42 protein-coding genes and 3 pseudogenes are annotated in these 54,456 nt (G+C 42.2%); 29 read left to right on the top strand and 16 right to left on the bottom strand.

What is annotated here, in order from left to right; all coding sequences use genetic code 11:
- Nucleotides 1-416: 416 nt before the first annotated feature.
- The 10 genes from BACFIN_RS03180 to BACFIN_RS03225 all read right to left on the bottom strand — a co-directional run bounded on the left by BACFIN_RS03180 (nucleotide 417) and on the right by BACFIN_RS03225 (nucleotide 17,740).
- Nucleotides 417-839 carry a lipocalin family protein gene (locus BACFIN_RS03180; protein ID WP_007757125.1) on the bottom strand — a complete coding sequence of 141 codons (423 nt, stop codon included), beginning with the start codon at nucleotides 837-839 and terminating at the stop codon, nucleotides 417-419.
- Between the two features lie 5 nt (nucleotides 840-844).
- On the bottom strand, nucleotides 845-3,562 hold the full coding sequence (locus BACFIN_RS03185; RefSeq protein WP_007757123.1) for a S9 family peptidase: 2,718 nt from the start codon (nucleotides 3,560-3,562) through the stop codon (nucleotides 845-847).
- The gene (locus tag BACFIN_RS03190; RefSeq protein ID WP_007757121.1) at nucleotides 3,546-5,903 is read right to left on the bottom strand and encodes a S9 family peptidase; all 2,358 of its coding nucleotides are present in this window, start codon (nucleotides 5,901-5,903) and stop codon (nucleotides 3,546-3,548) included. The genes BACFIN_RS03185 and BACFIN_RS03190 overlap by 17 nt, the downstream gene beginning before the upstream one ends.
- Nucleotides 5,904-5,920: 17 nt before the next feature.
- Nucleotides 5,921-8,257 (bottom strand): S9 family peptidase, encoded by a 2,337-nt coding sequence (locus BACFIN_RS03195; RefSeq protein ID WP_007757120.1) that lies wholly within the window; start codon nucleotides 8,255-8,257, stop codon nucleotides 5,921-5,923.
- Nucleotides 8,140-9,996 carry a PKD-like family lipoprotein gene (locus tag BACFIN_RS03200; RefSeq protein ID WP_007757119.1) on the bottom strand — a complete coding sequence of 619 codons (1,857 nt, stop codon included), beginning with the start codon at nucleotides 9,994-9,996 and terminating at the stop codon, nucleotides 8,140-8,142. The genes BACFIN_RS03195 and BACFIN_RS03200 overlap by 118 nt, the downstream gene beginning before the upstream one ends.
- An 18-nt stretch (nucleotides 9,997-10,014) precedes the next feature.
- Nucleotides 10,015-10,788, bottom strand: coding sequence for a DUF4843 domain-containing protein (locus BACFIN_RS03205; protein ID WP_007757118.1), 774 nt, complete (start codon nucleotides 10,786-10,788; stop codon nucleotides 10,015-10,017).
- A 20-nt stretch (nucleotides 10,789-10,808) separates the two neighbouring features.
- The gene (locus BACFIN_RS03210) at nucleotides 10,809-12,302 is read right to left on the bottom strand and encodes a RagB/SusD family nutrient uptake outer membrane protein (RefSeq protein ID WP_032839895.1); all 1,494 of its coding nucleotides are present in this window, start codon (nucleotides 12,300-12,302) and stop codon (nucleotides 10,809-10,811) included.
- A 17-nt stretch (nucleotides 12,303-12,319) separates the two neighbouring features.
- Nucleotides 12,320-15,682: a SusC/RagA family TonB-linked outer membrane protein gene (locus tag BACFIN_RS03215; RefSeq protein WP_007757116.1), complete on the bottom strand. Its 3,363-nt coding sequence runs from the start codon at nucleotides 15,680-15,682 to the stop codon at nucleotides 12,320-12,322.
- A gap of 28 nt (nucleotides 15,683-15,710) precedes the next feature.
- Entirely contained in the window at nucleotides 15,711-16,922 is a 1,212-nt protein-coding gene (locus tag BACFIN_RS03220; RefSeq protein WP_032839902.1) for a FecR family protein, read from the bottom strand.
- A 248-nt stretch (nucleotides 16,923-17,170) separates the two neighbouring features.
- Nucleotides 17,171-17,740: an RNA polymerase sigma-70 factor gene (locus tag BACFIN_RS03225; protein ID WP_007757114.1), complete on the bottom strand. Its 570-nt coding sequence runs from the start codon at nucleotides 17,738-17,740 to the stop codon at nucleotides 17,171-17,173.
- Between the two features lie 272 nt (nucleotides 17,741-18,012).
- Here BACFIN_RS03225 and BACFIN_RS23470 point away from each other — a divergent pair, with 272 nt between their 5' ends.
- The 8 genes from BACFIN_RS23470 to BACFIN_RS03265 all read left to right on the top strand — a co-directional run bounded on the left by BACFIN_RS23470 (nucleotide 18,013) and on the right by BACFIN_RS03265 (nucleotide 26,346).
- Nucleotides 18,013-18,255, top strand: coding sequence for a hypothetical protein (locus tag BACFIN_RS23470; RefSeq protein WP_007757113.1), 243 nt, complete (start codon nucleotides 18,013-18,015; stop codon nucleotides 18,253-18,255).
- Nucleotides 18,256-19,107: 852 nt separating this feature from the next.
- On the top strand, nucleotides 19,108-20,994 hold the full coding sequence (gene mnmG, locus BACFIN_RS03235; protein ID WP_007757108.1) for a tRNA uridine-5-carboxymethylaminomethyl(34) synthesis enzyme MnmG: 1,887 nt from the start codon (nucleotides 19,108-19,110) through the stop codon (nucleotides 20,992-20,994).
- Nucleotides 20,995-21,048: 54 nt separating this feature from the next.
- Nucleotides 21,049-21,579, top strand: a complete 531-nt coding sequence (locus tag BACFIN_RS03240; RefSeq protein ID WP_007757107.1) for an adenine phosphoribosyltransferase — start codon at nucleotides 21,049-21,051, stop codon at nucleotides 21,577-21,579.
- A 52-nt stretch (nucleotides 21,580-21,631) separates the two neighbouring features.
- Nucleotides 21,632-23,440 carry an excinuclease ABC subunit UvrC gene (gene uvrC / locus BACFIN_RS03245; protein ID WP_007757105.1) on the top strand — a complete coding sequence of 603 codons (1,809 nt, stop codon included), beginning with the start codon at nucleotides 21,632-21,634 and terminating at the stop codon, nucleotides 23,438-23,440.
- 79 nt (nucleotides 23,441-23,519) lie between these two features.
- Entirely contained in the window at nucleotides 23,520-23,972 is a 453-nt protein-coding gene (gene dtd, locus BACFIN_RS03250) for a D-aminoacyl-tRNA deacylase (protein WP_007757103.1), read from the top strand.
- A gap of 65 nt (nucleotides 23,973-24,037) precedes the next feature.
- Nucleotides 24,038-24,376 (top strand): nucleotide pyrophosphohydrolase, encoded by a 339-nt coding sequence (locus tag BACFIN_RS03255; protein ID WP_007757101.1) that lies wholly within the window; start codon nucleotides 24,038-24,040, stop codon nucleotides 24,374-24,376.
- The gene (gene deoC / locus BACFIN_RS03260) at nucleotides 24,363-25,265 is read left to right on the top strand and encodes a deoxyribose-phosphate aldolase (protein ID WP_007757100.1); all 903 of its coding nucleotides are present in this window, start codon (nucleotides 24,363-24,365) and stop codon (nucleotides 25,263-25,265) included. Before BACFIN_RS03255 ends, deoC begins: the two co-directional genes overlap by 14 nt.
- Before the next feature lie 400 nt (nucleotides 25,266-25,665).
- The gene (locus BACFIN_RS03265; RefSeq protein ID WP_007757096.1) at nucleotides 25,666-26,346 is read left to right on the top strand and encodes a DUF1266 domain-containing protein; all 681 of its coding nucleotides are present in this window, start codon (nucleotides 25,666-25,668) and stop codon (nucleotides 26,344-26,346) included.
- Here the strand turns inward: BACFIN_RS03265 and BACFIN_RS03270 are convergent, their stop codons facing one another.
- Entirely contained in the window at nucleotides 26,347-27,321 is a 975-nt protein-coding gene (locus tag BACFIN_RS03270) for a polyprenyl synthetase family protein (RefSeq protein ID WP_007757094.1), read from the bottom strand.
- An 88-nt stretch (nucleotides 27,322-27,409) separates the two neighbouring features.
- Here BACFIN_RS03270 and polA point away from each other — a divergent pair, with 88 nt between their 5' ends.
- From polA to BACFIN_RS03340, 15 genes and pseudogenes are all read left to right on the top strand, one after another.
- On the top strand, nucleotides 27,410-30,202 hold the full coding sequence (polA, locus tag BACFIN_RS03275; protein WP_007757093.1) for a DNA polymerase I: 2,793 nt from the start codon (nucleotides 27,410-27,412) through the stop codon (nucleotides 30,200-30,202).
- Between the two features lie 332 nt (nucleotides 30,203-30,534).
- Nucleotides 30,535-30,930 carry a DUF3836 domain-containing protein gene (locus tag BACFIN_RS03280; protein ID WP_007757089.1) on the top strand — a complete coding sequence of 132 codons (396 nt, stop codon included), beginning with the start codon at nucleotides 30,535-30,537 and terminating at the stop codon, nucleotides 30,928-30,930.
- Nucleotides 30,931-31,111: 181 nt separating this feature from the next.
- Nucleotides 31,112-32,017, top strand: coding sequence for a serine O-acetyltransferase (locus BACFIN_RS03285; protein ID WP_007757087.1), 906 nt, complete (start codon nucleotides 31,112-31,114; stop codon nucleotides 32,015-32,017).
- A 15-nt stretch (nucleotides 32,018-32,032) separates the two neighbouring features.
- On the top strand, nucleotides 32,033-33,472 hold the full coding sequence (locus BACFIN_RS03290) for a THUMP domain-containing class I SAM-dependent RNA methyltransferase (protein WP_007757086.1): 1,440 nt from the start codon (nucleotides 32,033-32,035) through the stop codon (nucleotides 33,470-33,472).
- A gap of 148 nt (nucleotides 33,473-33,620) precedes the next feature.
- Nucleotides 33,621-34,205 (top strand): ORF6N domain-containing protein, encoded by a 585-nt coding sequence (locus BACFIN_RS03295; RefSeq protein ID WP_007757085.1) that lies wholly within the window; start codon nucleotides 33,621-33,623, stop codon nucleotides 34,203-34,205.
- Complete coding sequence (locus BACFIN_RS03300; RefSeq protein WP_007757084.1) at nucleotides 34,198-36,393, top strand: S9 family peptidase; 2,196 nt, start codon at nucleotides 34,198-34,200, stop codon at nucleotides 36,391-36,393. Before BACFIN_RS03295 ends, BACFIN_RS03300 begins: the two co-directional genes overlap by 8 nt.
- A 12-nt stretch (nucleotides 36,394-36,405) precedes the next feature.
- Nucleotides 36,406-37,680: a phosphoribosylamine--glycine ligase gene (gene purD / locus BACFIN_RS03305; protein WP_007757083.1), complete on the top strand. Its 1,275-nt coding sequence runs from the start codon at nucleotides 36,406-36,408 to the stop codon at nucleotides 37,678-37,680.
- 7 nt (nucleotides 37,681-37,687) lie between these two features.
- On the top strand, nucleotides 37,688-38,698 hold the full coding sequence (locus BACFIN_RS03310) for a hypothetical protein (protein ID WP_007757081.1): 1,011 nt from the start codon (nucleotides 37,688-37,690) through the stop codon (nucleotides 38,696-38,698).
- Nucleotides 38,683-39,162, top strand: coding sequence for a YqaA family protein (locus BACFIN_RS03315; protein ID WP_007757080.1), 480 nt, complete (start codon nucleotides 38,683-38,685; stop codon nucleotides 39,160-39,162). The genes BACFIN_RS03310 and BACFIN_RS03315 overlap by 16 nt, the downstream gene beginning before the upstream one ends.
- A gap of 40 nt (nucleotides 39,163-39,202) precedes the next feature.
- A complete protein-coding gene (mnmD, locus tag BACFIN_RS03320) occupies nucleotides 39,203-39,913 on the top strand; it encodes a tRNA (5-methylaminomethyl-2-thiouridine)(34)-methyltransferase MnmD (RefSeq protein ID WP_007757079.1) in 711 nt (236 codons plus the stop codon).
- A 28-nt stretch (nucleotides 39,914-39,941) separates the two neighbouring features.
- A complete protein-coding gene (locus tag BACFIN_RS03325) occupies nucleotides 39,942-40,868 on the top strand; it encodes a metal ABC transporter solute-binding protein, Zn/Mn family (protein ID WP_022275835.1) in 927 nt (308 codons plus the stop codon).
- 33 nt (nucleotides 40,869-40,901) lie between these two features.
- Complete coding sequence (locus BACFIN_RS03330) at nucleotides 40,902-41,672, top strand: metal ABC transporter ATP-binding protein (RefSeq protein WP_007757077.1); 771 nt, start codon at nucleotides 40,902-40,904, stop codon at nucleotides 41,670-41,672.
- Nucleotides 41,673-41,789: 117 nt separating this feature from the next.
- Nucleotides 41,790-43,745 (top strand): annotated as a pseudogene (locus tag BACFIN_RS23760) (glycosyltransferase family 117 protein); the annotation flags it as partial.
- Between the two features lie 201 nt (nucleotides 43,746-43,946).
- Nucleotides 43,947-45,353 (top strand): annotated as a pseudogene (locus BACFIN_RS23755) (hypothetical protein); the annotation flags it as partial.
- 12 nt (nucleotides 45,354-45,365) lie between these two features.
- The gene (locus BACFIN_RS03340; protein WP_007757075.1) at nucleotides 45,366-45,980 is read left to right on the top strand and encodes a polysaccharide deacetylase family protein; all 615 of its coding nucleotides are present in this window, start codon (nucleotides 45,366-45,368) and stop codon (nucleotides 45,978-45,980) included.
- Between the two features lie 267 nt (nucleotides 45,981-46,247).
- On the opposite strand, the gene BACFIN_RS22755 is transcribed toward BACFIN_RS03340, so the two are convergent.
- Entirely contained in the window at nucleotides 46,248-46,403 is a 156-nt protein-coding gene (locus BACFIN_RS22755) for a hypothetical protein (protein ID WP_153834755.1), read from the bottom strand.
- 79 nt (nucleotides 46,404-46,482) lie between these two features.
- Here BACFIN_RS22755 and BACFIN_RS03345 point away from each other — a divergent pair, with 79 nt between their 5' ends.
- From BACFIN_RS03345 to BACFIN_RS21295, 4 genes are all read left to right on the top strand, one after another.
- On the top strand, nucleotides 46,483-46,716 hold the full coding sequence (locus BACFIN_RS03345; RefSeq protein WP_032839901.1) for a hypothetical protein: 234 nt from the start codon (nucleotides 46,483-46,485) through the stop codon (nucleotides 46,714-46,716).
- Nucleotides 46,717-46,808: 92 nt separating this feature from the next.
- Nucleotides 46,809-47,306, top strand: a complete 498-nt coding sequence (locus tag BACFIN_RS03350; RefSeq protein ID WP_007757072.1) for a hypothetical protein — start codon at nucleotides 46,809-46,811, stop codon at nucleotides 47,304-47,306.
- A gap of 20 nt (nucleotides 47,307-47,326) precedes the next feature.
- Complete coding sequence (locus tag BACFIN_RS03355) at nucleotides 47,327-47,968, top strand: outer membrane beta-barrel protein (RefSeq protein ID WP_007757071.1); 642 nt, start codon at nucleotides 47,327-47,329, stop codon at nucleotides 47,966-47,968.
- Nucleotides 47,969-48,416: 448 nt separating this feature from the next.
- Nucleotides 48,417-48,881, top strand: coding sequence for a lipocalin-like domain-containing protein (locus BACFIN_RS21295; RefSeq protein WP_007757069.1), 465 nt, complete (start codon nucleotides 48,417-48,419; stop codon nucleotides 48,879-48,881).
- Between the two features lie 58 nt (nucleotides 48,882-48,939).
- Here BACFIN_RS21295 and BACFIN_RS03360 read toward each other — a convergent pair whose 3' ends face one another.
- The 4 genes from BACFIN_RS03360 to kduI all read right to left on the bottom strand — a co-directional run bounded on the left by BACFIN_RS03360 (nucleotide 48,940) and on the right by kduI (nucleotide 53,568).
- Nucleotides 48,940-50,238, bottom strand: a complete 1,299-nt coding sequence (locus BACFIN_RS03360; protein WP_007757068.1) for an ATP-binding protein — start codon at nucleotides 50,236-50,238, stop codon at nucleotides 48,940-48,942.
- 298 nt (nucleotides 50,239-50,536) lie between these two features.
- On the bottom strand, nucleotides 50,537-51,778 hold the full coding sequence (locus BACFIN_RS03365) for a DUF4861 domain-containing protein (protein WP_007757064.1): 1,242 nt from the start codon (nucleotides 51,776-51,778) through the stop codon (nucleotides 50,537-50,539).
- Between the two features lie 104 nt (nucleotides 51,779-51,882).
- Nucleotides 51,883-52,686 carry a gluconate 5-dehydrogenase gene (locus tag BACFIN_RS03370; RefSeq protein ID WP_007757062.1) on the bottom strand — a complete coding sequence of 268 codons (804 nt, stop codon included), beginning with the start codon at nucleotides 52,684-52,686 and terminating at the stop codon, nucleotides 51,883-51,885.
- Between the two features lie 39 nt (nucleotides 52,687-52,725).
- The gene (gene kduI / locus BACFIN_RS03375; protein ID WP_007757061.1) at nucleotides 52,726-53,568 is read right to left on the bottom strand and encodes a 5-dehydro-4-deoxy-D-glucuronate isomerase; all 843 of its coding nucleotides are present in this window, start codon (nucleotides 53,566-53,568) and stop codon (nucleotides 52,726-52,728) included.
- A gap of 505 nt (nucleotides 53,569-54,073) precedes the next feature.
- Between kduI and BACFIN_RS22415 the strand changes: the two genes are divergently transcribed.
- Nucleotides 54,074-54,232: a fibronectin type III-like domain-contianing protein gene (locus BACFIN_RS22415; protein WP_232281669.1), complete on the top strand. Its 159-nt coding sequence runs from the start codon at nucleotides 54,074-54,076 to the stop codon at nucleotides 54,230-54,232.
- A gap of 92 nt (nucleotides 54,233-54,324) precedes the next feature.
- Nucleotides 54,325-54,456 (top strand): annotated as a pseudogene (locus BACFIN_RS24005) (ISAon1 family transposase N-terminal region protein); the annotation flags it as partial.

The raw sequence follows: 54,456 nt of genomic DNA, 5'->3' as shown, positions 1-54,456 counted from the left end.
ACTTTGACGATATTTTTTAAGCATATCGAACTCGGTAAAACCTAAACAAGGTTCGATTTCTGAGATTTTTTGTATCTTTACCATGTGTTTTTATTTTTAATTCCCCCCGTTTTGGCCGTCAAACCGTTTTTTTTGGGGGGGGGATGCTTAAAGATACAAAAAAGGCAACTAATTCGCAATGAAGTAGTTGCCTTAAATTTTATTATTTTAGGAATATCCCTAAATAGCGATATTCCATGCTAAATATAATATTAAATTGTTCAGAACATATCGTAATAACTTGATAAATATTTACATAATGAGCTACAATTTTGATATAAAAAAGTAAAAGACACCCCATCGTAATCCCTACGATGAGGTGCTTCTATTAGCAATATAATGCTAAATTAACACTAAATTATTAAGAGAGAGATTTATTACTTTTCTTTTGGTGCAACTTCCGGAGTAACCAACTTCTTTATCGATTTCGTATTCAGATACAAAAAAGCCAATCTCGGGTTTACTTCCTGTGTAACCAGTTGCAATGAGTCTGGAGACAAGAGCCCAATACGTTCACGGGTCTTATATACTTCTACCTTTCCATTATCTTCCTTGCTGAATCCTTCGATAATCAAATAACCATCCTTATCAATCTTCCAAGTTTTTAAATCCAAAGAGGGAATATTGATTGCAGAGCACTTCCCACCTTTTTTAAATTCAAAACCTTTCAGTTCACCTGTCGATTTATAAGTATAAGGATTACACCATTTACCAATAATTTTTTTCTCCACTTTGTCCTGTCCGTAGCTACTGAATGCAAAACAAGACAGAGCCATAGCTGTAATTAATAATTTCTTCATTTTATTTATTTTTCTAGTAAATCATATTTCTGATCAATCCCACGTTCTCTTAAATGAATACCCTCTTTCATCCAACGCGGTTCTTTTGTTCCTTTCAGGTAATAGTCGAAAAACTGCATCATCCGGATAGTCCAGTCTTTCTGAGCACCTCTGCCCATTACAAAATGCCCCTCACCCTTGTAATTCAACAACCATGCCGGACGTTGCAGACGACGCATAGCCAAATAAAGAGCACGGCCTTGTTCATAAGCAACAGCCTCATCCTCATCATTATGCAATATCAACAAAGGCGTATGTATCTTATCAGCCTCCAATATTGCAGAACTTGCCAGATACTTATCTTTTGCCTCCCACAAAGTCTTTCCCATACGACTTTGTGTTTCCTCATACATAAAATATCGTGGCAGACCGCTTCCATTACGTATTCCTAAATAGCCGGTCACCATATCCGTGATAGGAGCCGCTATATTAGCACAGGTAAAAATATCTGTCTTGGTTACCAAATATGATGTTTGATAGCCAGACCAACTATGTCCTTGCAAACCTATTTTCCCGGGATGTGCTATCCCCTGCTCTATCAGATATTTTGTTCCGCTTACTACAGCATCATAACAACTCTGACCGGGGGTTCCAACCGTGAAATGTACATCCGGCATAAACACAATATAACCGTTGCTAGCAAAATATACAGGATCTCCCAACGCGCTGCTTAACAACGGGGCATGATAAATATTCAATTCACCGGAATGAGTCTCATAAAACTGTACCAACACCGGATATTCTTTTTGAGGATCATAATCTTCAGGCAAATAAAGCAACCCTTTATTTTCTTTATTCTCATAATTGGTCCACTTTACCAATTTAACTGTACCCCATTTATAATCCGCTTGTTGAGGGTTGACATTCGTCACCCTTACCGGATTTGAAAAGTCTGCTTTACTCCACCACAAATCTCTAAATTCTGTTATATTCTGACGATTCCAGACGCAATACTTATGATTATCGGAAAAACGGTATATATTATATGTATAAGGGCCTTCCATCAGTTTTTTCAGACGCCCTTTCATATCAAGCTGATAAACCCCCTCATCCATTGTGTTTTTATCCCAAAGACTAACAATGACAGTTTCATCCTTCTGAAAAACGTCTTTATCTATATTACTCGTCATTTTACGAATAGACTTGCCATGTTTGCGACCATAACCTTTAGTCAGACACTCCGGCTGTCGCTCTCCGGTCAAATCTACTTTCCACCAGTCATATGCATCATACAGAAATACATGATTCCCGTCAGCCGTCCACCCAGCTATTCCATAAGCAGGAGCAGGAGCTGGTTGATCATAACTTTCCACGAACATCGGATAACCGATAGCATCTGATATATTTACAACCTTACCGGTAGCACCATCAAATTTATTCCAAACCTGCGCAATAGGATCGTACATTACCGCCCACTTACCATTCACCGACCATTTTGGAGTAGTACGATAACTACGTCCGATCAATTGTTTTACACCTGTATGCACATTCACTGAATAAACATCAAACGGCAACTGGTCCAACCATTCACGTTGCATCTTATACGGAGATTCATCCGTGTAAAGCACATAATCCAATTTTTCCGCTCCCGACGGTAAGAGTAAATCTACAGTAGATGAAGCTACTTCAGTAAGCTTTTTAGAAGAAATATCATAAATATACGTCACCGACTTATCTTGCCTATAACGTCCACCTCTTTGTAAAGTCGGAACCTCCATTTCATTCCATGTCCACAACTCCAATTCAAAGCTCTTGTCCGGTTTCTTCTCCGGTTCTTCCCTTCTACGTGAAATTTGCTGTGAGCCCCGAAGTTCAAGTTTCAGAAAATTATGGCTTTTAGACAAGTCAATACGTCCGATAGACATACCATCAGGCAAAACAATCTCTTTCCGGTCAAAAAACAGGTTACAACCCGGCTTCTTTAATGAGAAAGCATACCACAAAGAATCATTTATACTAAACTCTCCAGTCATCTCTTTCTCATTAAAACTATAAGAAGAAGGCTCCTTCTTTATAGAGCTTTGATAAAGAGTCTTATATGGACCAGCTAAAGGACCATAGCATAACTCGTTTCCGCCGGACTTTTTACGAATGAAAAGAATAGAACGTCCTCCGTCATACAAGGTATGATAGCCGATACTGTCAATATGAAAAGCAACCTCTGTTTTCAGATGACGTATCACCAGCCTGTTAAAAGCCGGAACATGATTTGTAGTATCTTTGGGTACATTAATAACCGAAATTGAATAAGGGGTCCCTTCTACAGGGTGAAAATCCTCTTGGTGCTTCCATTCGGTCTTCATTCCTGAAGGCAACGATAACAAGATTGTTTTCATTACTCCCCCAGAGTCTGTCTGTTGATAAAAAGCTCCCTGGTCCTTATTATAAAATTCCAATCTTTCTATATCACCATCCAACAATATCTCTTTTCGAGTATGAGAATCAAATAGATGCAATGGCTTCTCTTCTCTGTTATCCGGATTATATTCCATTAACGATATACGGTAAGTCACCCATCTGCCTGTCGGTGAAATATCCGGTGCATCAATACGCTTCCATAATGTACATGCCTCTATATCCAACGACTTTTTCTGAGCCTCAACCGGAAGATTAGCTCCTAACGCCAACCCCACTATAACCCCTATATACATAAATATCCGATTCATCTTATCTTCTCCTGTCATCTTTAATCATATCTTTATTCAAATCAACATCAAAATCAGCCGAATTATCATATAGCAGCAAACGGGCAAAATGACGCCACATCTTATGTTCAAAAAATTCTTCAGACTCACCGAAGAATCCGTGCGTGCATTTCGGTAATACAAACAAATCGAAATCCTTGTCTGCCTTAATTAATGCATCCGCCAGACGCAATGTATGGGCCGGATTTACAGTTTTATCCATCGCACCCGTAAACAATAACAAGCCATGTTTGTAGTTCTTCGCCAGCTCCTGATTCGGGCGCACACGAACACTGTAATCATAAGTTGTACTTTCCACTCCCAAACTATCTTTAGTCGTTTTCACCCTTTCGTCTACACCGAAATGAATCTCTACAAAACCTTTGTTGTAAATGCGATTGTCATGATTACCTGCCGACGAAACGGCAGCCGAATAAAAATCGGGATAAGTGCAAATGGCAGCAGCCGACATAAATCCACCACCTGAGTGCCCGTAAATACCGACTTTAGTAATATCAATAAACGGATAGCGGGCGGCCAGTTGCTCAATAGCATACTTGTCATCCGCCAACGGATAATCGCGCATATTGTTGTATCCGTAAGTGTGATAAGCCTTCCCCCGCATCGGAGTACCACCTCTATGCCCTACAGTGATTACAATAAATCCCAATTGCGCCAAACGTGTATTATAAACATCGTTAATCGTAAAGCGTGTAGGTACATATTCAAAAAATGGCCCCGGATAAACATTCGAAATAATAGGATACACTTTCGTCGAGTCAAAATCAGCAGGTTTCCACATCACACCATACAAATCGGTCACCCCATCGGCAGCCTTTACCTTAAAACGTTCCGGTGCTTTCCATCCCATCTCATAGACAGGCTGAAGATCCGGTTTCTCCAAGGTCATGATTATCTTTCCATTCCGGTTACGAACCACATTTACCGGTTCCTGCGAAACAGTAGAGTAAGAATCTACCAAATATCGGCAAGACGGAGAAATACTGACCTCATGTGAAGCATTCTCCGATGTAAGCAGACGAAGCGTATTCGAACGGTCCAACTGTGCCTCATAAAGAATATAATAATAAGGGTCGATTTCCTTCTCTCTACCGTAACCATAAAAATAAATTTTACGTCTAACAGTATCAATCTTCGCTATCGGACCGGCTACCCATGTACCATCCGTCACTTGATTTTTCAGGTTACCGGTAGCCGTATCATAAAGATAATAATGTCCCCACCCATTTCGTTCAGAGCGGAAAAGGATTTCTTTTCCGTCATTCAGGAAGGAAACATTACGCATCTGGTAGTCAAGGTAAGGCTTGTTTTCCTCATGAATCACGACACGGACTTTTCCCGTCTCCACATCCACTTCACAAATATCCGCCTGATTCCACGTGCGGTTATAACGTTGAAAATACAAACGCTTTCCATCTCCCGAGACGTAAAGGACATCGATATATTGATCCGGCCAACGGTTAATATCAATCTTCTTCACTTCACGGCTATCCACGTCACCAATTAACAATTCATATTGGGTAACATATTTATCGCCTGCAAGCTCGGCTTTATATGTCTTCAATGTCGGATAAGGAGTATCCAACGAGTTGATGAGCCATGAATCACGAACTTTCCGATTATCTTCACGCACGGCATAAAAACGATGAGTACCCGGAATCCAATGAGCGGATTCGGCTCCAAACCGTCCTTCTGATTCTCCTTCTTCTTCACGGTTGAAAGTATAATGCCTTTCCCCATCAGCGGTTAATTTTACAGGTATGGTATCCTGCCCCTTTTGAGGATTGCCTACAAAATACAAATTATGACGGCTTGCATATAAAAAGAAAAGACTGTCCGGCGAATATTTCATCCAATACGGGTCAGCATTCCCATAAGAAGGCTTTTCATTAAGCTTCTCCAACACTTTCGTATGAATATTATACGTATAAAGCCCACGGTCAAAATCAATGCGAATCGTTTCGTTATCTTTCATAAAGGTGAAAGACAAATATGGATCTGCCGAAGAATAAGCTTTCTTTGTATATGCTGCAATTTTGCTTAATAGTTCATCCGTATCAAATAACAAACGTTTTTCTTTCTTCTTCGGATTAACATAATAATATTTCTTTCCTTCACGTGTCGTAAAAGAATAATAGAAACAATCCGTATCGTTAATAAATGTCGGCCTGACTTCTGTCGAATACTTTACTATAGGATTCTGCTCCAACAAACGAAACTTCTCCGCCAGCTTATAATTCGCCTTCTGCTGTGCGCTGACAAAGCTGCATACCAACAAGGCAACCACCGGACATGCATATTTGAAGAGGGAGTTTTTCATAAATCTTATCTATTGTCCTATTTGTTGCGGTTAATGTCTCCCCAATAATCCGCCCGGTCATCTCCCAGCAGATACTTTGCAAAGAAACGATACATTTTTTTCTCAAAATACTTATCAGCAGAGCCATATCCATGACCGGCACCCGGAATGACAAGCATATCAAAATCCTTGCCGGATTCAATTAAAGCATGTGCTAAACGATAAGTATGAGCCGGATTTACATTTTTATCTTCATCACCGGTTACAAGCATCAAATGCCCCTTCAAATTCTTCGCAAGCTCGGCATTTGTTTTCACGCTAAATTTATATTCGTATTCTTTTCTCTCATTACCTAAACTATCTTTCACAGTCTTTTCTATCTCCCTCACACCATTATAACATTCTCCCCATCCGCGATTATAGATATAATTATCATGATTACCGGAACAAGAAACAGCAGCTTTATAAAAATCCGGATAAGTCAAGATAGCTGATGCTGCCATAAAGCCACCACCCGAATGACCATAAATGCCCACCTTATTAATATCAATAAATGAATAGCGGCTGGCTAATTGCTCGATAGCATATTTATCATCTGCTAAGGGGTAATCACGCATATTACCATAACCAAAACGATGATATGTCTTTCCTCGCATAGGAGAATCACCGCGATGTCCTACAGCGATTACGATAAATCCCAATTGTGCCATACGCGAACTGTATCTGTCGGATAAAGAAAATCCAGTAGGTACAAATCCGAAATAAGGTCCGGGGTAAACTACAGAAATAATCGGATATTTTTTATTCGGATTAAAATCCGAAGGTTTCCACATCACGCCATATAAATTAGTAGCATTATCAGCAGCCTTTACCACAAACCGTTCCGGCTGTTTCCATCCGGCATCATATACAGCCCGTAAATCCGGCTTTGCCAACTCAACGATAGTCTTTCCCTGATCATTCTTCAAAAGAATTTTCGGTTCCATATCTACTCGTGAATAAGTATCAACATAATAACGTCTCGACTGCAAAAAATGAGCATTATGCTGCCCGTCTTCTTTACTGATAAGCGTAGCCCCTTCCTTATCAATATTTGCTTTATACACCCTGTAGTAAAAAGGATTAACGTCCTCATTACCATAACCGTAGAAATAAATTTCTCGTCCCAATGTATCAATAGCCACAATATGACCACAGTTCCATTTACCGGATGTAATAGTATTCTTTAAATTTCCATCTCCGTCATAATGATAATAATGCCCCCATCCGGTACGTTCCGAACGGAACAAGATATCTTTTCCATCATTTAATATGACAACGTTACGAGCATGAGGATCACGATAAGGTTTATCCACTTCATGAATAATTTCTTTTACCTCCATCGTATTTGTATTTACAGAACAGACATCCACTTCATCCCACGTTCGTTTAGTGCGTTCAAAGAACACCAAATCGCCTTTGGAAGAAGTTTCAAACACCATTACATACTGATCAGGCCATTTATCAACATTCGCTTTCCTGGCTGTTTTATTCACCGCATCAATAATCACTAATTCATATTGTGTTACATGCTTGTCACCCGGAAATTCATATTTATATTTTTCCAATTGGGGGACTTTAGATAAAGAATTAATCACCCAAGAATCACGTAATTTCCGTTCATCTTCCAAAACGAAGTAAGCATGGCGGCTATCTTTACACCAACGCGCATTGGTAGCCATTTCTTTATCTGGTTCGAATCCATCCCGCTCTCGTGCATACGTATAATAAGGCATCCCGTCGAAAGTCAATTGCACTTCGGTAGTATCCATTCCCAATGCCTTATTTCCCTTTACATAAAGATTGTGGTTCTTTGCATATAGAATATACTTTCTGTCCGGAGAAAAATTCATCCAAGAATATATAACTTCTCCCTCCGTCCTTTTATCGTCATCTGTCTTTCTGATTTCTTTCAACTTACGATTTATGCGATTATACTCATAAGTTTTGCTTCTATGTTCAAAAGTAAATGACTTCTGGTCTTTGGAAAATTTAAATTCATGGAATGAAAAGTCCTTAGGATCAATTGTTTCTCTCGTCAACTCCGTAAGAGCCATTGCCATTTCATCATTGTCAAACAGCAGTTCCCGTTTGCCATTTGCCGGAGTCACATAATAATAGAATTTCCCGTCTGTTGTCTGAAAATCAAACCAGAAATTATCTGTACCATTAATCTCATGCGGATAAATGGCCAAGCTATTTCTGGAAAGTTTTCCACCTAAATCAAAAGCATTGAACTTCTCTGCAAGTTCATAATTAGCCTGTTGCTGAGGTTTGGCAACAGTAACCAAACCTCCGGCAAATAAAGCCAATAGTATTCCAAATTTATATCCCATATCGTGTCTGGATGATTTTTTTTTTTTAAATTGAATGATACAAAATCTCGGATAGAGCCATATTTGTAAATAATATCTACAATATTGCCAAAATTATTATTCACCGGGGTCTCAGCCTTTGGATCCGGGAAAAGCTGATTAATCTTCACATCTGTAGCCAACGCCTGTTTGTCTTCCGTTTCCCAAACTTCATAAATGCCAAACGTGCCATCCTCTAATGCTACTCCTAATTGCCCGTTATGTTCCGGTTGCCATTTAGCCGGTTCTCCAGAATACCATACATTAATATCATTAGCAGCCAATGCCTTAACAGGAGAATCAAATGAATGCAACTTTTTCAACACCGCTTTATCACCTGCCCCATATTGAAAATACCACAAATCGTTTCCATTAGCAATTACCACATACTGCTTGATATTAAATACTGCCATATCTGTATATCCAGTCAAGCCATCAAGTGAGAATTTTTCAAATACTTTGGTAGAAACTCTGCTTGAATAGCTATAGTTTCCCACTTTCCATTGAAAATATAACAGTTCATACTGAGAACCGTTACGTACAATTGCGACCCAACTAGGTTTAACATCCTGATACCCCTCATCATTTGAGGTTGCCGGCATTATAGTAAGCAATTCTCCATTCCCCAATTTATATCTATCATCTACAGGATCTTCCTCATACTCTCCTGTTTGTACACTATGCACTCCACTGCTATAAGTCGATTCCTTTATACTAGGATCAGCATAAGAAACAACTTCCGCATCATCAATGATCCCCACAATTTCATTATCCGCTGTGTAAGCCGGAATAGCTCCATGATGCTTATTGAGCTTAAAGCTTGGATAAACTCCCTTGAACTTTTTATCCTTTCCCAACGGAAAGGAGGTATAAGCACAAGAATGAAAATCACTGGCAAAAGCCGTACCCGCCCAATAAATATATCCATCGGAATTTAACAAAGCTTTAGCGGAAAAAGTCATAGCAGCAGCCTGAGGATGTAAACCGGCTTCCGGCAAATCTCCTCTAAACTCATCCTCTGTATAAACAGAGCGCTCTAACGTGCTACCGTTCAGTTCCACCCAGCGGTCCTGCATCACTCCCACTTCATCACTTGTCTCAAAAACTTCACCATACGGACCTAAATAACCTGCATTCAAAAACAACCCGACCGGGTTAGATCCCAATCCATCCGAAACCTTCTCTACTACTTGATCATACACAAGCGAGTCTCTGTCAATCTCAGCTATTGTTGTACCATCAGTAACCGTCATCTTATGAAGAACCGAACTGGCACCGACAAAAGAAAGTTCAGACTCCTGAGATTCACCTTCTCTCAATATCAACCAACCACGAGTGAATGGTGAACGTACCCTAAGCGTACAACTCCTGGAAAACTTAACCCCGCTTTTATTATCGATTACTGTATAAGTAACTTCATGTACCCCCCCACGCTCAAAACTGAAAGTGCAAGAAGGCCCGGTTTCTTCCGGCAACAATACACCATCCAGTCTCCATTCATAAGATACATCCGGATTTTCCTTATCAATAGTAAATTCAAAAGTCGGAGTAATAGTCAACTTTTGAGCATACGAAAGAAAATATTCGTCTTTCATTCCTCCAATCTCTCTCCCCTCCAACTCGTTAAATTCACTATAATCATAGTTGTTTTCATCATCCAGGCAACCTGAAAAACTCATTATGCCAGCCAAAAAATATATATATATCAATATTCTTTTCATACTATCATTAATCTTTAATTATCCTACAACCGGTATTTCAATAATCGCACCTGTTTCATCCCTCAACGGATCATCAGGATCTCTTCCAGCGTTTATTTCTTCTACCATATACTTTAATTGCAAAGAATATTTGCGCAATTTCACCTTATCCTTACCATCGAACAATACATCATCATTCTCCTGTAACACTTTTAAAAACAGACGGTACTTGGTATCCGAATAATCTCCCAGATAATACCAGTCAACCGAACTGTACTCACCGTCATATAGGTCTTTATAGTCCCACCATTCAGGTTTTACAAGACGGTCTGTCACAGCAATGATAGCCCTGGAATAGGTGGCTAAGCCTTCACTGACTTCACCACCTGCATTTATTTTTAATGCAACATACTTGGTAACCGTCTTTAAATCATCCGAATTTTTCAGCTTTACATAAATCGTATCCAATAGTTGTCCGTTTTTAAAAATGCATTTTTCCGGCAAAATACATTGGGATGCAGGATAAGTAGACAGACTCTCATCTATCCCGATAGTAAATTCCAGATCTTTATCCTGAACTTTACCGGAAATAGCCACTTCTATCGGCACTTCTGCTATTTTCACATCCATACCTTCTTCCATAGGATAAAACTCAAAACAAATTCTAGTCGTATCTTTTGTTATGTCTTTATTAAAGTTGATATAAGATACATCATTACCATTAACAACCAGTCCTTCTTCTTGACAGGAAATAAAGAATGACATGCCCATGCATACCATTACTCCCGCAAACAATATATCTTTTGTTCTCATAAGTTTTTATTCTTTTTAAATTAAATAGCACTCTCCGATTCGGGCAACGGCAACACCATGTTCTTTTCAGTCGCTTGTACTTCTTCCCTTCCTTTCATTGTCCTCATTAAACGCTTGAACATGAAAAAAGTCTGTCCTTCTCCCAGAAATTCTCTCTGAGCGTCATTCACAAGAACATCCATAAAATCTGCTTCTGTCACATTGCCTAAATCATCTTCAACTCCTCTGCCTTTTTTCACAAGCTTCAAATAGTCTTTCGCTTTGTCCAGATCTTTTTTATAAATAGCTTCTGCAGCAATATAATAGACCTCCGACATACGGAACATAGGTACAATCATGTTGTTGACTTCAGCATATTTATAACTATTCAACTGCTCGTAATATTTTAATGTACGATAATCACCACTCTTTCTCTGTTCCATTTGATTGCAAATTCGCCAGTCCGTTTCCAAATCATCACCATAACGTTCTCTGGCAATAGCAGAAGAAATACCTAAAAAATATTCTCTATCTGTACTACCTTCAGCCTTATCATCAGAATGATTTATCAAGCGATCCCACTCCACCTGGTCTGTAGGAGAGTAAAGTGCAAATATAATGTCATCATACATTTTCAAATTACCATCTTTTATTCTCTTCAGCGCCTCTTCTCTATCAGTCAGTGCAGCAAATAAATCACTTTTCTGAATAATAATATCAGCTTGTTCATATGCCTTGTCAGGCATACCTGCATACAGATACACACGAGCCAATTCGGCAGTAACGGCATAATAGTTCAACCGAAATCCACGACTAGCCTTAAACAGGTTTTCGTCATTCTTTACTTCTTCAAAACGGTCGCTCCAATTTGAATTCTGATCTACTTTCAACAGCAGATCCTGCGCTTTCCGCAAGTCCTTAATAATTTGCTCCAAACAATAGGAAACCGTCTCACGATTATTAACATAAGCCGGATAGGTGTTTACATATGGAATAAATGTACGCTCTCCCGGATTCATAGCAGGTGAAGGAGCATATACACGTAACAAATCAAACTGAAGGTAAGCACGCAAACCGATGGCTTCTCCCAAAATCATCCGGCGCTCCGACTCTCCTTCATAAAAAAGTGTACTATCAGCCAATTCCGCCTGTTGCGCCAACTCATTACAATTTGCCACTATATTCCATGCATCACTCCACATTTGGTCTGTAGTTGGAGTCAGCTCTAAATTTTTAAAATCCAGAATCTCAATTTTCTTCATAGGCTGCCCGCCATTGGCGATTGCAGACAGTTCCATATCATATACCTGCCCCCAAGCATCTATAATCCCCCATTTCAGATTACTGCCATAAATACTCCATGAAGTCATTTTACGGTAGATACCATTCAATGCTGCACGGTATCCATCTCCTGTTTCAAAAAGAAATTCCTCTTTGATTTGATCGGACGGATATACATTTAACCAATCATTACATGATGTTCCTAAAGTTGCTATCGTCCCTAGTAAGACAATCGTTTTATATATCTTTTTCATATTTCTTTCTCCTTTTATCAGAATTGTGCTTTTAACGAGAAATCCACCTTCCAAGATTTGGGATAACTCAAACCGCGTTCCTGCCGAATAGAATTCCAATTAATAAAATCACTGGAGCTCATTTCCAACCGTAACATATTCATATGTAAATGCTTCTTAATCCATTCCCTGTTAAAGTCATAACTTAATGTCAAAGCACTCAGTCGAATATACTTTTTATCTTGCACAAAACGGGATGTCGGTAAAGTCGTTAATTTACTATCTGCAATATTTTTAAATTCGGCAACATCTCCGGGTTTTTGCCACCGTTGGGTTAGAACACGCAAGTCTACATTACCATTAGCAATATCTGCGTTTTCCACCCGATCTACCAAAGTCTGATTATACTCCTGACCTCCAAACTCATATTGAAAAGCAGCGAATAAACTCCAGTTCTTATACGTAGCATTCAGACCTATTGAGCCGTTTAGCTTTGGTTCAGTATTACCCACAACCACCTCTTGGCTTGCATCCCATGTATCAGTAATGCTACCGTCTCTGTTCAAGAATAGCTCTTTTCCTGTAGTCGGATCAATACCTAAAGAACGGACTGCCCAAATAGAAGTCAATGATTCCCCTTCCGCATATTGCGAAATCGGAACTGCGTAATTGGCATCTTTTAAAGAAGTATTATAAATTGCCTGATATTGTAATTCTTTTTTATAAAATTCCGCAACACGTTCATTATATGCTTTCTGAGAATCAGAAATCTTCAATATTTTGTTCTTATTATGAGCCATATTTCCCCATAAAGCAACTGACCAGTTACGATCTCTGTAAATATCGGCACGTATCTGCATTTCAAAACCTTTGTTCTCAACCTCACCCATATTATTCTTGTAGGTGGAGAAACCTGAAGTTTGTGACAGTGTCACATCATTAATCAAATCAATTGTTTTCTCATAATAATAGTCCAAATCAACTGTTAAACGTTGATTAAAGAATTGGGTCTCAATACCAAAATTGAATTTGTCAGTCTTTTCCCATGACAAATCTTTATTACCCAACGCCTTAAGAACAGCTCCATAACCTGTAATATACCATTCATCAAATAAAGTTTCATACATAGTAGTTGCTGCATAAGCTGGGAAATTCACTTTACCGGTACGACCATAAGATGCACGTACCTTCAATTTATTAATCTTCTCATTTCCTTTCAGGAAATCATAATTATGAATGTTCACACCCAAACCACCGGAAAAGAAAGGTGCCCATTTCTGATTTGCACCAAATTCGGAAGAGCCGTCAAAACGAACGGAAGCATCGGCCAAATAAATATCATTCCAAGTATAATTCAGAGTAGCCAATATACTGACACGACGTGTCGTATTTTCTGTAAGAGTCGGCTTTTTGTAAATTTCGGAAGCATAATTCAACGAATTAAACTGACCGGACGGAAAACCACGATATTGGGCAGAGGTGTTCTCAGTATTATAAGCAGAGGCTTCCCAACCACCGGAAAAGTTAAAGTTATGGTTTCCAAAGCTACGGGTATAATATAAGAAAGCATTAGAATTCCAACTCAAGCTACTACCTTCACCGGTGAACAAATCACCCTGCAATTTGGTATCCGTAGTACCATAAACTGAAACTTTAGAAGATAACGGATCATAAAAACGCTCACTACTGGTATATTGTTTAGTTACGCTAAACTGACCCTTAACAGTTAAATAATCGTTCAAATACCAGTTTACACTCAGATTATCTATAATTTCATCATAAGCACTCCACTCATAATTGCTCAGTGTGGCTTCATATAAAGGATTATTAACAGAATTACTACCTTTCCTAGAATAGTACAACTGCTTCACCAAAGTACCATTTTTATAAGGAGTCTCATAGGGCAATAAACTTGTATAATCACTGAAAGCACCATAAGGAGATTCCTTCGACTTAGTATGTCCAAAACTTACCGTATTTTTTACTTGTAGTTTTTTTACTCGATAATCCAATGAAAAACCAATACTATAACGGTCACGTCCTGACCCTTTCATAACCCCATTACCACCATTGTATGATGCATCAACCCCATAACGTAAATTAGGAGTACCACCTTCTATATAAAGGCTATGTTTATGGTCAAAAGCATTACGCAAAGGCAAAGACAACCAATCTGTATCTATACCACTTTGAATCAATGCATATTTTTCATAATATTTATTCAAACCATCTGCCGTTGTGTTGTTGCCATTATTACCTTTGTCATACAAACCTGCACGACGTTCTATCTCTAGCTTTTCAGATGCATTAGCCAGATTATAGTCTCTCAGATCCGGCATTTCCAAAGTTCCGGTAAAATTATAAGAAACACGGACTTCTCCCGGCTTTGGAGCAACTGTAGTGATAACTACCACACCGTTTGCAGCACGAGAACCATAAATAGCCGTAGCAGCTGCATCTTTTAAAATTGTCATACTCTCAATACGGGTAGGGTCCAAGTCATATATCTTCTCGATACTCACCTCAAAACCATCCATAATGAAAGTAGGAAGGTTAGGATTATTTTCGAGATTTGATTTGGAGAGTTGATCTTTATCCAGTTCTTTTACCCCAAAGCCGGAACGGCCACGTATATACATCTCCGGAAGTGCGTTCGGATCGGAACCGAACTGGGCATTGCTAACCAAGCGGAAAGAAGGGTCGAATGTCTGCAAAGCACCGATTACGTTGGTCTGCGACACCTTGCGTAAATCATCACCCGAAATCTGCGTAGAACTACCGGTAAAACTAGTCTTACGCACATTACTATATCCTGTTACTACCACATCATCCAATGTCTTGACATCATCCACCAATGTTATCTCGAGCATTTTCTTACGAGAAGCATCTACCTGGAGAGTCTGCTTTTTCATACCGATAAAAGAGATTTCCAAAGCTACTTTATCATCTCTCACATCCAGTGTAAATTCACCTTCAATATTGGTGGAAGTCCCTGTACGGGTTCCTTTCACAATAATACTGGCTCCCGGTATAGGTTCTTTATTTGCATCAAATACCGTACCACGGATACGATTTACCCGCTTCTCTGTATGCATCCTACGAATGACAACAATACCATCTTTCATTGCATAATCAAATCCTTTCGGATTCAAAATCAGCTTAAGGGTCACTTCCCATCTCTCATTTTTCACATTAACAGATACCGGAGAAACTCCCTTAAACATTTGCGAATTATACAACATATTCACTCCTGTCTGCTTCTTCACTGCATTCAAAGCCGTCTCGATTGAGACATTACGCAGATTCAAAGTCACCGTCTTGTCTTGTGACGGTAAAGCCCATGTGCTAAGCGTGCAGCACATCGCCACTAAAAAACATAGCAGCCATCGTCTTTCTCTCATAAATTAACAATTAAACTTATCTAATACTCTATTTTACTCCTAATTCTCCCATTTTACCATAAATCAAGATATTCCGACCACTGATCTTATAAGTCAGATCACCGGTCAGTTCCAATGCCTCAAGGAATGAGTTGATTGTTCCGTAGCGCTTCAAACTACCACTATAAGTTATATTGCGTAAATTTTCGGTTTCATAATATACTTGTATGTCGTACCAACGTTCGAATGTCTCCATAATTTCTCCTAAAGAACGATTATTAAAAACATACAAACCTTCTACCCAACCTACATACTCCTCCAGATCCACCGCACGTTTCTCCGAACCATTAGCCGAAACAATTGCCTGTTCACCCGGCAAGAGGGTGATAACTTCCGCATTCGGTGCAGAGAATTGTACTTTACCACGGACCAATGTCGTATAACAGGCAGAAGCATTGATATAAGCATTGACATTGAATGCAGTACCGAGCACAGTCACCTCGCCAAAACGAGTCTGTACGACAAAAGGATGTTCTTCATTTTCAACAACGTCAAAATAAGCCTCACCCTCCAAAGCTACAATCCTACGTTTGCCGGTGAAACGCACAGGATAGGTCAACTTGGAACCTGCATTCAAATGAACAGTCGTTCCATCCGCAAGTATTACCGTGTTCTCTCCTCCACGCGGTATGACCAGTTCATTTGATTTTTCCGGTTGCTCTTCAACGTTTTTTTCTTCGTGTTGTGTTGCAGCGGTTGTTTGATAAGACAGTACTCCTTCTTTATATTTTACCTGAATGCCATCTACTACCACATTTACTTCTTTTTTATCCACATCAATGACACTGCCATCGGTCAAAGTCAATTGTGCCTGTTGTGTACCCGGCTGGATCAAAGTCTTATTTTCTTTTTCCGGTGAAGTGTAATTCGACACATAAAAAGAAAGTCCTATTGCCAAAATGACAACAGCGGCAGCAATATACCATCCGATGCGAAGAGAGCGGCGTCTTTGTCCTTTCGGCTCAACTTGTCCTATCTTTTGAAGGAAAGACCGATAAGCTTTTCTCGATGAATATTTTTGACGTTCCTTAAAGGCTGCGCTCAACGTCCCGCCATCCTGCAATTGAGTGTATATCTTCCGCAACTCCGGACACTCTTCCAATCGCTTTTCAAGCTCTTGTTGCTCCGCTTCGTCCGCTTCGCCAAGAAGAACTCTTCTCATCAAAACGGCATCTTGATATACATTTTCAAACTTATTCATCTTATTGACCATTTTTAATTAAACGACTGTTTAATTTCTCTTTATTATAGATATACATAATCCATAAAAAAGGGTGACAAAAAGATGATATTTTTTCGGAAGAATAATATAAATAGCGAGATTTCAGCGACAGAAATATATCATTTTGTCACATAATAAAAGGGGAAGGTAGTGCTTTTAACAAAAAAAATAAAACTTAATCAATCTATAAAAAGAGAAATACATATCAGATTGTTTTTTTCTTATTTTTAGAGAAATAAACAAAGAATTATAAAACTCATCGCATCTCCCATTTTTTCACGGAGAAATCTATAGCTGCGCGCCTTTTGGGTCTTGACGGTATTGATACTGATTCCCAAACGTTCCGCAATCTCTTCCCAAGTATACCCTTCGATTCTCAGTAAGATGATCCGGCGTTGCTCGGTCGGAAGCTCTTCAATATGGTGATACAACTGACGGATGATTTCTTCCTTCACCGTCAAAGCATAAATCATATCCTCATCTTCTACGCTTTCTCCTTCAGCAAGGGAACTTAAAATGGTATCATGAATCTGATTGTTGCGTATATATAATAAGGTGTTGTTATAACAGGCACGATAGAGATAATTGGTGAGTTCTCTGATATCAGAGAAAGTACGCTTACCCTCCCAAATAGAAATAAACACCTCCTGGACCAAATCTTCCACCACATCGGGAACCGGCAATATTTTGGAAACATAAACACATAAAGCAGCATAAAAACGATCATAGAAATCGCCCCATATCTTTTCATCCTTTCGATTGACTCCTGCTACTATAGTGTCAAATTTATCGTTCATACTGTCACACTACCTGCGAAAAACAAACAAAATTCATTAAAATCGCCGCAACTACTTACTTTTGCGATATTTACAAATGCAAATATATTGTTTTTTTCAAAAACATAAGCTTCGCCAAACTATAAAATAGAAAATAAAAGTAACTTTCAACCAGCTCGACCGACTCCCCTCTCGTTCAAAATATCCGGCTTGCACCTCGAGATTTTTTTCATTTCCATCTCTCATACCTCTCATAAATTAATGTAAACATCATATCATCAAATGATTATATAATGAGAGATAATTTAAAATCTCGTATCTCTCATATTTTCCGCCTGCATCTCTCATACTGCTTCTTTCCTTTCATAACAAATGCAACATTTTTCTTCTTTTTTATCAAGCAGCACTTTGCCTCACAACTAACAGACATTTATATGCAAGGAAGCATTCAAGAGCGTTTTATCAAGCTGCGCTCCCGTATTATCTATCGCGCATCCAAACCGTTGCACTCCAGTGAACAGATCATTGCACTATAGTGAACAATTCCGTCTACTCAAGTGAATGATTCTATCCACTAGCGTGGAACGAATGGAATGTCGCTTTAATAATCTGAAAAGAGCGCCAATCTAGAATAAGACTACAAAGTATTCATCTATGAAATAGTACTGCTAATGACACAAACGGGCATAAAAAAAGAGCGAATCCTTCCGCTCTACCTTAAAGAATCCCCATAAAACGGGATTCTTCTTTTTTTCATCTTTCATTTACTTGTTACCCAAAAACTACTCTTTTTACTTAATACCTAATAAAACAATCTTTTTTCCTGAAAAACAATCTTAAAATGCTAATACCTAAAATTTATAAACTAATACCTTCTAATTTTCACCTTTTAATTTTACTCTTTCTAATACCTAAAAATCTAAGTAGTTTCACAACCACACTGCAAAGGTATAGCTGTTTTGTAAAATGACAAGAGCCATTTTATTAAAAAATATATTCAGACTTGTTTTTTTGACTTATATCAAGAGATCAGATAAAAAGACAGGCTAATTGGCACATTTAACCTCACTGCTTATACTATTTTCTTTAATTCTTCCTTAGCAAACCCTAGTTTCTTCAAAATTCCGATAATTTTCGAAGTAGCAAAAAGAAAGCATGCGAGAACATATAGAGGCAAAATTCTTACTTTTTAGTAGAGAGTAAACCACTAAATCAACAAGAATAACTTTATTTTTTGAACAAACTGTATGTTCATAACCCGAAATCACGGCGTTTTTTTCAATCCGCCCGTTCCCCTCCCCGATTTTTCGGAAGCAAAAACAGCTTGAGGATACAACTCTCACAACTTTTCTGTAACTTTGCAGCGTTAGATAATAAATAAAACAGGAATGGATTTTAAGTACGACGTAATTGTAATCGGTGCCGGACATGCCGGTTGCGAAGCGGCAGCCGCTGCCGCCAATTTAGGTTCAAAGACTTGTCTCATCACCATGGACATGAACAAGATCGGGCAAATGAGCTGTAATCCGGCAGTAGGAGGAATCGCCAAAGGACAAATTGTACGCGAAATAGATGCATTGGGTGGACAGATGGGATTGGTTACGGACGAGACGGCCATCCAATTCCGAATCTTGAACCGTTCAAAAGGTCCTGCCATGTGGAGTCCGCGAGCGCAATGCGATCGTGCCAAATTTATCTGGTCTTGGCGGGAGAGACTGGAAAATACACCCAATCTCCATATTTGGCAGGATACCGTCTGCGAACTTTTGGTAGAAAACGGAGAAGTGACCGGCCTGGTCACAGTTTGGGGAGTTACCTTCAAGGCAAAATGCATTGTACTGACCGCAGGAACTTTCCTCAACGGGCTTATGCATATCGGACGTCATAAGTTGCCGGGAGGAAGAATGGCCGAGCCGGCTTCTTACCAGCTGACTGAATCCATCGCCCGTCACGGAATCACATACGGCAGAATGAAAACGGGAACTCCGGTACGAATAGATGCACGTAGCGTCCACTTTGACCGGATGGAAACACAAGACGGAGAATGTGACTTCCATAAATTTTCATTTATGAACACAAGTGTGCGGCATTTAAAACAACTGCAATGCTGGACTTGCTATACAAACGAGGAGGTACACCGTATCCTACGTGAAGGTCTGCCGGATTCCCCTCTATTCAACGGGCAGATTCAAAGTATCGGCCCGCGCTATTGCCCGAGTATCGAAACCAAGATCGTTACTTTCCCTGACAAGAGCCAGCATCAGCTATTTCTGGAACCGGAAGGCGAGACGACTCAGGAGTTGTACTTGAACGGCTTCTCTTCTTCACTTCCGATGGACATACAGATTGCAGCACTAAAACAAATTCCGGCATTCAAAGATTTGGTGATCTACCGTCCGGGATATGCCATCGAATATGACTACTTCGACCCGACACAATTGAAACATACGTTGGAATCGAAGATTATCAAAAATCTATTCTTTGCCGGACAGGTGAATGGTACTACCGGATATGAAGAAGCCGGAGGACAAGGATTAATAGCCGGAATCAACGCACATATCAATTGTCATGGTGGCGAAGCATTTACATTAGCACGTGACGAAGCATATATAGGCGTATTGATCGATGATCTGGTAACTAAAGGTGTAGATGAGCCCTATCGAATGTTCACCTCGAGGGCTGAATACCGTATCTTGCTCCGAATGGATGACGCAGATATGCGGCTCACTGAAAGAGCCTATCAGCTTGGCCTGGCCAAAGAAAATCGTTATCAATTAATGAAAAGCAAAAAGGGAACAGTGGAGCAAATCGTTTCCTTCGCACAAAACTATTCGATGAAACCTGCATTAATCAATGATGCACTCAAAAAGATAGGAACCACTCCCCTGCGTCAAGGATGCAAGTTGATAGAAATACTGAATCGTCCGCAAGTGACGATTGAAAACATATCAGAGCATATTCCGGCATTCCAACGGGAATTGGAAAAAGCGACAAGTTCCGATGAGGGCCGAAAAGAAGAAATTATCGAAGCTGCTGAAATCTTAATCAAGTATCAAGGATACATTGACAGAGAACGGATGATAGCAGAAAAACTGGCACGATTGGAAAGTATAAAAATTAAAGGGAAGTTTGATTATGCTTCCATTCAGTCGCTGTCTACCGAAGCCCGCCAAAAGCTGGTAAAGATAGATCCGGAAACAATTGCCCAAGCAAGCAGAATACCGGGAGTATCTCCAAGCGACATCAATGTATTGCTGGTGCTTTCGGGACGATGATAATCGTGCAACGTTTCACGTGAAACAAAACATTTAAAGAAACGATATAAATCAATGATTATGAGCAAAGAAACGCTAATCAAAAGTATTCGGGAAATACCAGATTTCCCCATTCCCGGAATCTTGTTTTATGATGTTACGACATTATTCAAAGACCCGTGGTGTTTGCAGGAATTGTCGGATGTCATGTTCGATATGTATAAGGACAAAGGTATCACAAAAGTTATAGGCATAGAATCAAGAGGTTTCATCATGGGGCCTATTTTAGCAACCCGCCTGAATGCCGGCTTTGTTCCTATCCGCAAACCAGGCAAGCTTCCGGCCGAAACACTTGAGGCAAGTTATGACAAGGAATACGGAAAAGATACCGTGCAGATTCATAAAGATGCGCTGGACGAGAACGATGTAGTTCTGATACACGATGACCTGCTGGCAACAGGAGGAACAATGAAAGCAGCTTGTGAACTTGTGAAAATGCTAAAGCCTAAAAAAGTATATGTAAACTTCATCATCGAGTTGAAAGACCTGAACGGGAAAGCCGTATTCGGCGATGATGTAGAGGTAGAATCCGTACTGACGCTATAATACTCCGCGTCCTCTGTGTGATGAAACCCAAAGAATGAGAATAAGCATACGTATGGAAGCGAAGTTCAATGAATATCTGAAAGGAATCGTAGCCAATCTACCCGAAAAGCCGGGTATTTATCAATACCTGAATTCGGAAGGAACGATTATATACGTTGGAAAGGCTAAAAATTTAAAGAAAAGGGTCTACTCCTATTTCAGTAAAGAACACGAACCCGGAAAGACACGGGTGTTGGTCAGCAAAATCGTGGATATTCGCTACATTGTAGTCAACACGGAAGAGGACGCTCTCCTTCTGGAAAATAATCTGATAAAGAAATACAAACCCCGTTACAACGTTTTATTGAAGGATGACAAGACTTATCCTTCTATTTGCGTACAAAACGAATATTTTCCCCGAGTTTTCAAAACGAGAAAGATAATAAGAAACGGTTCTTCCTATTATGGTCCGTATAGCCACATCCCCTCGATGTATGCGGTATTGGACTTAATAAAGCATCTATATCCTTTGCGGACTTGCAATTTAAACTTAAGCCCGGAGAACATTCGGGCAGGTAAATTCAATGTCTGCCTGGAATATCATATCAAGAAATGCGCCGGACCATGCATCGGGCTGCAATCACAGGAAGACTACCTCAAGAATATCGATGAAATCAAAGAGATTCTCAAAGGAAATACGCAAGAAGTAAGCCGTATGCTGCTGGAGAAAATGCAGACATTGGCAGGTGAGATGAAGTTTGAGGAGGCACAGAAAATAAAAGAGAAGTATCTTTTAATAGAAAACTATCGTTCGAAGTCGGAGGTGGTCAGCTCTGTCCTTCATAATATAGATGTCTTTTCTATCGAAGAAGACGAAACCAATTCAGCCTTCATCAATTACCTCCATATCACCAACGGAGCTATCAACCAGGCTTTCACTTTCGAATATAAGAAGAAGCTGAATGAATCAAAAGAAGAACTTCTGACGCTGGGCATTATCGAGATGCGAGAGCGTTACAAGAGTCAGTCAAGAGAGGTTATCGTTCCTTTTGAGCTTGATATGGAGCTGAATAATGTAGTTTTCACCGTTCCCCAACGGGGAGATAAGAAGAAGCTATTGGAACTTTCCATCTTAAACGTGAAGCAATACAAGGCCGACCGCCTGAAGCAGGCGGAAAAGCTGAATCCGGAGCAGAGGAGCATGCGTTTGATGAAAGAGATACAACAAGAATTGCATTTGGAAAGGCCACCATTGCAGATTGAATGTTTCGATAACTCGAACATACAAGGTTCTGACGCAGTGGCAGCCTGCGTCGTATTCAAAAAAGCCAAACCATCGAAAAAGGATTACCGGAAATATAATATAAAGACCGTCGTAGGCCCGGATGACTACGCTTCGATGAAAGAAGTCGTCAGAAGGCGTTATCAGCGCGCTATTGAAGAAAACGCTCCTTTACCCGACTTGATTATCACTGATGGTGGAAAAGGACAAATAGAGGTCGTCAGAGAAGTTATTGAGGATGAGTTGCACCTCAATATTCCTATTGCCGGACTGGCAAAAGACAACCGCCACCGTACATCGGAACTCCTATTCGGCTTTCCACCGCAAATAATCGGTATCAAGCAGCATAGCCCACTCTTCCGCCTACTGACACAGATTCAGGATGAAGTACACCGCTTTGCAATCAGTTTCCATCGCGATAAACGCAGCAAACGGCAAGTGGCATCTGCACTGGATACCATCAAAGGGATTGGAGAAAAGACCAAAACGGCTCTTCTAAAAGAGTTCAAGAGCGTAAAACGAATCAAAGAGGCCTCATTAGAGGATATTGCTGCCGTTGTCGGAGAAGCCAAAGCAAAAATAGTCAAAGAAGGATTATAATATTTTCTTCCCAATACACCGTTTTCTCTTCTTAATTTTGTAAATTTGCCTTTCATAATCATGAAATAAAAGAAGAGTAATGCGAATTGTTATACAACGGGTAAGCCATGCATCAGTCACTATTGACGGAAACTGCAAGTCTGCCATCGGAAAAGGAATGCTGATTTTAGTCGGTATCGAGGAAGCCGACGGTCAGGAGGACATTGACTGGCTCTGCAAAAAGATAGTAAATCTACGTATTTTCGACGATGAAAATGGAGTAATGAATAAGTCTATTCTGGAAGACGGAGGCGAGATTCTGGTCGTCAGCCAGTTCACTCTGCACGCTTCCACCAAGAAAGGGAACCGTCCCTCCTACATCAAAGCCGCAAAGCCGGATGTATCCATTCCGCTTTACGAGCAGTTCTGCAAAGATCTGAGTAGCGCACTGGGCAAGGCAATCGGTACAGGTACTTTCGGGGCGGATATGAAAGTCGAACTTTTAAACGACGGCCCTGTTACTATATGTATAGATACCAAGAACAAAGAATAACAGACTGACTAACCATCAGTAACAACCCTATTAATCACAATTATTAACCCCTAAGCACTAAAGAAATGACTCTGGAAGAAGCTCAAAAACAAGTAGACCAATGGGTGAAGACATACGGTGTCCGCTACTTTAGCGAGTTGACCAACATGGCAGTTCTGACCGAAGAAGTCGGAGAACTGGCACGGGTTATGGCTCGAAAATATGGCGACCAATCCTTCAAAGAGGGAGAAAAAGACAACCTTGATGAAGAAATAGCAGACGTATTATGGGTGCTTCTCTGCATTGCCAACCAGACGGGTGTAGACATCACCGATGCGTTACAAAAGAGTATAGACAAGAAAACGAAACGAGATAATAAAAGACATATCAACAACCCAAAACTGAAAGATCATGGAAGAGAATAACTCACAGCCTAGCAAGTATGATGCCGCACTGGCAAAGTATAACACCAATCTGAACGATGCGGACATCCAAGCTCGCGTAGCCGAACTGATCAAGAAGAAAGTTCCGGAAAACAATACGGAAGACGTTAAGAAGTTCCTGTTCAACTGTATCGACCTGACTACACTGAACAGCACAGATAGCGATGAAAGCGTAATGCATTTCACCGAAAAAGTCAATCAGTTTGACGATGAATACCCTGATCTGAAGAATGTAGCGGCAATCTGCGTATATCCTAATTTTGCCGCTATCGTCAAGAATACGTTGGAGGTAGACGGAGTCAATATCGCCTGTGTATCAGGAGGTTTCCCTTCATCTCAGACTTTCATCGAAGTAAAAGTAGCAGAAACTGCATTGGCAATCACAGACGGCGCCGATGAAATAGACATCGTCATCTCCATAGGAAAGTTCTTGAGCGGAGACTACGAAGGAATGTGCGAAGAAATAGTGGAGTTGAAGGAAGTATGCAAAGAACATCATCTGAAAGTAATCCTCGAAACAGGAGCCTTGAAGAGTGCTTCCAACATCAAAAAAGCCTCTATCCTATCCATGTATTCGGGTGCGGATTTCATCAAAACGTCCACCGGCAAGCAACAGCCTGCCGCCACTCCGGAAGCTGCGTATGTGATGTGTGAAGCCATCAAGGAATACTATCAGAAAACAGGAAATAAAGTCGGATTCAAACCGGCAGGAGGCATCAATACAGTCAACGATGCAGTTGTTTATTACACCATCGTCAAGGAAGTACTGGGCGAGGAATGGCTCAACAACCAGCTGTTCCGCTTGGGTACCAGCCGTCTGGCCAATCTCCTCCTTTCGGATATCAAAGGCGAAGAAATCAAATTCTTCTAAACCCCAAGGGCTACATTAGCAATCAAATATGCCCTGCCGCGCTGGCTCCCGTCTTTACGGAAGCCGACGCGGCATTTTTTATATTAAGAAAAACTAAAGTTCGTTATCCTACAATTCGGAAAATTCGTTATCTTTGTAAACGATTTAGCGATGAAAATATAGCTAATCAGTTATATTAGAGAACGTTTCATTTATTACCAACTTCCTGAAATTCGGCAAAATTCAAAGTTATGAAGGTAATAAGCAAACGGGTCTCACGCACCTTCATGTATATACTTTTGTTATATATCGAATGGAGCGTGGGACTGTTGCTTGTATTATCATAACGGCTTGCCGAAGCCTCAGGAGGATACATTGCAACAGTTCTCACGCTTTTCTTAAATCTGAATGAAAGTATAGGATGGACGTATACACGAGAACCTTACGATTCAATCATAACCCTCTAAATCTATTCCTCAAAACCGAGAGGAAAAAAGGATTACGCATCGGCTATATGGAAGCCGCATTGGAAGGATTTTATCTTAATTCCATAGAAACCGGAATGCATCCGCAAAAATTATCCGATTTATTGTTAGAGAAATTTTATTGTAACGACACCGAATCCGTCACCGGATTATTCCAATTTCTGATCAATGAAGGCGATAGGGTCTCCTATCAAATCATGCTTCCTCACCTGCTTTCAGCAAGTAACATACATGAGCTCGAAGAGATCATCCACAAACGCTTTTCCGGAATAGAACGCTTCATCCGACAAGGAAAGAATCTATACAATTTCGTGAAGTATACAGAGGAAAGAAGAGACCCTATTATATGGATAAATGATTTGGAAAGAGGTATTGTCGGATGGGATATGGGGCTGCTCGTAGGATTGGTTCGCAGTGCTTTAGGAAGCGGATATATTACAAAAGAAGAAGCCTGGAGATACATAGAACAGGCCAATACATTATGCGCTGATGTACTCCATACACCGGAAGAAATAGATAAAAGCTTCCTAATAGGCAAAGCTATGAAATCAGAAAAGATAGAAGATTGGGATCGATTCTTGTCTTGTTATTCCCGCTTGGATAAATATCGAAAGTAATCATTTTTCGCGGTCCACCACGTAATTCAGATAGGCCCGGAGAGCTGTACATACATCCGAATCCGGCAAAGAGGCCAATAATCCGAGAGCTTTCTCTTTATACAGGTTCATGGTTTGAATTGCATATTCGATACCTCCGTTTTCTTTGATAAACGCGATCAAACGGGCTATTTCGTCAGGGGTAGCCGTACCGTCTTTCACCTTGATCGCAATCTCCCGAGCAGTATCGTCCTTCGTATTGTTCAGCACATAGAGAGCCGGTAAGGTCAACTTGCCTTCGAGCATATCATTACCTGTCGGCTTACCAATCTCCTTACTATTAAAGTAGTCAAAAATATCATCTTTAATCTGGAAGCAAATACCAATATACTCCCCTAGTAAACGGGCGAATTCGGCTTCTTCCTCATTTGCATCTACCGAGAGAGCCGCAGCCTTCGTGCAGGCAGCGAAAAGAGCAGCGGTTTTCTTACGGATTACGTCAAAATAAACGGATTCCGAGAAGCTATGATTACTTACATTCGAAAGTTGAAGCAATTCACCGTCGGCAAGGTCCTGCCCCAGCAAAGAAACCAGTCGAATGATAAGATGGCTTTTCGTTTGCTCGGCGTGAACCAGACTAGTGGCAAGCAAATAATCTCCCGTCAACACGGCTACCTTATTATTAAAGATGGCATTTACGGATAGTTGACCACGACGTTCGGTGCTCTCATCCACTACATCGTCATGCACCAAACTGGCCGTATGAAGCAGTTCCAGCGAAACAGCCGCATGAAGGGTAGAAGGACGGACGACATCGTAAAGACGTGCCACCAACAAGACAAGAATAGGACGCATCATCTTACCATTCCTCTGCCGTATATGGGATACGACACTGTCGAGCAATGCATTCGAACTGGAAAGAGAACTATCAAAAAGTTTCTTGAAAGCCTCCAGTTCCGCTTCAATCGGAGTTCTGATAAGTGATATACTGTCCATTTACTACACAATTTGAGCACAAAAGTAATAATAAAACGCTTAATACGGTATTTTTTTGTACTTTTACCATGAAAAATTAATTAAATCTATGGATTCAGATAATAAATTATTTCTTTTAGACGCTTATGCACTGATATACCGTGCATACTACGCCTTTATCAAAAACCCCAGAATCAACTCCAAAGGATTCAATACTTCAGCCATACTAGGCTTTGTGAATACCCTCGAAGAGGTGCTGAAAAAAGAGAACCCGACGCATATAGGAGTGGCTTTCGACCCTTCGGGGCCTACCTTCCGCCATGAAGCTTTCGAACAATATAAAGCACAACGCGAAGAAACTCCGGAAGCAATCCGGTTATCCGTACCTATTATAAAGGATATTATCCGTGCTTATCGCATTCCTATTCTGGAGGTTCCCGGTTACGAAGCCGATGACGTGATAGGAACACTTGCTACCGAAGCCGGTCGTCAAGGCATCACTACTTATATGATGACACCTGATAAGGATTACGGACAATTGGTAAGTGACAAGGTATTCATGTACCGTCCCAAACATACGGGAGGCTTTGAGGTAATGGGAGTGGAAGAAGTGAAAGCCAAGTTCGATATTAAATCTCCGGCACAAGTGATTGATATGCTCGGTCTGATGGGCGACTCTTCGGATAATATCCCCGGCTGTCCCGGCATAGGCGAAAAGACCGCTCAGAAACTGATTGCCGAATTCGGAAGTATCGAGAACCTATTGGAGCATACCGACCAACTGAAAGGAGCATTAAAGACAAAAGTGGAAACGAACCGGGAGATGATAACATTCTCTAAATTCCTGGCAACTATCAAAATCGATGTACCTATCCAACTTGAGATGGATGCGCTCGTTCGCGAGCAACCGGACGAAGAGGCGCTTCGTTCCATCTTCGAGGAACTGGAATTTAGAACACTTATCGACCGGGTACTTAAAAAAGAGACTTCCGCTCCTCTCCCACTCTTTCCCGAAAAAAGTGAAGGGATACAAGGCGATTTATTTGCAAATTTCACGGGCAATGAGCCGAGTGAAGCCAAAAAATCGAATCTAGAGACGTTAGAATCGCTCTGTTGTGACTATCAACTCATTGATACAGAAGAGAAAAGAAAGGAAATTATTCAAAAGTTACTTACATCTAAAATTCTCTCGTTAGATACGGAAACCACCGGAACGGAACCGATGGATGCAGAATTGGTCGGAATGAGTTTCTCCATTGCCGAAAATGAAGCATTTTATGTCCCGGTTCCCGCAAACCAAGAAGAAACGTTAAAAATCGTCAATGAGTTTCGACCGGTATTCGAAAACGAAAGTTCCCTGAAAGTGGGGCAAAATATCAAGTACGATATGATTGTTCTCCAAAATTATGGAGTGGAAGTAAAAGGCCCGCTCTTCGACACAATGATTGCTCACTATGTTCTTCAACCGGAACTTCGCCACGGGATGGATTATCTGGCAGAAATCTATTTGCATTATCAGACGATTCATATCGATGAGTTGATAGGGCCAAAAGGTAAAAACCAGAAGAATATGCGCGACCTTGCTCCGAAGGATGTTTACCGCTACGCTTGCGAAGATGCAGACGTAACGCTGAAACTGAAAAACGTACTGGAGAAAGAATTGAAAGAGAATGGCACCGAACGTTTGTTCTATGATATCGAAATGCCTCTCGTCCCGGTATTGGTCAATATAGAAAGAAACGGAGTGTTATTGGATACGGAAGCGTTGAAACAGTCGTCCGCTCATTTTACAGAACAGATGGAACGCATCGAAAAAGAGATTTATGATCTGGCAGGCGAGACTTTCAATATCGCTTCGCCGAAACAGGTCGGTGAAGTTCTGTTCGATAAGCTGAAGATTGTAGAAAAAGCCAAAAAGACAAAGACAGGGCAATATGTCACTTCGGAAGAGGTTCTCGAAAGTCTTCGCCACAAACATCCGGTGGTGGAGAAAATTCTGGAACACCGCGGACTGAAGAAGTTACTGGGAACGTATATCGACGCACTCCCCCAACTTATCAATCCACGTACGGGAAGGGTACATACCTCTTTCAATCAGACTGTCACCGCTACAGGACGTCTCAGCTCAAGCAATCCGAACTTACAGAATATCCCCATACGCGACGAAAACGGGAAAGAAATCCGTAAAGCATTTATTCCGGATGAAGGCTGTCTTTTCTTTTCCGCCGACTATTCACAGATCGAATTACGGATTATGGCACATCTCAGTGAAGATAAGAATATGATTGACGCTTTCCTCAGCAATCATGATATCCACGCTGCAACAGCCGCAAAGATTTATAAGATCGGACTGAAAGAGGTAGACTCTGATATGCGCCGCAAAGCAAAAACCGCCAATTTCGGTATTATATATGGTATATCCGTTTTCGGACTTGCCGAACGGATGAATGTAGAACGAAAAGAAGCTAAAGAATTAATCGACGGTTATTTTGAAACCTATCCCGGAGTGAAAGCCTACATGGATCAGAGTATCCGGGTGGCTCAAGAGAAAGGATATGTGGAAACGATTTTCCACCGGAAACGTTTCTTGCCGGATATCAACTCCCGGAATGCAGTCGTACGCGGATATGCGGAACGAAACGCCATCAATGCTCCTATTCAGGGAAGCGCGGCCGATATTATCAAGGTGGCTATGGCACGTATTTACCAACGGTTCCGGGCAGAAGGAATAAAAACCAAAATGATTCTGCAAGTACATGACGAATTAAATTTCAGTGTCCCCATTGATGAGAAAGAACGGGTAGAAGAAATCGTTATCGAAGAAATGGAAAAAGCATACCGTATGCACGTTCCCTTAAAAGCGGATTGCGGATGGGGAAAGAACTGGCTCGAAGCACATTAAAACCGATAATGCATCTTGCACCGCCACAGTGCATACCAGCAAAATTTCAAAAGGATTAAGTAATAACATTATTTAACCTGACAACCAGAAAGCAAGAAAAAGGAACACTTTTTCAACGAAGTGATTCATCCTATATCCGGCAGATTGACTGCCGGATATTTTTTTGTCACCAATATTGCCAAAAAGCAAGTCAATACTAACGCACAAATCTGACATTTTGATAATATTTCATCTTCAATATTGCATAAATACCAAATTAATATGTAATTTCGCAGCGTAAAACAGATGCAGTTATAGAAAAATGAAAGAATAACTCAAAAACTTAAATAGCCATGAAAGCCAAAGTATTTTTAAAGATGTTCGTTGTATCAGCAGTTCTTCTGGTTGCATCAATTGCCACTTCTGCGCGCAGCAATGATGGTCAACTGATCTACAATCCGGTAGAAGAAAATGGTATGACAATAGGACAAACCGTTTACAAAATGGACGGAAGTACCCTTGCTAACTACATGAAGTACAATTATAAGTACGATGATAGCAAACGGATGGTTGAAAGTGAAGCTTTGAGATGGGACAGTGACAAGGATGAATGGCAAAAAGATTTACGAATCAACTATATTTACGAAGGTAAAACCGTCACTACCAACTACTATAAATGGAACACTAAAAAGCAAGCCTACGTATTGGTTCCCGAAATGACCGTTACGATGGATAATACAAATATGTAACAAAACTCTCTCTCATTCTAATATTCTAATAGCAAGGAATGCCGCTTCTGGTGAAGAAGTGGCATTTCACATTATATAATCGGATGTTCCACGTGAAAATACATTATTTATCCTGAATCCCAATCAATCTTATTATTTTTTTAATACCTTTGTACCCATATAAATATGAGTAACTGACCTAATGAGTCCACTGAACTTCACCCACATTCTGACACAGGCAGTCGATGAGCTATCGGAAAGCGAATCTTACAAAGGACTGTTTCATCAACACAAAGATGGCGAACCACTGCCTTCTGCTAAAGTCTTGTATGAAATTATCGAGCTCTCACGCTCTATTCTATTTCCCGGTTATTACGGAAATTCGACCATTAACAGCCGGACTATCAATTATCACATTGGTGTAAACGTTGAAAAACTATTTGATCTGCTCGCAGAGCAAATTCTGGCCGGATTGTGTTTCAGTACTTCCATAGAGGGAAAATGCAACGTCTGCTCCGATTCCAAACGGGAAGAAGCAGCCCGCCTTGCCGCTAAGTTTATCAGCAAACTGCCCACCATGAGGAAAATACTGGCAACAGATGTGGAAGCCGCCTATAACGGTGACCCTGCCGCTGAAAGCTATGGAGAGGTAATCTTCTGCTATCCAGCTATTAAAGCTATCAGCAATTATCGGATAGCACACGAATTGCTGGAACTCGGAGTGCCCTTAATTCCCCGTATCATCACAGAAATGGCGCATAGCGAAACGGGGATTGATATCCATCCGGCAGCTAAAATAGGCAGTTACTTCACTATCGACCACGGTACGGGTGTCGTAATCGGTGCAACCAGTATTATCGGTAATAATGTCAAACTATACCAAGGTGTTACTTTGGGGGCCAAAAGTTTCCCGTTGGATGCTGACGGAAAGCCTATCAAGGGGATTCCCCGCCACCCTATTCTGGAGGACAATGTTATTGTTTATTCCAACGCCACTATTTTGGGAAGAATCACTATCGGGCACGATGCAACTGTAGGAGGTAACATCTGGGTAACGGAGAACGTGCCTGCCGGAGCAAGAATCGTACAAACCAAAGCAAAAAAATAATATCAAATAATATATATGAGCGAACAATTCGAAATGATAGCCAAGACCTTCCAAGGACTGGAAGAGATACTTGCAGAGGAACTGACAACATTAGGAGCCAACGACATTCAAATAGGCCGTCGAATGGTTTCATTCAGTGGAGATAAACGTATGATGTATAAAGCCAATTTCTGCCTTCGTACTGCTATCCGCATTCTGAAACCAATTAAAAACTTCACTGCTAAAGATGCAGACGAGGTTTATAATCAGATACAAACCATTCCATGGGAAGAATATCTTGATGTAAACAAGACATTTGCCATTGATGCGGTAGTGTTCAGCGAAGAATTCCGCCATTCAAAGTTCGTTTCATATAAGGTAAAGGATGCGATTGTGGATTACTTCCGCGAGAAAACCGGGAAACGCCCGTCTGTCCGCATCAACAATCCGGACGTACTGCTGAATATTCACATTGCACAGACTACTTGCACTTTGTCTTTGGACTCTTCAGGAGAATCACTGCACCGTCGCGGTTATCGCCAGGAAGCGGTAGAAGCCCCGTTAAATGAGGTATTGGCTGCCGGCATGATTCTGATGACCGGATGGCGTGGAGAATGCGACCTGATTGACCCGATGTGCGGTTCGGGCACTATTCCTATCGAAGCGGCACTGATTGCAAAAAATATTGCACCGGGAGTATTCCGTAAAGGATTTGCTTTCGAGAAATGGGTGGATTTCGATGCGGATATGTTCGATGAGATTTACAATGACGACAGCCAGGAGCGTGAGTTTACTCATAAGATTTATGGGTATGATAACAATCCGAAAGCGAATGAGATTGCGACTCACAATATAAAAGCTGCCGGTGTGTCGAAAGACGTCGTGCTGAAACTCCAACCGTTCCAGCAGTTTGAACAGCCAAAAGAGAAATCAATCATCATTACCAATCCTCCTTATGGAGAACGTATTTCTACAAATGATTTGCTCGGCCTCTATCAAATGATCGGCGAACGTCTGAAACATGCGTTTGTAGGAAACGAAGCATGGGTGCTTTCTTATCGGGAAGAGTGTTTCGACCAGATTGGTTTGAAAGCAAGTCAGAAGGTTCCTTTGTTCAATGGACCGTTGGAGTGTGAGTTCCGCAAATATGAGATTTTTGACGGAAAATACAAAGAATTCAAGAGCCAGGAAGAGGGAGAAGAAAAGAAAGAGGCTGAAGGAGAACAGGCTCCAAGATTCAGAGAGAGAAAAGAATTTAAGCCACGCCGCGAGGGTGAATTCAAACCGCGTCGGGATGGTGAATCCAGACCTCGCAGAGAGGGAGAATACAAGCCGCGCAGAGAAGGTGATGAGTTCAAAGGTGATGACAGAGATAGAAAGCCACGGGGAGAATTCCGCGGAGGAAGAGATTCAAGAGGGCCAAGAGAATTTAGGGGGAACCGGGAGCCGAGGATTCCGAAGAAGGAAGAGGAATAAACAAGCATCAATATTTAATTATACATTGACGCCAAATTGCCTATTAACTAACTGATAGACATATGAGGTCACAAATTGTGATCTCAAGTTCAAACAACAATAATGTTAAGTAATAGGCGTAGATAGTAAACCACCAATTAGACTAAAAATGAATGAATTAGTTATTATAGAAAACAAAATATATGAAATCAGAGGACAAAAGGTTATGCTTGACTTTGATTTGGCAGAAATGTATGAGATTGAAACAAAGAACCTAAAACGAACAGTAAAAAGAAATATAAATCGTTTTCCTGCGGATTTTATGTTTCAGCTTACAAAAGCAGAAGCTAACTTACTGATAAACAACATAAGGTGCCAAAATGGCACCTTAGAAATAAACTGGTTTAGATATCAACCTTATGCCTTTACCGAACAAGGAGTCGCAATGCTATCAGGTCTTTTAAATAGTGAAAAAGCCATCGAAGTCAACATCAACATCATGCGAGCCTTTGTCCACATGCGCCAATACCTGCTCTCCCATGCTCCAAAACAGGAATTGGAAGAATTGAGGAAAAGGATTGAATACTTGGAAGAGGACATATCCTCCGACAGAGAAAGCTACGAGAAGCAATTTGATGACCTATTCACCGCTTTTGCCAAATTGAGTGCTGCCATTCAAATAAAGCAGACTCCTTTGGACAGAGTAAAAATAGAAGGATTTAAAACAAATAATAAAGAAAAGAGCAATGAGTAAAATTGGAAAAAGAGCTATTCTGTTATTGTTGGCACTACCAATCGGATTCAATGTTATGGCACAAGAAACCAAAAAGCCGATGCTGGAAGAACTGATTCCGGGCGGCGAGAGTTACCTCTATGCAGAAAACCTGTACGGACTGCAATGGTGGGGTGACGAATGCATCAAACCGGGCATCGACACTCTTTATTCGGTTCAACCCCAAACAGGAAAAGAAGAAGTCCTGTTCACCCGTGAACAAGTAAACAAAGCACTGGCATCTGCCGGATACCCAAAGTTATCTCATCTTTACGACCTCCAATTCCTCTGGGATGACAAAACGGAAGTATTGCTACCTAGAAACGTCCGCTATGCTGTTTACAATTGGAAGAAGGAAGAAGTTATCGGCAGAGATGACCTACCCAAAGAACCATCTGCCAACTATGACTATGCTATCAATAAGAATCTCGCCTATACCGTAAAAAACAATCTGTATGTCAACGGACGACAAATCACCAACGAACCCGAAGGTATCGTTTGCGGACAATCTGTGCACCGCAATGAATTCGGTATCAACAAAGGAACCTTTTGGAGTCCGAAAGGCAATTTGCTCGCTTTCTACCGTATGGACGAAAGTATGGTGACTCAATATCCGCTTGTAGACATCACAGCACGTGTAGGAGAAGTAAATAACATACGTTATCCGATGGCCGGAATGACCAGCCACAAGGTACAAGTCGGTATTTATAACCCTTCTACCGATAAAAACATTTACTTGAATACAGGCGATCCCACCAATCGTTATTTCACCAATATCAGTTGGGCACCGGACGAAAAAAGTCTTTATCTCATAGAGGTAAACCGCGATCAGAACCATGTCAAACTCTGCCAATATAATGCAGAGACAGGTGAGCTGATGCAGACTTTATATGAAGAGACACATCCCAAATACGTCGAACCGCAAAATCCAATCGTATTCTTGCCATGGGATGACACCAAGTTCATCTACCAAAGTCAGCGGGATGGCTACAACCACCTTTATCTCTTCGATACACACACCAAGATATATCCCGAAACACATACTTCTGCCAACGGTGGCACATACCGTCAATACTGTAAGGTAAAACAACTAACTAAAGGAGATTGGTTGGTAAGTGAGATTCTGGGATTCAATGCCAAACGCAAAGATATCATCTTCACTGCCATAGAGGGGTTGAAGAGCGGACATTTCGCCGTTAACACCGCCAACGGAAAGATGAATCAGCCATTCAGTACCTCTCAAGAAAGCGAACATAACGGACTGCTCAATGCATCCGGCACATATCTTATCGACCGTTATTCGACCAAAGACCAACCCCGCATTATCAATCTGGTAGACACAAAGAAGTTCAAAGAAACCGTCAATCTGCTAACCGCCAAAAGTCCTTACGAAGGTTACCAAATGCCAAGTATCGAAACCGGAACAATCAAAGCAGCCGATGGCACTACCGACCTGCATTTCCGAATCATGAAACCGGCAGACTTCGATTCAAGCAAGAAATACCCGGTCATCGTCTATGTCTACGGAGGTCCTCATGCACAATGTGTCACCGGAGGATGGCAGAACGGTGCACGCGGGTGGGATACTTATATGGCAAATAAAGGTTATATCATGTTCACCATCGACAATCGTGGCAGCAGTAACCGTGGACTAGCATTTGAGAACGCTACTTTCCGGCGTCTCGGTGTGGAAGAAGGTAAAGACCAAGTAAAAGGTATAGAATATCTGAAATCCCTACCTTACGTGGACAGTGAGCGTATCGGCGTACATGGATGGAGTTTCGGAGGACACATGACTACTGCCCTGCTTCTCCGCTATCCGGAAATATTCAAAGTAGGTGTTGCCGGAGGTCCTGTGATAGACTGGGGGTACTACGAAATAATGTACGGCGAACGTTATATGGATACACCCGAAACGAATCCGGAAGGCTACAAGGAGTGTAATTTGAAGAACTTAGCCGGACAGCTGAAAGGCCATCTGTTGATTATCCATGACGATCATGATGACACCTGTGTGCCGCAGCACACCCTATCGTTCATGAAAGCCTGCGTAGACGCACGCACCTATCCCGACCTGTTCATTTACCCGTGCCATAAACACAACGTAATGGGCCGTGACCGCGTACATTTGCACGAGAAAATTACCCGATATTTTGAAGAACATCTATAATACCAACTCATTATGAAGATATTATTACTAGGCTCGGGTGGCCGCGAACATGCACTTGCATGGAAAATAGCCCAAAGTCCGAAAGTTGAAAAACTATACATTGCACCGGGTAATGCCGGAACAACTGCCGTAGGTGAGAATGTCAATATCAAAGCAACTGATTTTGACGCTATCAGTACTTTCGCCTTGAAAGAAAACATCGAAATGGTAGTAGTGGGTCCCGAAGATCCGTTGGTAGAAGGAATCTATGACTATTTCCAGAATCGCCCGGAGTTAAAACATATTGCCGTTATCGGTCCTTCCGCACAGGGAGCACAGCTGGAAGGAAGCAAGGAATTTGCAAAAGGCTTTATGATGCGTCATCATATCCCGACAGCCCGTTATAAGAGCATTACTTCCACCAACATCGAAGAAGGTCTGGCCTTCCTCGAAGCACTGGAAGCTCCTTACGTACTGAAAGCCGACGGACTTTGTGCCGGGAAAGGTGTTCTTATCCTTCCTACTCTGGATGAAGCGAAGAAAGAACTGAAAGAAATGCTCGGCGGTATGTTCGGCTCTGCATCTGCAACTGTTGTCATCGAAGAATTCCTAAGTGGTATCGAGTGCTCCGTGTTCGTACTGACAGATGGAGAAAACTATAAGGTCCTCCCCGTTGCCAAAGACTACAAACGCATCGGCGAAGGCGATAAAGGACTGAATACAGGCGGTATGGGCAGTGTAACCCCCGTTCCGTTCGCCGATGAAGTGTTCATGGAAAAAGTACGCACACGTATTATCGAACCGACAATCAACGGACTGAAAGAAGAAAACATCACCTACAAAGGTTTCATCTTTCTCGGACTTATCAACGTAAAAGGCGAGCCGATGGTTATCGAATACAACGTCCGTATGGGCGATCCGGAAACAGAAAGCGTCATGCTCCGTATCCAAAGTGATCTCGTCGAACTGCTTGAAGGCACTGCCGCAGGCAATCTGAACGAAAAGACATTGGTTATGGACCCACGTTCAGCCGGTTGTGTCATTCTCGTCAGTGGCGGATACCCGGAAGCCTACGAAAAAGGATTCCCCATCAGCGGACTGGAACAAGCTGCCGCTACGGACAGTATCATCTTCCATGCCGGAACAGCAATGAAAGACGGGCAAGTAATGACAAACGGAGGACGTGTCATCGCCGTTTGCTCTTACGGTGCAACCAAAGAAGAAGCATTGGCGCAGAGCTATAAGGTGGCGGATATGATCAACTTCGACAAGAAGTACTTCCGCCGCGATATCGGATTCGATTTATAATAGACGAATGAGAAATAAAAGGTTACAGAATCAAGTAACGGCAGGACGGTTCACCCTGCCTGCCGTTACCCTTATCTGCACTCTTTGCTGGGTGTCGACCTCCTTTTTATTTCCCCAACTCGCATCCATCCCCACACAGGACAACCAGCCTTTCTTCTGGCAATCCATACAGAGCTTCCTGCTTCCGGGCTGGGCGGAACAGATCGTCAGCTTCCTAATCTACGCCATTATCGGCTATTTCTTAATAGAACTGAACAATCAGTTCGGCATTATCCGTATGAGGGCTTCCATGCAGACAGCCATTTACTTCCTGTTTGTCACCGTCTGTCCGGAGATGCATCTGCTATATGCGGGAGATATTGCCGCTTTGGCTTCTCTGATATCCATCTATTTCCTGTTCAGAAGCTACCAGCAATCACACGCGGCGGGTTACCTTTTTTATTCCTTCCTCTTTATCGGAATGGGAAGTATCATTTTTCCCCAACTAACTGTTTTTTCGGTACTTTGGATACTTGAGGCTTATCGTTTCCAATCTCTCACCCTACGCAGTTTCTGCGGGGCACTGCTCGGCTGGATGTTGCCTTACTGGTTTCTGTTCGGACACGCATTCTTCTACAATGAGATGGACCTGTTCTACCGTCCTTTTATCGAGCTGTCAACTTTCGGAGAAGCTTTCCACCTACAGACCCTTCAGTCTTGGGAACTGGCGATATTGGGATATCTGCTTATACTGTTTATTGTCAGTGCTGTTCATTGTATCGCTGCCGGGTTTGAAGATAAGATACGCACACGCGCCTATCTGCAATTCCTGATAGACTTGACCATCTTCCTCTTCCTGCTGATAGCCATCCAACCGAATTACTGCAATGACCTGTTGCCATTGCTTATGATTAGCAACAGTATTCTGATAGGACACTTTTTTGTACTGACCAACAGCAAAAGTTCGAATGTATTTTTCATCATTTCCTTAGTCAGTCTCACCCTTTTATTCGCATTCAATATATGGACGCTTTTATAGACTCAGCGATACAACTCCTCATAGAATGGGGACTTCCGGGATTATTTATCTCGGCTTTATTGGCGGGGAGCATCGTGCCTTTCAGTTCCGAACTGGTATTGGTAGCCTTAATCAAGCTTGGCTTGCCTCCTATCGCCTGTCTGTTGTCCGCCACTTTGGGGAATACCGCCGGAGGAATGACATGTTATTACATGGGACGCTTAGGCAAAATCGCCTGGATTGAGAAATATTTCAAGGTAAAGAAAGAAAAAGTAGACAAGATGGTAAACTTCCTGCAAGGGAAAGGAGCCATGATGGCATTCTTCGCCTTCCTCCCCGCCATAGGGGAAGTGATTGCCATCGCACTGGGATTTATGCGGAGCAACACATGGATTACGGTAGGTTCTATGTTTCTCGGCAAACTAATACGTTATATCCTTCTCCTATATGTGCTCGAAAGCGCATGGGATGCAGTGGCAACATAAGAATGTAAGAATATTAGATAACAAAACATTAGAGTGAGTGATGAAAAGAATTATTGAGAAAACCGATGATGGGAGCGCTACCCTGTTTGTTCCGGAATTGAATGAACATTATCATTCGACGAAAGGAGCACGCACGGAATCTCAACATATCTTTATTGAGATGGGACTGAAGGCTTCTGCTTCCACCGCCCCACGTATTCTTGAGGTAGGTTTCGGTACCGGATTAAACGCATGGCTCACCCTCGAAGAGGCCGAACAGAGCGGCCGACATATACATTACACCGGATTGGAATTATATCCTTTGGAATGGCAGACAGTGGAAGAGCTCGGATATGTCCGCAATGACGAACAATTATTAGTAAACGGTGAACTGCAACCATCCATCGAGCTATTCAAACAACTCCACACATCTCCCTGGCAAGAAGACGTACAACTCACTCCCCATTTCATCCTGCGGAAAATGGAAAAGGACGCAAATCAATTGAAAGTTGAAAGCACTTTCAACTTCCAATTCGATTTGGTTTACTTCGACGCTTTCGCCCCCGAAAAGCAACCGGAAATGTGGTCGCAAGAACTATTCAACTGTCTTCACGTTTTATTAGACGAAGGCGGGATCCTGACTACCTATTGTGCCAAAGGGGTTGTCCGGAGAATGTTACAAACAGCCGGATTCACAGTAGAACGCCTTCCGGGACCTCCGGGAGGAAAACGGGAGATATTGCGCGCCCGAAAAACAAGAAATGAGAAATAAGATAGAAAATCACGAAATAGAAAGAGCAATGAAGAAACAACTAAAAGATATAAGAAACCTATTCTTGGGAAGTGTCTGCCTATTATTGGCAGCCTGTGCCGGACGCCCGTCCCAAACCAACAGTTATGAAGAGAAACCTGTAATTACGGTTACGTTGGAGCCTCAACGTTACTTCACCGAAGCCATTGCGGGAGATAAGTTCAAAGTACTCAGCATGGTTCCCAAAGGTTCCAGCCCGGAAACATACGATCCGGTTCCCCAGCAACTTGTTTCTTTAGGGGATAGCAAAGCCTACTTCCGCATCGGATATATCGGCTTCGAGCAAACCTGGATGGACCGCTTGATGAACAATACGCCCCATATTCAGGTATTCGATACTTCCAAAGGAATCGACCTTATCTTGAACAATAACGACCACGGACATGGAAACGGACATAGCCCCCACGACGGCCATATCCATGCTGTAGAACCGCATATATGGAATTCTACCGCCAATGCATTAATTATTGCAGGAAATACCTATAAAGCCCTCAGCCAATTGGATAAAGCCAATGACGCCTATTATATGGCTCGCTACGACTCTCTCTGCCAACGTATACAACATACCGACCGCCTGATTCGCCAACAACTTTCTTCACCGGAGGCAGCCAAAGCCTTTATGATCTATCATCCGGCTCTCTCCTACTTCGCCCGCGACTACGGACTGCACCAGATTTCTATCGAAGAAGGAGGAAAAGAACCCTCTCCTGCTCATTTGAAGGAATTAATAGATCGATGTCGGGCAGAAAACGTACAGGTCATCTTTGTACAACCGGAGTTTGACAAGCGCAATGCGGAAACCATCGCGCAACAAACCGGAACGAAAGTTGTCCCCATCAATCCGTTAAGCTATGATTGGGAAGAAGAAATGCTGAACGTAGCCCAAGCACTTGCTCCGCAAGCTGAAGCAAAATAGAAGAATCAAGAACCTGCCTAGCCATTTCAAGCAATGAAACCAATCATCGAAATAAAGAACCTATCCGCCGGATATGACGGCCGCACTGTTCTCCATGACGTCAATCTGAACGTCTACGAACGTGATTTCTTAGGTATTATCGGTCCCAACGGAGGTGGTAAGACAACACTTATCAAGTGTATCCTCGGTCTGCTGAAACCGACAGGGGGAGAGATTATTTTACACATCCCTGCCACAAAAGGGTCTGATATTCAGCCCTCACTCGGCTATCTTCCCCAGTACAGCACCATAGACAAAAAATTTCCTATTTCGGTGGAAGAAGTGATCCTGTCAGGATTGAGCATACAAAAGTCTCTCACCTCCCGATTCACTTCCGAACAGAAAGAGAAAGGCAAACAGATTATCTCCCGTATGGGACTGGAAGGGCTAGAACACCGTTCTATCGGACAATTAAGCGGCGGACAACTGCAACGTGCCTTGCTGGGACGGGCTATTATCTCCGACCCTGCGGTATTGATTCTCGATGAACCCAGCACGTATATCGACAAACGTTTCGAAGCGCGTCTTTATGAGTTATTGGCTGAAATCAATAAAGAGTGCGCCATCATCCTTGTCAGCCACGACATCGGCACCGTGCTGCAACAGGTAAAATCCATCGCTTGTGTCAACGAAACATTGGATTACCATCCGGATACAGGCGTTACTACGGAATGGCTGGAAAGAAACTTCAACTGCCCTATCGAGCTATTGGGACACGGCACATTGCCTCACCGGATTTTAGGAGAGCATCATCACCATCATTAACTATCAAAGAGTTTCCCTTATACTTAATAAATCTTACTTTCTTCTGCATTATGCAGTTAAATCACTATCTTTGCGACCGCATAACTTGTTTTTAACGAATAAACTACCATAGTGCTAATGAAACAGTACAGAACCGTAAACAACCTCATGGGTTGGCTTACATTCATCATTGCGGCAACAGTCTACTGCATGACGATAGAACCGACCGCAAGTTTCTGGGATTGCCCTGAGTTTATAACTACCGGCTATAAATTGGAAGTCGGACACCCGCCCGGCGCGCCTTTCTTCATGCTGATGGCGAATCTTTTTACACAGTTCGCTTCTGACGTAACGACAGTTGCGAAAATGGTGAACTACATGAGCGCCCTGATGAGCGGTGCCTGTATCCTGTTCCTTTTCTGGAGTATTACCCATCTGGTTCGCAAGCTTATCATCACCGACGAGAACAACATTACCAAAGGGCAGCTTATCACCATTATGGGCAGCGGGCTGGTCGGTGCACTGGTATATACATTCAGCGACACATTCTGGTTCTCCGCCGTAGAAGGTGAAGTATACGCTTTCTCCTCCCTGTTCACCGCAGTCGTTTTCTGGCTGATTTTGAAATGGGAAGACGTGGCCGACCAACCGCACAGCGACCGCTGGATTATCCTGATCGCTTATCTGACCGGCTTAAGTATCGGCGTACACTTGCTGAACCTGCTCTGTCTGCCTGCCATCGTACTGGTATACTACTACAAGAAAACTCCGAGCGCTACTGCCAAAGGCTCTTTTATAGCCCTACTCGGTTCAGGCGTATTAGTAGCCGCCGTGCTCTACGGCATTGTGCCGGGTATTGTGAAAGTAGGCGGATGGTTCGAACTGCTGTTTGTCAACGGATTCGGAATGTCGTTCAATTCCGGCGTTGTAGTTTATATCGTCCTGCTTGCAGCCGCCTTGATTTGGGGAGTATACGAAAGCTACACCGAAAAGGACAAGACACGCATGGCTATTTCATTCATCTTGACGATTGCCTTGCTGGGTATCCCGTTCTACGGTCATGGCCCAAGCAGTATCGTTATCGGTATTCTGGTTATTGCCGCTTTGGGCATTTATCTTGCTCCGAACGTACAGGCTAAAATCAAAGAGAAATGGCGTATTTCCGCACGTACCATGAATACAGCCATGCTATGCACCATGATGATCGTAATCGGATATTCTTCATACGCGCTGATTGTCATCCGTTCCACCGCCAACACTCCGATGGATCAGAACTCGCCGGAAGACATCTTCACGCTAGGCGAATATCTCGGCCGTGAGCAATACGGGACACGTCCGCTTTTCTACGGTCCTGCTTTCTCTTCAAAAGTAGCGCTTGACGTAAAAGACGGCTATTGCATCCCTCGCCAGTCGGAAACGGGCAGCAAGTATGTCCGCAAAGAGAAGATTTCTCCCGACGAGAAAGACTCTTACATCGAACTTCCGGGACGTATCGAGTACGAATATGCGCAGAATATGCTTTTCCCGCGTATGTACAGTTCCTCACACGCCCAACTTTACAAGCAATGGGTGAACGTGAAAGGCCATGATGTGCCATACGACCAATGCGGGGAAATGGTAATGGTAAATATGCCTACCCAGTGGGAAAATATCAAATTCTTCTTCACCTACCAGTTGAACTTCATGTACTGGCGTTATTTCATGTGGAACTTTGCCGGACGGCAGAATGACATACAGGGTAGCGGGGAGATAGAACACGGCAACTGGATCACCGGTATCCCGTTCATAGATAACATACTTGTAGGCAACCAGGAATTGCTTCCGCAAGATCTCAAGAACAACAAAGGGCACAATGTATTCTACTGTCTGCCGTTGATTCTCGGATTGATCGGACTCTTCTGGCAGGCTTACCGCAACCAGCGTGGTATCCAGCAATTCTGGGTAGTATTCTTCCTGTTCTTCATGACAGGTATCGCCATCGTGCTCTACCTCAACCAGACACCCGCACAGCCTCGTGAACGTGACTATGCGTATGCCGGTTCGTTCTATGCTTTCGCTATCTGGGTCGGTATGGGAGTGGCAGGACTGATTCAGTGGTGCTCAAGAATGAAACCCGAACAACGCCTCATCGCAGGAGCTACGGAAGAAGAAGCCGAGAAGATTAGAAAAACGCTGGAAGAGAAAAGAGCGAAGTTTATCACGGAAGAAGAAGAGGCCGAGCTGCAATATAAGCTCGACTCGCTATACGAAACTTACATCCCGTACAAACCGTCTGCGGCAATGGCGTGCATCCTTTCCATCATCTGTTTGCTTGTCCCCATACAAATGGCAAGCCAGACGTGGGATGATCACGACCGTAGTGGCCGTTTTGTGGCACGTGACTTCGGACAGAACTACCTGATGACTCTGCAGGAAAAAGGCAACCCGATCATCTACACGAACGGTGATAACGATACCTTCCCCTTGTGGTACAATCAGGAAACAGAAGGCTTCCGCACAGATGCCCGTACCTGCAACCTAAGCTACCTGCAAACGGATTGGTACATCGACCAGATGAAGCGTCCGGCATACGATTCTCCATCGCTCCCTATCACTTGGGACCGTGTGGAGTATGTGGAAGGACAAAATGAATATATCCCGGTACGCCCGGAAATGAAAGCCTTCATCGACAGTTACTTCAAGCAAGCTAACGAATTGGCTGCCAAAGGAGATACGACCATATTATCGCTCGTACACTCCATCTTCGGTGAGAACCCCTATGAACTGAAGGAAATCATCAACCGCTGGATGCTCGGCAAGAACGACCAGCTGAAGGAGCTTCTCAAAAAGACCGGAAAGGATATACAGCTCCCGCTGATTCCAACAGACAGTATCGTGATGAAGATAGACGAAGAAGCTGTACGCCGCTCCGGCATGAAGATACCGGAAGCTTTGGGCGACTCTATCCCCGAATATATGACGATCACCCTCAGAGACGCCAACGGAAGCCCGAAACGTGCGCTCTACAAGAATGAACTGATGATGCTCGAAATGCTCGCTAACGCCAACTGGGAACGTCCTATCTATATGGCAATCACCGTAGGCGGAGAGAACCATTTGGGCATGGGCAATCACTTCACGCAGGAAGGTCTCGCTTACCGCTTCACTCCGTTCGATACGGAAAAGCTGGACAGCAAGATTGACAGCGAAAAGATGTACGGCAACCTGATGAAAAAGTTCAAGTTCGGTGGCATCGACCAGCCGGGCATATACATCGACGAGAACGTGATGCGTATGTGCTACACACATCGTCGCATCTTCACGCAACTCGTAGGGCAGCTCATCAAAGAGGGCAAGAAAGATAAAGCACTCGCTGCGCTCGACTATGCAGAAAAGGTGATTCCGGCTTACAACGTGCCGTATGACTGGGCAAACGGTGCTTTCCAAATGGCAGAATCTTACTATCAATTAGGTCAGAACGAGAAGGCCAACAAGATCATTGACGACCTTGCCAACAAGTCACTCGAATATATGATCTGGTATCTCAGTCTGAACGATAACCAGCTTGCCATTGCCGGAGAGAATTTCGTATATAACGCAAGCTTGCTTGACGCGGAAATTCGCTTAATGGAGAAATACAAATCAGAAAAACTCGCAAAACATTACTCCGAGCAACTCGACCAATTATACAACGAGTATGTGACGAGAATGAAAGGGAAATAGTAATTTAGTACAATGTTTATAGAACAACCACCTTGGTTTTTCCGGGCGTTGTATCCACAAGCAATCTTCCGGATGGATCCGAACGTACGGGCAGTCTATCTGACTTTCGATGACGGACCCATCCCGGAGGTTACTCCTTGGATATTGGATTTATTGGAAAAACACCACATCAAAGCTACCTTTTTCATGGTAGGCGACAATATACGCAAGCACCCGGATGAATATCGAATGGTAGTAGAGCGCGGACACCGCATCGGCAACCACACATTCAACCATATTCGCGGATTTGAGTATTCCAATCCGGACTATCTGGCAAATGCCAAGAAAGTAGACGAGATTATCCATTCAGACCTGTTCCGTCCGCCACACGGGCATATGGGTTTCCGGCAGTACTATACGCTTCGCCACCACTATCGCATCATCATGTGGGACCTCGTAACCCGCGATTACAGTAAATGTATACGTCCCGAACAGGTATTGGACAACGTGAAACACTATGTACGTAACGGCTCTATCATTACCTTCCACGACTCACTGAAATCTTGGAACAACGGGAATTTGCAATATGCCCTACCCCGTGCCATCGAATTCCTAAAAGCAGAAGGATACGAGTTTAAAGTATTCTAGGATATCTCATAAATGACTCTGATTATATGCTTTGAATTACATAAATCGTATAATTCAAAGCATATATTCCCTCCTATCCTATCATAATCTCATTTTTTTATTTACATTTGCAACGGACTCTTCCGCAGAAAGCCTTCGGGTGGTGAGGGGGAGCCGTTTTTATATTGAGAAGACGTTTACAAGCGTTTGTCATTGGTGTTCAAAACTTCGCAAATTTCGTTCTACCGGAATGACGAGCTGCAACGAAGACGTCCTCCTGATGTGTGCTTATATACATCCGTGCCTCGCTTTGAAAAACAAAGAGAGGCTGCGGGTGTTGTACATATCGGCGTGGGCTTTCTGCGTTGTTCGTTCCCGGTAGCTGGCATTGCGAAGGCCTTGAACACGGAACGGACGAAGGTAAGATTCCCGCGCCTTTTTCATATATATTCTTCCAAAGTTACATTTACTAAAATTAGTTCACCTACGGGAATCTGGGCGAAACACACAGAGTTGTATGGATATGATTCATGCAGGACAGCTTATCGAACGTATTCTTCACGACCAAGGACGTAGCGTCACTTGGTTCGCTGCCCAATTGTGTTGTACCCGTCCCAATGTCTATAAAATATTCCACAAAGAGAATATTGATATCCAATTGCTTTGGCGTATATCCTGCATCCTCAATCACGACTTCTTCAGAGACTTGTCCGATACGATCAACCTCATCCCTCCTACGAACACTGTCTCCAAATAGGCGACATATTTGTCACCCTTTAGGAACTACCCGTTTCCCCTTTGTTATGTTCCTTTCACATACCTTTGCGACATATTAACAAAACTCACAGAATGATGAAGATGAAAAAACTAATTCTATTAATTGCATTGATTCTCGGTTGTACATTGGAGAGCTATGCTCAAAAGTCTACATTTCAGTTTCGTGACGCACAATCGCGTGCAGGTGATGCAGTAAGCGAAGTATGTGTAAAACCTGTAGTAGCGGAAGTCAGGCTGCTGGGAGGAGAGACTCCCAAACGACAAGTATTCACCTATAAGTTCACACGTGAAGAAGTAGAAATCGGATTGAAAGGAGACTTGGGCAATGTCCGTTCATGGGCTACTTATAAAGCCAACGAAGATGCCGGTAGCGACGTTATCATGGCAGCCACCTATAAAGTGGAAACTAACGATGAAGGAGGCTACACAGTAACGGTGGTAGGCTTCCCTGCCGTTTTTAGTAAATGGTACACCGCCACTAAGGACGATTATGAATGGATAAGGATAAAGAAACTCGCTCCTACGGATGAGAAAGGGGTAATAGCACCGGTCGTAAAAACCAATAATTAACTATTAAAACATAAGAAACAATGAAAAAAGTATTATCAATCGTAGCCGCACTTCTCTTATGTGTAGGCACACAGGCACAGATCGTATCATCCAGAAGTTCCATTGTAAGAACAGAAAAACAACAGTCTAACAAGCAGTGGTTCTTACGCGGTGGCTTAAACGTTATGAAAATGACAGGAGACGATGATGAAAGTGGTAGCAAACTTGGTTACAACTTCATATATGGCTTTCAGAAACCGATGGGAAGCATAGGAACCTATTGGGGGATGGAATTCGGCCTTGGCTCTCGTGGTTGGGGATACTCTGAAGATGATTACGAAATCAGCCAAATAGCACACAACGTACAAATTTCTCCGTTTACATTCGGATATAAGTACAACATCACAAATAATATTGCACTAGACGCACATCTCGGAGCCTATGTAAGTTGTGACTACTTAGGAAAAATCACCGAAAAAGAGGACTACAATGGTAAAACAGAAGAAACTACCGTGAAAATTGGAGATTGGGATGACTGGAAACGTTTTGACGCAGGAATGAATATCGGCGTAGGCATATGGTACGACCGTTTCAATTTCGACATTACCTATCAACGCGGATTTATCAAAACTTGGGAATCAAATACAAGCAACGTACTGATTCGGTTAGGTGTAGCATTCTAAACTCTACCAACAAGATTGTAAAAAAAGTAAAATCAGACCTTTCAATATCATTTTTCATTCAGCATTCATGTTCTCCTCTCTCCGTAAAAAGAGACTTGAATGCTGTTTTTTCAAATAATCAGTAATATATTCTATATCTATGATGCAAAAACCTTATGGGGCACTTGGATACAAATTGAGGAGAATAATCACCATTGGGTATGGAAATTCGAACCCAATGGAGATTTTTATTGAAAAAAGTATATAAACGAAACACTTGACGGTAGAGAAAAAGGTACTTATATCTGTACAAAAGATACAGAAGGCGGAATAATCACTCTAAGCCCATGGCCGGATATGGAATCAAATTCTATCTATATCAGAAAATCAAATGATAGTCAAATATAATGATCATGAACTCTACTTTACCAAACAATAATATCAAATATTAATTAATAATTAATCAGTTATGAAAACATTATGGAAACTGGCTACTTGCGTAGCCGTAGTATTATTATCATTCAGTATGTATTCCTGTGGCGACGATGACGAAGACTCCATCGGATCAGTAGATGAATTAGTAGGTATGTGGGAAGTCGTCGAACATAGCGGATATGAAATAGAAGATGGTGAACGCGAAGAGGACAATCCATCATACTATGTCGGCAGACGATATGAACTGAAATCTGATATGACCTTCAATAGTTACTCCAAAGGAAGCAGTAACCCTAGTGAAACCGGTAAATGGGAGTTAAAAAACGGCTCTGTCCATCTTATCTTCTATTATCCGAATGACGGTGGATACGATTATGAGGATCCGGATATTATGAAAATTGTAGAGATATCCGCAGACAAACTTGTATGGGAATATCATTGGAAAGAAACCGGATGGGAATTATATGAAAAAGAGACTCTGAAGAAAATCGCTCAATAAGCAATGTACCCAAAATATATTTCACATAAGTTGAGGGTTCCGATTCATATCGGCGCCCTCAACTAAGCATCCATTTCCAGGCGGGTACCACATGAATAGACATATCTTGTTCTTTCCATTCGGCTTCTGCTTCCATCGTAACGATAGTCAGTTCCCGGCAACCTGTCGCTTGGGCTGCTTCCAACAAACCATCAACTTCCCGTTTACGGGTCTCCTCATCCCCCATTTGGTAACTTACCTGAATCAATCGCGTCACTTTATCATATTCAACAACTACAAAATCACACTCTTTCTTCCCCTTATAATAATGCAACTCCTCTTGGATTCGCAGGTTCCGCCGCAAATGAAGAAAGACCGCATTCTCCAAAAGCTTTCCATTATCTTCACTATGCGGATTTAAGAGGACGGAGCGCAAACCATTATCAATGCAATAATATTTCTTATCTCCTGTGCTCTCTTTCACCAGAGATGGCTCATATTTCGTCAGGGAGAAGAAAAGGTAGACAGATTCTGTCTGCACAATCACATCATAAAGCGTATTCTTCCCAATGCTGACTCCCTGCGACTTCAATTCATTGTAAATACGATTGATAGAAGTAGGCTTAGCCAGATTCGACATCACGCGCTTTATAAAATAACGTATCGGTTCCGGATTCTTTATTTCATATCTCTCTACAAGATCTTTGTAAAGCATTACAAAGAAATATTCCTGCAAAATCCTGTCTTTATACAGTGGAGCCGCCAATACAACTTCCGGAAATCCCCCTCCATGCAAATACGTCTTAAACGCATTCACAAGCTTGGCTCGATTCTCAGGCACATAATAGTTTGTATTGATATCGGTAAAGTTACAAAATTCATTGAATGATAACGGGAATTCTTCGTATTGCAATGTCCGGCCACGCAAAGAGGTAGCCAATTCGGAGGAAAGCATTCGAGAGTTACTTCCGGTAAGGAAGATATGCCTGCATTCCTGCTCGTATACTCTCCTTACAAAAGGTTGCCAATCATCCGCCATCTGTACTTCATCAAAGAACATATATACATCCTTCAGAGGAATTGCCGGATAGAGTTCCCGATAAGCCTGAAGTATTTCATCTAGATTATCTGCATTCAAGTGCAGACGTTCGTCATCGAAATTGAGGAACAGAATTTGCTCCTTCGCAATAATCCGTTCGCGAATAAGCTGATTTATCGTCAATAGGAACAAAGAAGACTTACCGCACCTTCTCACCCCCGGCACAGTTATAATCTTCCCGCTATCAAGCGGCAAAGTAAGTTCACGAGGGTAGACTTCTATTGGCAGTAATGCCTGAAATCCCGCAATCAGTTGTTTTAGTAATTCTTTCTTTCCCATAAAGACACTTTTTATAAAATCTTTCCTTCTACAGAAGACAAAAATAAGCAAAAGTTTCTTTCATGCAAAGAAACAATAGCAAAAAGTAAATCAGCAAATGAAATATTAGCAAACAATATATCAGGAAGTTCTCTTGGCATACAAGCAGCTATTAGCTATCATACAGGCTATTAAAATATGCCGCATAGAGTATCAACACCTGTCGTCTCAGGTATTAACACTTAATATATAGGCTGTTAATACCTGAGACGACAAGTATTAACAGCCTACAAACAAGGTATTTTATACCCAAAACAGTTTAATAAGCCACAGTCAACGGTGTGCGTACTTTCTGTGCATATTGGGACATATATTCATTCCAGGCTTCTGCCGTCTTGATAGCAGCTTTATCCCACGCAGATCCCCAGTAATAAGTATATTCCGAACCCGGTTCATATTCGCTGACAGCCAGCACGTGACCATCGGCCCCACCACGTTCTTTCTTTTCCTTCTCTTGGAAAAGAACTACTTTAGCATCCTTCACCTGTGCAGGGAACGCAGCACCAACAAAGATTTTGCCGTTTCCACCACTACGGTCGGTTGTAGGATCGACATAAGTGATATAGCCATTCGCAGCGTCCGCCATCGTTACTCCATCCGGTTCGCGCAAAACCAATCCTGTAGCCACAGGCATTGTTTCTTTCAGATTGGTGTACGAAATCACCGCTTTGTTCAAATACGAGCCTGCATCCAGCGAAATTACACGCGTTTCCACCACACCGGAATCTCCACGAACCACCAGCGGATTAAATTCCAGCTTCACAGTGAAACGCAACGGACCATTATCAAGGATTTCCTGTGTACGATAGCAGTAAGGATAGACAATCGTATCACCCTCCATCAAAGCCGACGTACCGCAGCCCAGCGTAGGACCTACCGCATAGCAATCCATTCCGTAGCCATGATCAACGTGATAAGAGATGGCACGTTGAAGTTCGGCAGCCGCCTTGGGGTCCGTTTTCTTCAGTTCGGCAATCTTCGCACGCTTCTCCGGATTAAGTTCTTCGGCATAAAGAGCTTCCAAGATCGGTTCGGTAGTATTATACTTCGTGAAAAGGTCATAACCGAATCCACGCTCGTTTCTTGCCTGCAAAGCAGGACCATACGCACGGAAACCTACCAAGTCATTCTCCCAAGCAAGGTCATCAAGACGCTCGGGGTAATATTTACCGCAAGCAATCACATTAAAGGCTTCCGGAGCACCCGGCTGAATGGTATAAGTGGCCGTACCATTAGCTTTCACCGTAGCCGGGAAAATAACCTTTTCATCGTATGTCACCTGATAGGGAACCTGCTGTCCGTCCGCATCAAGCACTACAATCTGTGCCGTGTCCGCCAGTTTCAACTTCGCAACCACATCGCTCATCGGTACTTCCACCATCTCCCCTGTACGCTCTAAAGCCAAAGGATTGGTCACTGTAACCGTCATTGCCTGTTTGCTGTCAGCACAGGAAGCAACTCCCATCAAGACTGCAGCAACCAGAATTAATATCTTCTTCATGATTAATCTACATTGAATGAATAATAAAAAGATAAGGTGACAGACGAAAAGAGGAAGCTCTTTACCATTCTATCACCTTATCGGAATATCTCGTTATCTCACTATTATTTCGGTTGTTTTCCGATATAAGCAAGGATACCACCGTCTACGTAAAGGATATGACCGTTGACAGCGTTAGAAGCTTCAGAAGCAAGGAATACTGCAGGGCCAGTCAGTTCTTCCGGATTCAGCCAACGACCGGCCGGAGTCTTAGCGCAGATGAATGAATCGAACGGGTGACGGCTTCCGTCTGCTTGCGGCTCACGAAGAGGAGCAGTTTGCGGAGTAGCGATGTAACCCGGGCCGATACCGTTACATTGAATGTTGTATTCACCATATTCAGAGCAGATATTGCGAGTCAGCATTTTCAGACCACCCTTAGCGGCAGCGTATGCAGATACAGTCTCACGTCCCAATTCAGACATCATAGAGCAGATGTTGATGATCTTACCTGCACGTTTCTCCATCATTGCGGGCAAAACAGCCTTAGAAACGATGAACGGAGCGTTCAAGTCGATGTCAATCACCTTACGGAAATCAGCGGCTTCCATTTCGTGCATAGGCACACGACGGATAATACCTGCATTATTAACAAGAATATCAACTGTACCTACTTCTTTCGCGATAGTGGCAACCATAGCCTGTACAGCCGGTTCGTCTGTTACATCACATACATAACCGTGAGCTTTGATACCTTTTGCAGCGTATGCAGCCATACCTTTGTCCACCAACTCCTGATTGATGTCGTTGAAACAAATAGTAGCACCTTGTTCTGCGAATGCAGAAGCAATTGCAAATCCGATACCGTAAGAAGCACCTGTAACGAGAGCTACTTTACCTTCCAAAGAAAAATTCAAAAACTGATTCATAATTTTTTGTTATTAAATTAGGAAAATTATTGTAGTTGTTTATTTCAAGTCTGTTATCAATGAGAAATCCTGATCTCCGTAGTCAAGGTTCTCGCCGCCCATGCCCCAGATAAAGGTATAATTGTGGGTAGCGGCAGCCGAGTGGATAGACCATTCGGGTGAAAGAACCGCCTGATCGCCTTTCATCCATACATGGCGCGTTTCGTCCACTTCGCCCATAAAGTGACAGATAGCATGGTCTTCGGGAATTTCAAAGTAGAAATAAGCCTCCATACGACGACTATGTACGTGAGCAGGCATGGTATTCCATACACTTCCCGGAGCAAGTTCCGTCATACCCATCTGCAATTGGCAGGTAGGAAGTACCTGATTCACCAGCATTTTATTGATGTTACGATGATTGGACCCTTCCAGAGAACCCATCTCGGCAACGACTGCATCAGCTTTCGTCACTTTACGGTCAGGATAGTTGCGGTGTGCAGTCAGCGAGTTGAAGTAGAACTTAGCCGGATGGGCAGCGTCCTTACTTTCAAAGGTCACCTCACGATCACCCGAACCCAGATAAAGGGCTTCTTTATAATCAAGTTCAAATACCGCATCACCTGCTTTTACAACACCGGGACCTCCCACATTGAAGATACCCATTTCACGGCGGGTCAGGAAGAACGGAGCTTTCAACGGATCAATCGCTTCAAGCTTCAGCACCTCACCAACAGGAAGCGCGCCACCTACCACCATACGGTCGTACATGGAATACACCATATTTACTTCATTGGGGACAAATATCTTTTCGATCAAAAAATCTCTACGGATTCTTGCGGTATCATAACTTTTTGCATCTTCGGGATGCGCGGCATAGCGAATTTCATAGTTCGTTTTCATACTTTATTTATTTAGTTATTGAATAAGCCTCTCTGCTAAATGTACGTCGTTTGCGTACACGATGCAAAAATAGCAAAAGAAAACGGGTTAACATTACAATTTTGTTCCAATTATCCATCAAAAATGTCCAGAAACGTTGCAATGTACACTTTTTTAACGAACTATAATACGTTTCGGAGGAAGTTTTTACTTAAAGCGAGGAGAGTATTGTATTTTTTAAGACTACCGGCAAAAAACAAACAAGATACAAAATCAGGTCTGAATACATGCCATATCATCATCAAATAACTAAACAGCGCATAAAAACGGATGAAATGGACAGCAGGAAACAAAAGACAAATAGCAGATACACACAACTAATACACAATCACTTATCTACCAATGTAGTATAGAAATAGTAGTAAAAAGATTCTCTTTTTTCATACTGACGTATTCGATACGACGTCCGGAATTTGAGTAGAAAGCAAGAAAAGCTTTACTTTGCTCAAAAAATAAAAAGCTATGAATTACCGGAGAAAGCCAGAAAGTCACTTTCAACCTTTCTCCCGAAGACCTCTCTTTCACACGCAAAGATATGACTTGGGGACAAGAAAAAGGTGAGTACAAACTATGGATAGGCAGAGACTCCAACGCAAACCTGGAAGCATCCTTCACTATTAAGTGACGCTCTTCATGAAAGGTGTATCAAAAGGGTCAATGTAAAAACCTGAGGGGTAAATTTATAAATTGTTATCTTTGTCTCCAAATTCATAGCTTATGGAATTAAACGGTTATCGCCTTCTTCTTCCTGAAGGCACTTTAGACTACTTTGATCTTGTTGATGTGAAGGAAAGTGTAAATGAAGTTGTGTTCTACCTTGAGGAGAAAAATATCGTTCCTGAGAAGTAT

The organism is Bacteroides finegoldii DSM 17565 (assembly GCF_000156195.1).
GTDB classification, from domain to species: Bacteria; Bacteroidota; Bacteroidia; order Bacteroidales; family Bacteroidaceae; genus Bacteroides; species Bacteroides finegoldii.
Note: the sequence above shows the minus strand (reverse complement) of the source record. Positions and strands in the feature narration are given on the sequence as shown.

Bases quoted from the DNA above. Each gene is read 5' to 3' on its own strand.
- BACFIN_RS03180 (WP_007757125.1), bottom strand. From the start codon at position 839: ATGAAGAAATTATTAATTACAGCTATGGCTCTGTCTTGTTTTGCATTC.
- BACFIN_RS03185 (WP_007757123.1), bottom strand. From the start codon at position 3,562: ATGACAGGAGAAGATAAGATGAATCGGATATTTATGTATATAGGGGTT.
- BACFIN_RS03190 (WP_007757121.1), bottom strand. From the start codon at position 5,903: ATGAAAAACTCCCTCTTCAAATATGCATGTCCGGTGGTTGCCTTGTTG.
- BACFIN_RS03195 (WP_007757120.1), bottom strand. From the start codon at position 8,257: ATGGGATATAAATTTGGAATACTATTGGCTTTATTTGCCGGAGGTTTG.
- BACFIN_RS03200 (WP_007757119.1), bottom strand. From the start codon at position 9,996: ATGAAAAGAATATTGATATATATATATTTTTTGGCTGGCATAATGAGT.
- BACFIN_RS03205 (WP_007757118.1), bottom strand. From the start codon at position 10,788: ATGAGAACAAAAGATATATTGTTTGCGGGAGTAATGGTATGCATGGGC.
- BACFIN_RS03210 (WP_032839895.1), bottom strand. From the start codon at position 12,302: ATGAAAAAGATATATAAAACGATTGTCTTACTAGGGACGATAGCAACT.
- BACFIN_RS03215 (WP_007757116.1), bottom strand. From the start codon at position 15,682: ATGAGAGAAAGACGATGGCTGCTATGTTTTTTAGTGGCGATGTGCTGC.
- BACFIN_RS03220 (WP_032839902.1), bottom strand. From the start codon at position 16,922: ATGAATAAGTTTGAAAATGTATATCAAGATGCCGTTTTGATGAGAAGA.
- BACFIN_RS03225 (WP_007757114.1), bottom strand. From the start codon at position 17,740: ATGAACGATAAATTTGACACTATAGTAGCAGGAGTCAATCGAAAGGAT.
- BACFIN_RS23470 (WP_007757113.1), top strand. From the start codon at position 18,013: ATGAGAGATAATTTAAAATCTCGTATCTCTCATATTTTCCGCCTGCAT.
- mnmG (WP_007757108.1), top strand. From the start codon at position 19,108: ATGGATTTTAAGTACGACGTAATTGTAATCGGTGCCGGACATGCCGGT.
- BACFIN_RS03240 (WP_007757107.1), top strand. From the start codon at position 21,049: ATGATTATGAGCAAAGAAACGCTAATCAAAAGTATTCGGGAAATACCA.
- uvrC (WP_007757105.1), top strand. From the start codon at position 21,632: ATGGAAGCGAAGTTCAATGAATATCTGAAAGGAATCGTAGCCAATCTA.
- dtd (WP_007757103.1), top strand. From the start codon at position 23,520: ATGCGAATTGTTATACAACGGGTAAGCCATGCATCAGTCACTATTGAC.
- BACFIN_RS03255 (WP_007757101.1), top strand. From the start codon at position 24,038: ATGACTCTGGAAGAAGCTCAAAAACAAGTAGACCAATGGGTGAAGACA.
- deoC (WP_007757100.1), top strand. From the start codon at position 24,363: ATGGAAGAGAATAACTCACAGCCTAGCAAGTATGATGCCGCACTGGCA.
- BACFIN_RS03265 (WP_007757096.1), top strand. From the start codon at position 25,666: ATGGACGTATACACGAGAACCTTACGATTCAATCATAACCCTCTAAAT.
- BACFIN_RS03270 (WP_007757094.1), bottom strand. From the start codon at position 27,321: ATGGACAGTATATCACTTATCAGAACTCCGATTGAAGCGGAACTGGAG.
- polA (WP_007757093.1), top strand. From the start codon at position 27,410: ATGGATTCAGATAATAAATTATTTCTTTTAGACGCTTATGCACTGATA.
- BACFIN_RS03280 (WP_007757089.1), top strand. From the start codon at position 30,535: ATGAAAGCCAAAGTATTTTTAAAGATGTTCGTTGTATCAGCAGTTCTT.
- BACFIN_RS03285 (WP_007757087.1), top strand. From the start codon at position 31,112: ATGAGTCCACTGAACTTCACCCACATTCTGACACAGGCAGTCGATGAG.
- BACFIN_RS03290 (WP_007757086.1), top strand. From the start codon at position 32,033: ATGAGCGAACAATTCGAAATGATAGCCAAGACCTTCCAAGGACTGGAA.
- BACFIN_RS03295 (WP_007757085.1), top strand. From the start codon at position 33,621: ATGAATGAATTAGTTATTATAGAAAACAAAATATATGAAATCAGAGGA.
- BACFIN_RS03300 (WP_007757084.1), top strand. From the start codon at position 34,198: ATGAGTAAAATTGGAAAAAGAGCTATTCTGTTATTGTTGGCACTACCA.
- purD (WP_007757083.1), top strand. From the start codon at position 36,406: ATGAAGATATTATTACTAGGCTCGGGTGGCCGCGAACATGCACTTGCA.
- BACFIN_RS03310 (WP_007757081.1), top strand. From the start codon at position 37,688: ATGAGAAATAAAAGGTTACAGAATCAAGTAACGGCAGGACGGTTCACC.
- BACFIN_RS03315 (WP_007757080.1), top strand. From the start codon at position 38,683: ATGGACGCTTTTATAGACTCAGCGATACAACTCCTCATAGAATGGGGA.
- mnmD (WP_007757079.1), top strand. From the start codon at position 39,203: ATGAAAAGAATTATTGAGAAAACCGATGATGGGAGCGCTACCCTGTTT.
- BACFIN_RS03325 (WP_022275835.1), top strand. From the start codon at position 39,942: ATGAAGAAACAACTAAAAGATATAAGAAACCTATTCTTGGGAAGTGTC.
- BACFIN_RS03330 (WP_007757077.1), top strand. From the start codon at position 40,902: ATGAAACCAATCATCGAAATAAAGAACCTATCCGCCGGATATGACGGC.
- BACFIN_RS03340 (WP_007757075.1), top strand. From the start codon at position 45,366: ATGTTTATAGAACAACCACCTTGGTTTTTCCGGGCGTTGTATCCACAA.
- BACFIN_RS22755 (WP_153834755.1), bottom strand. From the start codon at position 46,403: ATGAAAAAGGCGCGGGAATCTTACCTTCGTCCGTTCCGTGTTCAAGGC.
- BACFIN_RS03345 (WP_032839901.1), top strand. From the start codon at position 46,483: ATGATTCATGCAGGACAGCTTATCGAACGTATTCTTCACGACCAAGGA.
- BACFIN_RS03350 (WP_007757072.1), top strand. From the start codon at position 46,809: ATGATGAAGATGAAAAAACTAATTCTATTAATTGCATTGATTCTCGGT.
- BACFIN_RS03355 (WP_007757071.1), top strand. From the start codon at position 47,327: ATGAAAAAAGTATTATCAATCGTAGCCGCACTTCTCTTATGTGTAGGC.
- BACFIN_RS21295 (WP_007757069.1), top strand. From the start codon at position 48,417: ATGAAAACATTATGGAAACTGGCTACTTGCGTAGCCGTAGTATTATTA.
- BACFIN_RS03360 (WP_007757068.1), bottom strand. From the start codon at position 50,238: ATGGGAAAGAAAGAATTACTAAAACAACTGATTGCGGGATTTCAGGCA.
- BACFIN_RS03365 (WP_007757064.1), bottom strand. From the start codon at position 51,778: ATGAAGAAGATATTAATTCTGGTTGCTGCAGTCTTGATGGGAGTTGCT.
- BACFIN_RS03370 (WP_007757062.1), bottom strand. From the start codon at position 52,686: ATGAATCAGTTTTTGAATTTTTCTTTGGAAGGTAAAGTAGCTCTCGTT.
- kduI (WP_007757061.1), bottom strand. From the start codon at position 53,568: ATGAAAACGAACTATGAAATTCGCTATGCCGCGCATCCCGAAGATGCA.